62 protein-coding genes and 1 pseudogene (2 of these 63 running past the window's edge) are annotated in these 55,757 nt (G+C 69.4%); 45 read left to right on the top strand and 18 right to left on the bottom strand.

What is annotated here, in order from left to right; genetic code table 11:
• From LPH33_RS18655 to LPH33_RS18635, 5 genes are all read left to right on the top strand, one after another.
• A protein-coding gene (locus LPH33_RS18655) for an alpha/beta fold hydrolase (RefSeq protein WP_229565360.1) crosses the window boundary here: on the top strand, window positions 1–415 show its final stretch. The gene continues 488 nt to the left of window position 1, outside the view; only the last 415 of its 903 coding nucleotides appear in the window; its start codon lies off the left edge, out of view; it ends in the stop codon at window positions 413–415.
• Window positions 412–1,746, top strand: a complete 1,335-nt coding sequence (gene mshA, locus LPH33_RS18650; RefSeq protein WP_229565358.1) for a D-inositol-3-phosphate glycosyltransferase — start codon at window positions 412–414, stop codon at window positions 1,744–1,746. The genes LPH33_RS18655 and mshA overlap by 4 nt, the downstream gene beginning before the upstream one ends.
• A complete protein-coding gene (locus LPH33_RS18645; protein WP_016693718.1) occupies window positions 1,743–2,297 on the top strand; it encodes a YbjN domain-containing protein in 555 nt (184 codons plus the stop codon). The genes mshA and LPH33_RS18645 overlap by 4 nt, the downstream gene beginning before the upstream one ends.
• Before the next feature lie 444 nt (window positions 2,298–2,741).
• Complete coding sequence (locus LPH33_RS18640) at window positions 2,742–3,071, top strand: transglycosylase family protein (RefSeq protein WP_016693719.1); 330 nt, start codon at window positions 2,742–2,744, stop codon at window positions 3,069–3,071.
• Between the two features lie 247 nt (window positions 3,072–3,318).
• On the top strand, window positions 3,319–4,905 hold the full coding sequence (locus LPH33_RS18635) for a 4-coumarate--CoA ligase family protein (RefSeq protein ID WP_088897059.1): 1,587 nt from the start codon (window positions 3,319–3,321) through the stop codon (window positions 4,903–4,905).
• Between the two features lie 75 nt (window positions 4,906–4,980).
• On the opposite strand, the gene LPH33_RS18630 is transcribed toward LPH33_RS18635, so the two are convergent.
• The gene (locus LPH33_RS18630) at window positions 4,981–6,753 is read right to left on the bottom strand and encodes a hydroxysqualene dehydroxylase (RefSeq protein ID WP_229565356.1); all 1,773 of its coding nucleotides are present in this window, start codon (window positions 6,751–6,753) and stop codon (window positions 4,981–4,983) included.
• Between the two features lie 195 nt (window positions 6,754–6,948).
• On the opposite strand from LPH33_RS18630, the gene LPH33_RS18625 reads away from it, so the two are divergent.
• The 3 genes from LPH33_RS18625 to LPH33_RS18615 all read left to right on the top strand — a co-directional run bounded on the left by LPH33_RS18625 (window position 6,949) and on the right by LPH33_RS18615 (window position 9,824).
• Entirely contained in the window at window positions 6,949–7,695 is a 747-nt protein-coding gene (locus LPH33_RS18625) for a phosphoglyceromutase (RefSeq protein ID WP_059383356.1), read from the top strand.
• Between the two features lie 199 nt (window positions 7,696–7,894).
• Window positions 7,895–9,073, top strand: a complete 1,179-nt coding sequence (locus LPH33_RS18620; RefSeq protein ID WP_229565354.1) for a sensor histidine kinase — start codon at window positions 7,895–7,897, stop codon at window positions 9,071–9,073.
• 61 nt (window positions 9,074–9,134) lie between these two features.
• Window positions 9,135–9,824, top strand: coding sequence for a response regulator transcription factor (locus LPH33_RS18615; protein WP_016693724.1), 690 nt, complete (start codon window positions 9,135–9,137; stop codon window positions 9,822–9,824).
• Here LPH33_RS18615 and LPH33_RS18610 read toward each other — a convergent pair.
• Window positions 9,806–10,636 carry a hypothetical protein gene (locus LPH33_RS18610; protein WP_229568391.1) on the bottom strand — a complete coding sequence of 277 codons (831 nt, stop codon included), beginning with the start codon at window positions 10,634–10,636 and terminating at the stop codon, window positions 9,806–9,808. The genes LPH33_RS18615 and LPH33_RS18610 overlap by 19 nt on opposite strands.
• A gap of 45 nt (window positions 10,637–10,681) precedes the next feature.
• Here LPH33_RS18610 and LPH33_RS18605 point away from each other — a divergent pair, with 45 nt between their 5' ends.
• From LPH33_RS18605 to LPH33_RS18595, 3 genes are read left to right on the top strand one after another with little or no spacing between them, the layout of a single operon-like run.
• The gene (locus tag LPH33_RS18605) at window positions 10,682–11,635 is read left to right on the top strand and encodes a Ppx/GppA phosphatase family protein (RefSeq protein WP_145693267.1); all 954 of its coding nucleotides are present in this window, start codon (window positions 10,682–10,684) and stop codon (window positions 11,633–11,635) included.
• Window positions 11,632–12,900 carry a hypothetical protein gene (locus LPH33_RS18600; RefSeq protein WP_145693268.1) on the top strand — a complete coding sequence of 423 codons (1,269 nt, stop codon included), beginning with the start codon at window positions 11,632–11,634 and terminating at the stop codon, window positions 12,898–12,900. Before LPH33_RS18605 ends, LPH33_RS18600 begins: the two co-directional genes overlap by 4 nt.
• Window positions 12,901–12,904: 4 nt before the next feature.
• Window positions 12,905–13,858, top strand: a complete 954-nt coding sequence (locus LPH33_RS18595; protein WP_088897064.1) for a sugar phosphate isomerase/epimerase family protein — start codon at window positions 12,905–12,907, stop codon at window positions 13,856–13,858.
• On the opposite strand, the pseudogene LPH33_RS18590 reads toward LPH33_RS18595, so the two are convergent.
• Window positions 13,817–14,238, bottom strand: a pseudogene (locus tag LPH33_RS18590) (hypothetical protein). The gene LPH33_RS18595 and the pseudogene LPH33_RS18590 overlap by 42 nt on opposite strands.
• Before the next feature lie 94 nt (window positions 14,239–14,332).
• Between LPH33_RS18590 and LPH33_RS18585 the strand changes: the two are divergent.
• The 7 genes from LPH33_RS18585 (at window position 14,333) to LPH33_RS18555 (ending at window position 19,886) form a co-directional block, all read left to right on the top strand.
• Window positions 14,333–14,998, top strand: a complete 666-nt coding sequence (locus LPH33_RS18585) for a MerR family transcriptional regulator (protein WP_145693269.1) — start codon at window positions 14,333–14,335, stop codon at window positions 14,996–14,998.
• On the top strand, window positions 14,995–15,852 hold the full coding sequence (locus LPH33_RS18580; RefSeq protein ID WP_229565353.1) for a thioesterase family protein: 858 nt from the start codon (window positions 14,995–14,997) through the stop codon (window positions 15,850–15,852). The genes LPH33_RS18585 and LPH33_RS18580 overlap by 4 nt, the downstream gene beginning before the upstream one ends.
• Window positions 15,853–15,929: 77 nt before the next feature.
• Window positions 15,930–16,790 carry a pyrroline-5-carboxylate reductase gene (proC, locus tag LPH33_RS18575; RefSeq protein WP_026061476.1) on the top strand — a complete coding sequence of 287 codons (861 nt, stop codon included), beginning with the start codon at window positions 15,930–15,932 and terminating at the stop codon, window positions 16,788–16,790.
• Window positions 16,791–17,050: 260 nt separating this feature from the next.
• Window positions 17,051–17,287, top strand: a complete 237-nt coding sequence (locus LPH33_RS18570; protein WP_006552345.1) for a helix-turn-helix domain-containing protein — start codon at window positions 17,051–17,053, stop codon at window positions 17,285–17,287.
• Window positions 17,288–17,548: 261 nt separating this feature from the next.
• Window positions 17,549–17,650 (top strand): 30S ribosomal protein bS22, encoded by a 102-nt coding sequence (locus LPH33_RS18565; RefSeq protein ID WP_003402602.1) that lies wholly within the window; start codon window positions 17,549–17,551, stop codon window positions 17,648–17,650.
• 224 nt (window positions 17,651–17,874) lie between these two features.
• Window positions 17,875–18,906, top strand: a complete 1,032-nt coding sequence (locus tag LPH33_RS18560) for an NAD-dependent epimerase/dehydratase family protein (RefSeq protein WP_088897069.1) — start codon at window positions 17,875–17,877, stop codon at window positions 18,904–18,906.
• Complete coding sequence (locus tag LPH33_RS18555) at window positions 18,903–19,886, top strand: lysophospholipid acyltransferase family protein (protein WP_016693736.1); 984 nt, start codon at window positions 18,903–18,905, stop codon at window positions 19,884–19,886. The genes LPH33_RS18560 and LPH33_RS18555 overlap by 4 nt, the downstream gene beginning before the upstream one ends.
• Window positions 19,887–19,952: 66 nt before the next feature.
• On the opposite strand, the gene LPH33_RS18550 is transcribed toward LPH33_RS18555, so the two are convergent.
• Complete coding sequence (locus LPH33_RS18550; protein ID WP_229565351.1) at window positions 19,953–20,909, bottom strand: HAD family hydrolase; 957 nt, start codon at window positions 20,907–20,909, stop codon at window positions 19,953–19,955.
• A 241-nt stretch (window positions 20,910–21,150) separates the two neighbouring features.
• Here LPH33_RS18550 and LPH33_RS18545 point away from each other — a divergent pair, with 241 nt between their 5' ends.
• From LPH33_RS18545 to LPH33_RS18510, 8 genes are all read left to right on the top strand, one after another.
• Complete coding sequence (locus LPH33_RS18545) at window positions 21,151–21,441, top strand: glutaredoxin family protein (RefSeq protein WP_006552340.1); 291 nt, start codon at window positions 21,151–21,153, stop codon at window positions 21,439–21,441.
• A gap of 159 nt (window positions 21,442–21,600) precedes the next feature.
• On the top strand, window positions 21,601–22,470 hold the full coding sequence (locus LPH33_RS18540; protein ID WP_026061479.1) for a redox-sensing transcriptional repressor Rex: 870 nt from the start codon (window positions 21,601–21,603) through the stop codon (window positions 22,468–22,470).
• Window positions 22,467–23,888, top strand: a complete 1,422-nt coding sequence (locus LPH33_RS18535; protein ID WP_026061480.1) for a glutamyl-tRNA reductase — start codon at window positions 22,467–22,469, stop codon at window positions 23,886–23,888. Before LPH33_RS18540 ends, LPH33_RS18535 begins: the two co-directional genes overlap by 4 nt.
• A complete protein-coding gene (hemC, locus tag LPH33_RS18530) occupies window positions 23,885–24,895 on the top strand; it encodes a hydroxymethylbilane synthase (RefSeq protein WP_016693741.1) in 1,011 nt (336 codons plus the stop codon). The genes LPH33_RS18535 and hemC overlap by 4 nt, the downstream gene beginning before the upstream one ends.
• Before the next feature lie 63 nt (window positions 24,896–24,958).
• On the top strand, window positions 24,959–26,524 hold the full coding sequence (locus LPH33_RS18525) for a uroporphyrinogen-III synthase (RefSeq protein ID WP_016693742.1): 1,566 nt from the start codon (window positions 24,959–24,961) through the stop codon (window positions 26,522–26,524).
• A gap of 86 nt (window positions 26,525–26,610) precedes the next feature.
• Entirely contained in the window at window positions 26,611–27,588 is a 978-nt protein-coding gene (gene hemB / locus LPH33_RS18520; RefSeq protein WP_060650866.1) for a porphobilinogen synthase, read from the top strand.
• The gene (locus LPH33_RS18515) at window positions 27,585–28,118 is read left to right on the top strand and encodes a hypothetical protein (protein ID WP_229565349.1); all 534 of its coding nucleotides are present in this window, start codon (window positions 27,585–27,587) and stop codon (window positions 28,116–28,118) included. Before hemB ends, LPH33_RS18515 begins: the two co-directional genes overlap by 4 nt.
• A 236-nt stretch (window positions 28,119–28,354) precedes the next feature.
• Window positions 28,355–28,843 carry a hypothetical protein gene (locus LPH33_RS18510; protein ID WP_088897071.1) on the top strand — a complete coding sequence of 163 codons (489 nt, stop codon included), beginning with the start codon at window positions 28,355–28,357 and terminating at the stop codon, window positions 28,841–28,843.
• Here the strand turns inward: LPH33_RS18510 and LPH33_RS18505 are convergent.
• On the bottom strand, window positions 28,825–30,771 hold the full coding sequence (locus LPH33_RS18505) for an acyl-CoA dehydrogenase (RefSeq protein WP_145693272.1): 1,947 nt from the start codon (window positions 30,769–30,771) through the stop codon (window positions 28,825–28,827). The genes LPH33_RS18510 and LPH33_RS18505 overlap by 19 nt on opposite strands.
• A 126-nt stretch (window positions 30,772–30,897) precedes the next feature.
• On the opposite strand from LPH33_RS18505, the gene hemL reads away from it, so the two are divergent.
• From hemL to LPH33_RS18470, 7 genes are all read left to right on the top strand, one after another.
• Window positions 30,898–32,223 (top strand): glutamate-1-semialdehyde 2,1-aminomutase, encoded by a 1,326-nt coding sequence (hemL, locus tag LPH33_RS18500; RefSeq protein ID WP_229565347.1) that lies wholly within the window; start codon window positions 30,898–30,900, stop codon window positions 32,221–32,223.
• 61 nt (window positions 32,224–32,284) lie between these two features.
• Window positions 32,285–32,935: a histidine phosphatase family protein gene (locus tag LPH33_RS18495; protein ID WP_016696081.1), complete on the top strand. Its 651-nt coding sequence runs from the start codon at window positions 32,285–32,287 to the stop codon at window positions 32,933–32,935.
• Window positions 32,932–33,537, top strand: a complete 606-nt coding sequence (locus LPH33_RS18490) for a TlpA disulfide reductase family protein (RefSeq protein WP_106201465.1) — start codon at window positions 32,932–32,934, stop codon at window positions 33,535–33,537. The genes LPH33_RS18495 and LPH33_RS18490 overlap by 4 nt, the downstream gene beginning before the upstream one ends.
• 2 nt (window positions 33,538–33,539) lie before the next feature.
• Window positions 33,540–34,358: a cytochrome c biogenesis CcdA family protein gene (locus LPH33_RS18485; RefSeq protein WP_016696083.1), complete on the top strand. Its 819-nt coding sequence runs from the start codon at window positions 33,540–33,542 to the stop codon at window positions 34,356–34,358.
• Window positions 34,355–36,022, top strand: coding sequence for a cytochrome c biogenesis protein ResB (resB, locus tag LPH33_RS18480; RefSeq protein WP_106201466.1), 1,668 nt, complete (start codon window positions 34,355–34,357; stop codon window positions 36,020–36,022). The genes LPH33_RS18485 and resB overlap by 4 nt, the downstream gene beginning before the upstream one ends.
• Window positions 36,022–37,011 carry a c-type cytochrome biogenesis protein CcsB gene (gene ccsB, locus LPH33_RS18475; RefSeq protein WP_229565345.1) on the top strand — a complete coding sequence of 330 codons (990 nt, stop codon included), beginning with the start codon at window positions 36,022–36,024 and terminating at the stop codon, window positions 37,009–37,011. The genes resB and ccsB overlap by 1 nt, the downstream gene beginning before the upstream one ends.
• Window positions 37,012–37,062: 51 nt before the next feature.
• Window positions 37,063–38,028, top strand: a complete 966-nt coding sequence (locus tag LPH33_RS18470; RefSeq protein ID WP_106201467.1) for a MinD/ParA family ATP-binding protein — start codon at window positions 37,063–37,065, stop codon at window positions 38,026–38,028.
• Window positions 38,029–38,053: 25 nt separating this feature from the next.
• Here the strand turns inward: LPH33_RS18470 and LPH33_RS18465 are convergent, their stop codons facing one another.
• Window positions 38,054–38,254: a hypothetical protein gene (locus tag LPH33_RS18465; RefSeq protein WP_026061601.1), complete on the bottom strand. Its 201-nt coding sequence runs from the start codon at window positions 38,252–38,254 to the stop codon at window positions 38,054–38,056.
• A 190-nt stretch (window positions 38,255–38,444) separates the two neighbouring features.
• A complete protein-coding gene (locus LPH33_RS18460) occupies window positions 38,445–38,654 on the bottom strand; it encodes a BldC family transcriptional regulator (protein WP_006552323.1) in 210 nt (69 codons plus the stop codon).
• Between the two features lie 208 nt (window positions 38,655–38,862).
• On the opposite strand from LPH33_RS18460, the gene LPH33_RS18455 reads away from it, so the two are divergent.
• The 4 genes from LPH33_RS18455 to LPH33_RS18440 all read left to right on the top strand — a co-directional run bounded on the left by LPH33_RS18455 (window position 38,863) and on the right by LPH33_RS18440 (window position 41,200).
• Window positions 38,863–39,246 (top strand): DUF4229 domain-containing protein, encoded by a 384-nt coding sequence (locus LPH33_RS18455; protein WP_016694334.1) that lies wholly within the window; start codon window positions 38,863–38,865, stop codon window positions 39,244–39,246.
• Window positions 39,243–40,340, top strand: a complete 1,098-nt coding sequence (locus LPH33_RS18450; protein WP_088897075.1) for a PLP-dependent cysteine synthase family protein — start codon at window positions 39,243–39,245, stop codon at window positions 40,338–40,340. Before LPH33_RS18455 ends, LPH33_RS18450 begins: the two co-directional genes overlap by 4 nt.
• Before the next feature lie 75 nt (window positions 40,341–40,415).
• Window positions 40,416–40,631, top strand: coding sequence for a helix-turn-helix domain-containing protein (locus tag LPH33_RS18445; RefSeq protein WP_088897076.1), 216 nt, complete (start codon window positions 40,416–40,418; stop codon window positions 40,629–40,631).
• Window positions 40,632–40,636: 5 nt separating this feature from the next.
• Window positions 40,637–41,200: a Clp protease N-terminal domain-containing protein gene (locus LPH33_RS18440; RefSeq protein ID WP_202399736.1), complete on the top strand. Its 564-nt coding sequence runs from the start codon at window positions 40,637–40,639 to the stop codon at window positions 41,198–41,200.
• A 12-nt stretch (window positions 41,201–41,212) separates the two neighbouring features.
• Here LPH33_RS18440 and LPH33_RS18435 read toward each other — a convergent pair whose 3' ends face one another.
• Complete coding sequence (locus LPH33_RS18435) at window positions 41,213–42,199, bottom strand: hypothetical protein (protein ID WP_160875267.1); 987 nt, start codon at window positions 42,197–42,199, stop codon at window positions 41,213–41,215.
• Window positions 42,200–42,310: 111 nt separating this feature from the next.
• On the opposite strand from LPH33_RS18435, the gene LPH33_RS18430 reads away from it, so the two are divergent.
• On the top strand, window positions 42,311–42,700 hold the full coding sequence (locus LPH33_RS18430; RefSeq protein ID WP_016694329.1) for a phage holin family protein: 390 nt from the start codon (window positions 42,311–42,313) through the stop codon (window positions 42,698–42,700).
• A gap of 42 nt (window positions 42,701–42,742) precedes the next feature.
• Here LPH33_RS18430 and LPH33_RS18425 read toward each other — a convergent pair whose 3' ends face one another.
• The 7 genes from LPH33_RS18425 to LPH33_RS18395 all read right to left on the bottom strand — a co-directional run bounded on the left by LPH33_RS18425 (window position 42,743) and on the right by LPH33_RS18395 (window position 47,579).
• Window positions 42,743–43,612, bottom strand: a complete 870-nt coding sequence (locus LPH33_RS18425) for a 1,4-dihydroxy-2-naphthoate polyprenyltransferase (protein WP_085469622.1) — start codon at window positions 43,610–43,612, stop codon at window positions 42,743–42,745.
• Window positions 43,613–43,660: 48 nt separating this feature from the next.
• Window positions 43,661–44,830: an o-succinylbenzoate--CoA ligase gene (gene menE, locus LPH33_RS18420; RefSeq protein ID WP_202399735.1), complete on the bottom strand. Its 1,170-nt coding sequence runs from the start codon at window positions 44,828–44,830 to the stop codon at window positions 43,661–43,663.
• A complete protein-coding gene (locus LPH33_RS18415; RefSeq protein WP_006552314.1) occupies window positions 44,803–45,102 on the bottom strand; it encodes a DUF3349 domain-containing protein in 300 nt (99 codons plus the stop codon). Before LPH33_RS18415 ends, menE begins: the two co-directional genes overlap by 28 nt.
• 12 nt (window positions 45,103–45,114) lie before the next feature.
• Window positions 45,115–45,375, bottom strand: coding sequence for a hypothetical protein (locus tag LPH33_RS18410; protein WP_016694326.1), 261 nt, complete (start codon window positions 45,373–45,375; stop codon window positions 45,115–45,117).
• Window positions 45,372–46,553 (bottom strand): inorganic phosphate transporter, encoded by a 1,182-nt coding sequence (locus LPH33_RS18405; protein ID WP_229565343.1) that lies wholly within the window; start codon window positions 46,551–46,553, stop codon window positions 45,372–45,374. The genes LPH33_RS18410 and LPH33_RS18405 overlap by 4 nt, the downstream gene beginning before the upstream one ends.
• A gap of 193 nt (window positions 46,554–46,746) precedes the next feature.
• Window positions 46,747–47,130, bottom strand: a complete 384-nt coding sequence (locus LPH33_RS18400) for a VOC family protein (RefSeq protein WP_145693277.1) — start codon at window positions 47,128–47,130, stop codon at window positions 46,747–46,749.
• A gap of 2 nt (window positions 47,131–47,132) precedes the next feature.
• Window positions 47,133–47,579 carry a hypothetical protein gene (locus LPH33_RS18395; protein ID WP_186455303.1) on the bottom strand — a complete coding sequence of 149 codons (447 nt, stop codon included), beginning with the start codon at window positions 47,577–47,579 and terminating at the stop codon, window positions 47,133–47,135.
• 185 nt (window positions 47,580–47,764) lie between these two features.
• Between LPH33_RS18395 and LPH33_RS18390 the strand changes: the two genes are divergently transcribed.
• Complete coding sequence (locus tag LPH33_RS18390) at window positions 47,765–48,061, top strand: DUF4193 domain-containing protein (RefSeq protein WP_016694322.1); 297 nt, start codon at window positions 47,765–47,767, stop codon at window positions 48,059–48,061.
• 87 nt (window positions 48,062–48,148) lie between these two features.
• Here the strand turns inward: LPH33_RS18390 and LPH33_RS18385 are convergent, their stop codons facing one another.
• On the bottom strand, window positions 48,149–49,042 hold the full coding sequence (locus tag LPH33_RS18385) for a 1,4-dihydroxy-2-naphthoyl-CoA synthase (protein WP_016694321.1): 894 nt from the start codon (window positions 49,040–49,042) through the stop codon (window positions 48,149–48,151).
• Window positions 49,043–49,106: 64 nt separating this feature from the next.
• Here LPH33_RS18385 and LPH33_RS18380 point away from each other — a divergent pair, with 64 nt between their 5' ends.
• The 3 genes from LPH33_RS18380 (at window position 49,107) to LPH33_RS18370 (ending at window position 51,270) form a co-directional block, all read left to right on the top strand.
• A complete protein-coding gene (locus LPH33_RS18380) occupies window positions 49,107–49,739 on the top strand; it encodes a PaaI family thioesterase (protein WP_160875265.1) in 633 nt (210 codons plus the stop codon).
• Window positions 49,736–50,731 carry an o-succinylbenzoate synthase gene (locus LPH33_RS18375; RefSeq protein WP_019291219.1) on the top strand — a complete coding sequence of 332 codons (996 nt, stop codon included), beginning with the start codon at window positions 49,736–49,738 and terminating at the stop codon, window positions 50,729–50,731. The genes LPH33_RS18380 and LPH33_RS18375 overlap by 4 nt, the downstream gene beginning before the upstream one ends.
• Window positions 50,732–50,829: 98 nt before the next feature.
• The gene (locus LPH33_RS18370; RefSeq protein ID WP_033096107.1) at window positions 50,830–51,270 is read left to right on the top strand and encodes a DUF6918 family protein; all 441 of its coding nucleotides are present in this window, start codon (window positions 50,830–50,832) and stop codon (window positions 51,268–51,270) included.
• Window positions 51,271–51,361: 91 nt separating this feature from the next.
• On the opposite strand, the gene LPH33_RS18365 is transcribed toward LPH33_RS18370, so the two are convergent.
• Entirely contained in the window at window positions 51,362–52,222 is an 861-nt protein-coding gene (locus LPH33_RS18365; protein ID WP_033096351.1) for a siderophore-interacting protein, read from the bottom strand.
• An 83-nt stretch (window positions 52,223–52,305) separates the two neighbouring features.
• Window positions 52,306–52,911: a flavin reductase family protein gene (locus LPH33_RS18360; RefSeq protein WP_229565341.1), complete on the bottom strand. Its 606-nt coding sequence runs from the start codon at window positions 52,909–52,911 to the stop codon at window positions 52,306–52,308.
• A gap of 52 nt (window positions 52,912–52,963) precedes the next feature.
• Here LPH33_RS18360 and menD point away from each other — a divergent pair, with 52 nt between their 5' ends.
• The 3 genes from menD to LPH33_RS18345 all read left to right on the top strand — a co-directional run.
• Window positions 52,964–54,583 (top strand): 2-succinyl-5-enolpyruvyl-6-hydroxy-3-cyclohexene-1-carboxylic-acid synthase, encoded by a 1,620-nt coding sequence (gene menD, locus LPH33_RS18355; protein ID WP_229565339.1) that lies wholly within the window; start codon window positions 52,964–52,966, stop codon window positions 54,581–54,583.
• On the top strand, window positions 54,580–55,032 hold the full coding sequence (locus tag LPH33_RS18350) for a DUF3592 domain-containing protein (protein WP_145693279.1): 453 nt from the start codon (window positions 54,580–54,582) through the stop codon (window positions 55,030–55,032). The genes menD and LPH33_RS18350 overlap by 4 nt, the downstream gene beginning before the upstream one ends.
• 82 nt (window positions 55,033–55,114) lie before the next feature.
• Window positions 55,115–55,757, top strand: partial view of a demethylmenaquinone methyltransferase gene (locus LPH33_RS18345; protein WP_088897082.1) — the 5' portion only. It continues 59 nt past the right edge of the window; 643 of the gene's 702 nt are visible here — the first part of the coding sequence; the start codon lies at window positions 55,115–55,117; the stop codon falls past the right edge of the window.

The raw sequence follows: 55,757 nt of genomic DNA, 5'->3' as shown, positions 1-55,757 counted from the left end.
TGCGCTCGGCTCCTTCGGCAACGCCCTCACCGGTCCCGTCGTCGAGGGCAGCGCTCTCCTCGAAGGCAAGGGTGCGGTGTCGCAGGCCCTGTTCGGCGCGAGCCTGTCCACCCCGCCCCGGGTCCGTGCGGCGCTGTTCGACCGTGCGGTGGGCAACGACGAGCTGCTCGCCGGCCTGGACGTGCCGGTTCTCCTCCTGCACGGCGACGCCGACTCGGTCGTCGACGTCTCCGTGGCGCACCATGCGGCGTCGCTGCTGCGCCGCGCCACGACCTCGATCTGGCAGGGCGTCGACCACGGTCCGTTCGTCGAGGATCCCGACCGGTTCGTGTCGGAGGTCGGCGAGTTCGCTCGAGCTGCGACGGCGGAGGCGGCGACACGCGAAGATCGGCAGCAGGGCAGTATGGAGGGGTGACGTCCCAGCCCAGCCGCCCGCACCGCGTGGCCGTGATCTCGGTCCACACCTCGCCGCTGGCGCAGCCCGGAACCGGGGACGCAGGCGGTATGAACGTGTACGTCCTGCAGACCGCCGTCGAGCTCGCGCGTCGCGGCGTCGAAGTCGAGATCTTCACCCGTGCGACCTCGTCGGCCGATCCGGCCGTCCAGCAGGCCGCGCCGGGGGTGCTCGTCCGCAACATCGAGGCCGGCCCGTTCGAAGGACTCGACAAACACGACCTGCCGACGCAGCTGTGTGCGTTCGCCGCGGGCGTGTTGCGCGAGGAGGCACGGCACCCGCAGGGCTACTACGACCTGGTGCACTCGCACTACTGGTTGTCGGGGCAGGTCGGCTGGCTCGCCCGCGACCGCTGGGGCGTGCCGCTCGTGCACACCGCCCATACGCTCGCCGCGGTGAAGAACGCCTCGCTCGCCGAGGGCGACACCCCCGAACCCGCGGCCCGGCAGATCGGGGAGCAGCAGGTCGTCGCGGAGTCCGATCGCCTGGTCGCCAACACCGCCGACGAGGCGGGGCAGCTCGAACGTATCTACGGGGCCGATCCCGCAAAGATCGACGTCGTCGCTCCGGGCGCCGACCTGAACCGCTACCGGCCCGGCGACCGCGCGGCCGCCCGTGCCGAACTCGGACTCGACCCGCGCGAGACCGTCGTGGCGTTCGTGGGCCGCATCCAGCCGCTCAAAGCTCCCGACGTGCTGCTCGAAGCCGCAGCGCGGGCACTCGCCGACGACCCCGGCATGCCGCTGCGGGTCCTGGTGGTGGGAGGCCCGTCGGGAACGGGTCTCGAGCGCCCCGACGCGCTCATCGAACTCGCATCCGCACTGGGTATCGCGTCGCGGGTCACCTTCCTCCCGCCGCAGCCGCCCGACCGTCTCGTCCAGGTCTACCGTGCTGCGGATCTCGTTGCGGTGCCGAGTTATTCGGAGTCCTTCGGTCTCGTCGCGATCGAGGCGCAGGCCTGCGGCACGCCCGTGCTGGCCGCGAACGTCGGTGGTCTCGGGGTCGCCGTGCGCGACGGGGAGACCGGCATGCTCGTCGACGGGCACGGCATCGACGACTGGGCGACGGCGCTGCGTTCCCTCGTCGGCGATCCGGATCGTCTCGCCCGGTTCGCGGCGACCGCGCCCGTGCATGCGGAGTCCTTCTCGTGGGAACACACCGCGGAAGGACTGCTCGACAGCTATCGGCGGGCCGGGATGCGCCGCAACCGCACCTTCGGTACCGGTGAGCATTCGCTGCGACGGCAGCGTGGAGTGTGGAAGTTGCGACGGACGAGGGGAGTCACGGCATGAGCGACCGGCTCATCGAACTGATCGATTCGACGCTGCGCGATCGCGAGCTCGAGTTCTCCGTCAAGGAGGGCGGGCACTTCGTCGTCGAGCTCCCGGGCGAGAAGAAGCTCAAGACGACCACGTTGCTCAGCGTCGGACAGCACGGTGTGCGGGTCGAGGCGTTCGTGTGCCGCAAGCCGGACGAGAACTTCGAATCGGTGTACCGCTACCTGCTGCGCCGCAACCGGCGCCTCTACGGCGTGGCGTACACGCTCGACAAGGTCGGCGACATCTATCTGGTGGGACGTATCGCCGCGCACGCGGTGACCCCCGAGGAGATCGACGCGGTCCTCGGGCAGGTCCTCGAGGCAGCCGACTACGACTTCAACATCATCCTCGGTATCGGGTTCATCACGTCGATCAAGCGTGAATGGGAATGGCGGGTCTCGCGCGGCGAGCCGCTGCGCAATCTCGAGCCCTTCCGTCACCTCATCGAGGAGGAGACCGGTACGCCGTTCGAACCCGATGTGGACGACGACGAACCCGAGGATCGGCGCGAAGCGAACGGGTGACGGCGTCGCCGAACACCGTTACCGCGCCGTGAGCATGTCCGGTTGGAGAGGTCTGCACGGCCGTATCGTGTGACCATCACCACAATCGAAATCCGCTGGAAACGTCCGGGAAACGGTGCGTTCCCGCGAAGCGACCTGGGGTTTTGTCGATCGCCGGTCCGGTTTCTCGCACAGCCGTACCGGAAAATCGACCCGTGACCTCGCCGTGATGAACCCTTACCGTCGATGTAGGCCCGATACCGACGGGCGTTACACACCGGCCCCGCAGCCGCTCGTTCCACCCCCGCGGGATTGTCGGATCCACAACCTGCCGAGGGGTGGAGCGAGAGAGCGACCGGGCGTGCGTCAGCACCGCACCGTGTTGCCGGCACCGACCGTCCAGCCCACACGTGGCGGACCCATTGCGTCGCGGGCCTCGCAAGCAGCCGGAAAGGATTCATCCACATGGCAAAGTTCACGATCAAGCGCGCCCTGGGCACCCTCGCTGCCTCCACTGCACTCGTTGCGACCCCGTTCGCTCTGGGTGCCGGTACCGCCAACGCCGCATCCGGTAACTGGGATGCCGTCGCACAGTGCGAGAGCGGTGGTAACTGGGCGATCAACACCGGTAACGGCTACTACGGCGGCCTGCAGTTCTCGCAGAGCACCTGGCAGGCCTACGGTGGCTCGGGAACCGCGAACAACGCCTCGCGCGAGGAGCAGATCCGCGTCGCCGAGAACGTCCTCGCCGGACAGGGCGCCGGTGCATGGCCGGTCTGCGGTCAGTACCTCTGAGCGCAGCGCCTCTTGGCGTAGCGAGCGCAGCTCACGCACGATCGTGAGCGCAGCTCCAGCAGCTTCCGAACCCCGCGTGCGACCCGTCGCACGCGGGGTTCGTGCTCTCCGGCAGGCGAATCGCGCCGGGAACGGTATCCTCGCAATCCTCACACAGCACGTGTGACGGGCTTCACAACCGCTGCGGTAGTGTGAACTCGACCGAAAGTCGGCACGGCGTGCCGGCAGAATGCTCGGAGGATGAGTAATGAGTTTCCGCAGTCCCTTTCCCGACGTCGACATCCCGGCATCGAGTGTCTACGACTTCCTGTTCGGTTCGCTCGACGAGTCCGAGCTCGATCGACCCGCACTGATCGACGGCTCGTCCGGCGCCGTGACGGACTACCGCACGCTCGTGGCCCACATCGACGCCGTCGCCGGAGCGCTGGCCGCCCGGGGCATCGGTGTCGGGAAGGTCGTCGGGTTGCTCGCACCCAACGTGCCGGCCTTCGCCTCGGTCTTCCACGGCATACTGAGGTCCGGTGCCACGGCGACCACGATCAACGCCCTCTACACGGCCGGTGAGATCTCGAAGCAGCTCGACGACTCGGGGGCCGCCGCACTGTTCACGGTCTCCCCGTTCCTGCCGCAGGCCAGGGAGGCCGCCGCGGCCGCCGGGATCCCCGACGAGCTGCTCTTCGTGCTCGACGGCGCCGAGGGCCATCCGTCCCTGCGCGACCTGCTCACCGAGGGCTCCCCGGCTCCGACCGTCGAGTTCGATCCGGCCACCCACCTCGCGGTGCTGCCGTACTCCTCGGGCACGACCGGCCGACCCAAGGGCGTGATGCTCACGCACCGCAATCTCGTCGCGAACGTCTGCCAGATCACCCCGCGGATGGGCATCGCGGCCGACGACCGCGTGCTCGCACTGCTGCCGTTCTTCCACATCTACGGCATGACGGTGCTGCTGAACGCCGCGCTGTACAACCGCGCGTCGCTGGTGACGATGCCGAAGTTCGATCTCGTCGACTTCCTCACCTACATCTCGGAACACAAGTGCACGTACGTGTTCATCGCGCCGCCGGTCGCGGTCGCGCTCGCCAAGCACCCCCTCGTCGACCGGTACGACCTGTCGAGCGTGCACACGGTCTTCTCCGGGGCCGCACCGCTCGACAAGGAACTCGCCGGATCCGTCGCGAAGCGCCTGGGCTGCAACGTCCGACAGGGATACGGCATGTCGGAGATGTCTCCCGTGTCGCACGCGATCCCCTTCGAGGACAACGAGACCGAGCTCGATTCGGTGGGTCCGACGATCGCGAACATGGAATGCAAGATCGTCGATCCCGCGACCGGCGAAGAAGTCGAATATCCCACCGGTGACGGCGTTTCGGCGCCCGGCGAACTGTGGTGCAAGGGGCCCAACGTCATGGCCGGTTATCTCGGCAACCCCGAGGCCACGGCCGACACCCTCGACGAGGACGGCTTCCTCCACACCGGTGACATCGCCACCGTCGACGGGAAAGGTGCCGTCCGGATCGTCGACAGGCTCAAGGAACTCATCAAGTACAAGGGCTACCAGGTGCCGCCGGCCGAACTCGAAGCCCTGCTCCTCACGCACCCGCAGATCGCCGACGCCGCGGTGATCGGGGTCCGCGACGACGAGGGCGAGGAGGTCCCGAAGGCCTTCGTCGTCCGGCAGCCGGATTCGACGGTCACCGAGGACGAGGTCATCGACTTCGTGGCCGCGCGGGTCGCGCCGCACAAGAAGGTCCGGCAGGTCGAGTTCATCGACACGGTGCCGAAATCCTCTGCGGGCAAGATCCTTCGGAAGGATCTGCGTGCCCTGAACGCCTGACGGACGGGCCGACGAAATGTGGATCCCCGGGAGACCGTGTGTCTCCCGGGGATTCCGCTGTCCGGGCCTGTCCGATCAGGCCAGCATGTGCGGTTGTCCCGCCCGGTACCGGTCGGAGTCGATGCGCCGCAACGGTTCCAGTTCGGGCGGTTCGTGCAACTTGTACAGTGCGGGTGGTGCGGCGGGGGAGCCCGCCGTCTGCAGCAGTGCACCCACTGCCGCCCGCGCCGATTCGTTCGCGCCCTCCATCGTCGCGAGGTCGATGTCGTTGCGGACGTAGTCGCCCGCGAGGAACAGGTTCGGGATCGCGGTGTGCGCCTCGGGCCGGTTCGCGAGCGACCCGGCGGTGTTGATGAGCAGCGGGGTGTCGTTGGTGACGCCGCCGGCTCCCCACTTCACGCCGGGATCGAGGAACCACGAGACGATGTCGTTCTCGTCGATCGCGCCCGTCCCGTCCTCGAGGCAGGCCGACATCTGCGCCCATACCTCGCGGGCGATCTCTTCCGGCGTGCACTGCTTGGCGGTTCTGCCGTAGAGGATGCCGGGGGTGTCCCAGTCGGAGATGTCCACCGACAGGCAGTCGTGTGCCGAACCGTCGCCGTACCGTTGCGCGAAGTCGCCGCGCCAGAACTGGGCCTGGCTGATCGATGTGAGCGCCCACGGCGAACCGAGATAGGCGACGTGACCCGGCGTGATGGGGGTGGGCCGCCGAAGGAAGTACTGGATGCCGACCATCCAGTCGGTGACCAGAGCGTTCATCCGTTCGAGGCCGGGATCGGCCGCGAGGATCTCGGGTGACCACAGCGAGACCGCGCGTTCGGCCGGCATCGCCGCGACGAACCAGTCGGCCTCGGCGCGGGCACGGTTGCCCGACCCGTCGACGACCCGTGCACCGGTGATCCGTCCGCCGGAGATCTCCAGAGCCTCGGCCGCCCAACCCATCTCGAACTTCACGCCGAGATCGTGCAGGAGTTGCGCCCACGGGTCGATCCACGCCTCGTTCGTCGGTGCCGACAGCAGGCGGTCGAGATGTCCGTACTGGGGCACGGTGCCCATCGCGTTCCACACGAAGGCCTGGCCCATGATGCCGATGGTGCGGGTCGAGACGGTCTGCGGCCGTGCCGCGACGAGCTGACGGGTCAGTGCGGAGACGAGGATCTCGCGGTAGCCCTTCGACTTGCCGTCGGCTTCGAGGGTCTGCGCCCACGTCTCGTGTTCCCATTGGTCGTTGCGACGTTCGAGGCTGCTGGTGAGGAACATGACGAGTTTGCGCATGAAGACCGCGAGCTCGTGCGGGGGGATCGAGCCGCCGAGGGAGAAGGCTGCCGTCAGGCTCTCCTGCAGGCTCAGCGGGTCGTAGACGTCGAAGCGCAGCGGTGCGATGGAGGCCGGGGCGGTGAGGTCGGGCGCCCCGGGGATCGCCATCCGGAATTCGTGTCCCGCAACGAGATTGTCGAACACGCCGTTCGGGTTGCCGGGGAACGGGATCCGCCGCATCGTGTCGGGGATGTGCTGGTAGAAGCCGGGGAAGAAGCGGAAACCGTGTTCGCCGGGCAGATCGAGGCGGCCGCCTGCCGCGGTGCCGGGGGAGGGGATGCTGCGCGCCTTGCCGCCGAGCGCGGTCGGCTCGAAGACGGTGACCTCGAAGCCGCGCTCGATCAGTTCGTGCGCGGCGGCCAGTCCGGCCATCCCGCCACCGAGGATCGCGACCCGGCGTCCGCCGGAGTGCACCGCCGGCGCGCGGCGGCCCGGCTGTGCCGCTGTGGGTGGTAGGGCGGCTGCCGTGGGTGGAAGGGCTGCGGCGGCACCGAGCGCCCCGAGGGCGGTGAGGACGGTGCGGCGGGACATGCGTGTGTCGGGCTGCGGACCCCCGTGTGACTTCGGACCCCCGTGTGACATCGAACCCCCCGTGTGTTTCGGTGATGACGAACTGTGGTGCGCGGCGCCGACTCCCGCGTTCCTGGCAACGCGCGTTGTCAGATATAGCCCACGATCGGGGGCGCCCGTGGCGAAATCGCCATCCGTGCATGTCAGGATTGGGTCATGACTATCGGAACACTTGTTCTGCTCCGCCACGGCGAGAGCGAATGGAATGCGATGAACCTGTTCACCGGCTGGGTGGACGTGCATCTGACGGACAAGGGGATCGCCGAGGGCAAGCGGGCCGGTGCCCTCCTCGTCGAGCACAACGTGCTTCCCGACGTCTCCTACACCTCCCTGCTGCGCCGCGCGATCAGCACCGCCAACTTCGCGCTCGACGCCGCCGACCGGCACTGGATCCCCGTCATCCGCGACTGGCGTCTCAACGAGCGCCACTACGGTGCGCTCCAGGGCAAGAACAAGTCCGAGATCAAGGACGAGTTCGGCGAGGAGCAGTTCATGCTGTGGCGTCGTAGCTACGACACCCCGCCGCCGCCGATCGAGCCGGGTTCGAAGTACAGCCAGGACGCCGATCCGCGCTACGCCGACGTCGACGAGGTCCCCCTCACCGAGTGCCTGAAGGACGTCGTCGCCCGCCTCATCCCGTACTGGGAGTCGACGATCTCCAAGGATCTGCTCGCGGGCAGGACCGTGCTGGTCACCGCGCACGGCAACTCGCTGCGTGCGCTCGTCAAGCACCTCGACGGGATCTCCGACGACGACATCGCCGGTCTCAACATCCCGACGGGCATCCCGCTTCGTTACGACCTCGACGAGAACCTGCGCCCGCTGAATCCGGGCGGCACCTATCTCGACCCCGAGGCCGCGGCCGCCGGTGCGGCAGCGGTCGCCAACCAGGGCGCCAAGTAACAGTTCCTCGGAACCGAACCGACCCCGTCGCCGATCGGTGACGGGGTCGGTTCGTTCGTGCAGGTCCGTCGCGGAGTCGTCCGTTCCGGGCGAACAAAGGGTGAACAACACTCCAACAACCGAAAAATGCGGTGTGACGTGCGGGAAATGCCGTCGACCCGGTGTCCGGTGGGGTACCGGTGTCATTACGATTCGAAGTGTGAGTGTTACGCAGGCCGTGTTGCTGGCCGTGGTCGCAGCGGTCCTCGGCGGGATCGTCACCGTCGCCATCGGGAGGCTGGTGCAGCGCCGGGCCCACGGTAGCGACGAAGCCGACCTCACGATGTTCGACGTGCTCGACCGGGTCGTCCACGGGGCGTCGACCGGGATCGCGGTGGTCGACAAGTTCCACGACGTCGTCCTGTCGAACCCGCGCGCCGAGGAACTCGGTCTCGTCCGCAACCGGCAGATCGACGACCGGGCCTGGGTGGCCGCCTGCCGGGTGCTCGAGACGAGGAAGCCGATCGAACTCGACCTGGGCGCGAAGGCATTGCTCGGCCGCGAGCCCGTGGCGGTGCGCTGTACCGTCCGGCCGCTGCTCGACCAGGACCCGCGCTTCGTCGTGCTCTACGCCTTCGACGACTCCGAGCACGTCCGCATGGAGGCCACCCGGCGCGACTTCGTGGCCAACATCAGCCACGAACTCAAGACGCCCGTCGGCGCGATGGCGTTGCTCGCGGAGGCGCTGCTCGAATCCGTCGACGATCCCGACACCGTCCGCCACTTCGGCGAACGGGTCCAGCGCGAGGCGACGCGCCTAGGCAACATGGTGACCGAGCTGATCGCGCTCTCGAAGCTCCAGGGCGCCGAGAAACTGCCCGATCTCGAGGTCGTGGACGTCGACGCCGTCGTCGAGGAGGCCCTCGACCGCACGCGCCTGACCGCCGAGAACGCCTCGATCACCATCAGCACCGACCGGCCGAGCGGTCTCGAGATCCTCGGCGACCGAACGCTGCTCGTCAGCGCCCTCACCAACCTCATCGAGAACGCGATCGCCTACTCGCCGGCCGGCTCACCGGTGACGATCAGCAGGTCGCTGCGCGAGGGCAAGGTCGCGATGGCCGTCACCGACCGGGGGATCGGTATCGCGAAGGAGGACCAGGAACGGGTCTTCGAGCGTTTCTTCCGCGTCGACAAGGCCCGGTCGCGGGCCACCGGAGGCACCGGCCTCGGCCTGGCCATCGTCAAGCACGTCGCCGCGAACCATCACGGCGAGATCACCCTGTGGAGCAAGCCCGGTACCGGCTCCACCTTCACCCTTCTCGTCCCGGCCCACGTCGAGGACGCCGACGACGAGGACGACACCGTCGACCGCACCGAGAAGGCGGTCGGATCGTGACGCAGACCCCACCCGGGTTCCCGGGCGGACGGACACCGAGAAACAGACGGAGGACCAGCTCGTGACGCGTGTGCTGATCGTCGAGGACGAGGAATCGTTGGCGGATCCGCTCGCCTTCCTGCTGCGCAAGGAGGGGTTCGAGACGACGATCGCCGGCGACGGCCCGTCGGCCCTCGCCGAGTTCGACCGGGAGGGCGCCGATATCGTCCTGCTCGATCTGATGCTCCCCGGAATGAGTGGCACCGACGTGTGCAAGCAGTTGCGGACCCGTTCGGGTGTCCCGGTCATCATGGTCACCGCCCGCGACAGCGAGATCGACAAGGTCGTCGGACTCGAACTCGGCGCCGACGACTACGTCACCAAGCCGTACTCGGCGCGCGAACTCATCGCCCGCATCCGGGCGGTCCTGCGACGCGGCGCCGACACCGAGAGCGAGACGGCGGCGGACGACGGCCTGCTCGAGGCCGGGCCCGTGCGGATGGACGTCGACCGTCACGTCGTGCACGTCAACGGCGAGCCGGTTGCCATGCCGCTCAAGGAATTCGACCTGCTCGAATATCTCCTGCGGAACTCCGGGCGGGTGCTCACCCGCGGACAGCTCATCGACCGGGTGTGGGGCGCCGACTACGTCGGCGACACCAAGACCCTCGACGTCCACGTCAAGCGACTGCGCTCGAAGATCGAGGAGGACCCGGCCAAGCCGCGCCACCTCGTGACGGTGCGCGGCCTGGGTTACAAGCTCGAAGCCTGACCGGAACCGGCAGGCGAGCCCGCCTGTGCTGCCGACGTCGCGGGATGGATCGCGATCAGACCCAGTCCCTGGCGTCGCCGGCACAGGCGCGCGAGCTCGTCGTAGGCCGCCGCACCGAGGAGTTCGGTGAGTTCGGGGGCGTACGACTGCCAGACCGGACGCTCGCCGACGTGCGCGTCGGGGGAGCCGGAACAGTACCAGTCGAGGTCCTGGCCACCCTCGCCCCAGCCGCGCCGGTCGTACTCGGTGATGACCGTGCGCAGGATCTCGGTGCCGTCGGGGCGCTCCACCCAGTCCTGGGTGCGACGGATCGGGAGCTGCCAGCACACGTCGGGCTTCATCTCGAGCGGTTCGATGCCGCGTCGCAACGCCATGGTGTGGAGGGCGCAGCCCTGACCGCCCTCGAATCCGGGACGGTTGAGGAAGATGCACGCACCCTTGTAGCGGCGGGTGCGCAGGGCGGGCTCGTCGTCGATCTCGTCCTCTTCGAGGTAGCCCTTCTTGCCCAGGCCCTTGTCCATGAACTGCCAATCGGCCGGCGTGAGGTGTTTCACTGCCTTCGCCAGCTTCTTGCGATCGTCGTCGTCGGACAGGAACGCGCCGTGCGAGCAGCACCCGTCGTCGGGTCGCTCGGCGATGATGCCCTGGCACGCCGGAGTGCCGAACACGCAGGTCCACCGCGAGAGCAGCCATGTCATGTCTGCGGCGATGACGTGTTCGTCGTTGTCGGGGTCGGTGAACTCCACCCATTCCCGAGGAAAGTCCAGAGGGACTTCGGGGGCCGGGTCGAGTTTGTGTGGGGCATGGGACATACCTGCTGTCACAGGTCCCGACGGTAGACCCAGTACCGTATTGATGTGCGCTTAGGGGTACTCGACGTCGGAAGCAACACCGTTCACCTGTTGGTGGTGGACGCCCATCGTGGTGGGCACCCCACGCCGATGAGTTCGACGAAGGCCACGCTGCGGCTGTCCGAGAACATGGACGACAACGGCGACATCACCCCCAAGGGCGCCGAGCGGCTCGTCGAGACCACCGCCGAGTTCGCCAGCATCGCCCGCACTTCGGGATGCGGCGAGCTCATGGCGTTCGCGACCTCCGCGGTGCGCGACGCCGGCAACTCCGAGGCCGTCCTCGATCGGGTGCGCCGGGAGGCCGGGGTGTCGCTGGACGTGCTCTCCGGTGAGGACGAGGCGCGGCTGACCTTCCTGGCCGTGCGCCGCTGGTACGGCTGGAGCGCCGGGAACATCCTCGACCTCGACATCGGTGGTGGTTCGCTCGAGCTCACCTTCGGCGGCGACGAGGACCCCGAGATCGCCTACTCCCTCCAGCTCGGTGCGGGACGGCTCACGCGCGACTGGTTCCGTGAGGACCCGCCCGGCAAGCGCCGTATCTCGGCGCTGCGCGACTGGCTCGACGCGGAACTCGCCGAACCGGCGAAGGTCATACGCAACGCGGGCGACCCCGACCTGTGTGTGGGTACCTCCAAGACCTTCCGGACCCTGGCCCGCCTCACCGGCGCGGCCCCCTCCTCGGCCGGCCTGCGGGTACAACGGACCCTGACGGCGAGCGGACTGCGCCAGCTCATCGCCTTCATCTCCCGGATGACCACGGCCGACCGGGCAGAACTCGAAGGCGTCAGCTCGGACCGGTCCGAGCAACTCGTCGCCGGCGCCCTCGTCGCGGAGGCGAGCATGCGTGCCCTCGGAGTGGAGACGCTGCAGATCTGCCCGTGGGCGTTGCGCGAAGGCCTGATTCTTCGGAAGCTCGATACGGATATGGGTGGCGAACTGGTGGTGGCAACCGGATGAGCGAGAATCGCAGCAACGACACGGGGCAGATCTCCGTGGCCGAGCTGTTGGCGCGTAACGGCCAGAAGGTGGGAACGCGGGCCGGGGGACGACGCCGACGAGGCGCGAGCGGCGGCATCTCCGTCGCCGAACTGACGGGCGAGATCCCGATCACCCGCGCGGCCGACGACCGCGCGGACGGCAAGGGTGAGCGGCACACCTCTGCCGACGCCGAAAACGCTGCTGCGCAGACGGATTCGGCTTCCTCGACGGCTACTGCCGATGCGGGGACCCCGTCGAAGGTCGTGCCGGCGCCGCGCAAGGTCGAGACTCCGAACATCGAGACACCGAAGCTCGAGACGCCGAAGGCGGCGACCTTCGCGCTGTCCGACATCGAGAAGACCACCGTGACCCCGCGGGTCGCCGTCGGGACGAAGACGCCGCCGGTGAAGACCGGAACGAGCACGCCTGCCGTCACGAAGACACCGCCCGCCGCGAAGACACCGCCCGCCGCGAAGACGCCCGCATCGACGGACGCGGTGTCGAAGACGGATGCGGTCTCCAAGGCGGCCGCACCTACGGAGGCGGCGTCCAAGGCGGCTCCGCCCAAGATCGAGTCGCCGACCGAGGTCATCCGTCCCGAGGCGCTTCCCCGTCGCGCGCGGGCGCATCTCGGAGCGGCCGCGACCGGCTCGCCGTCCGGTGAGGGAGCAGCGGTCGCCGACAAGAAGTCGGACACGAAGTCCGAGAAGGCGGGCGCCCCGGCGGTGTCGGTGCGCAAGGCCGACGTCGCCGAACCGCGACTGCTCTCCGGCCCGGCCAGCGACCTGCAGGGCACCGGCTCCGACGCCGACGACTCGACCGACACCATCGGTGCCGCGGACGCCGCGTCCGACGCCGCCGAGGGGTCGGCATCGTCGCGGTCGCAGAAGTCGCGCGGCAAGAGCAAGAAGGCAGCGGCCGGCGCCACCGACGGCTCGGCACGGCAGAGTGCGGACGACGAGTCCGCCGACGCGGAACAGGGCAGCGGCCTCAAGCAGTGGGCGTTGCTGATCGGCGAGAGCGTTGCCGCGATCGTCGCGGGCGGATTGCTCTTCAAGGGATTCGAGCGGTTGTGGGATCTCCTGCCGTGGGTCGCCTTCGCCCTCGCGCTGCTGGTGATCGTGGGCCTGGTCGCGCTGGTGCGCGTCCTGCGGCGCACCGACGACATCACGAGTCAGCTCATCGCGCTCGCGGTGGGAGCATTCGTGGCCTTCGGGCCGCTGTTGTTCCTGCTGCCCGGGTGAGCCGATGCCGACCGCGCAGGGAATCCGGGTAGGGCTGTCCACCGCTTCGGTCTATCCGGAGAACACCGAAGCGGCGTTCCGCTTCGCGGCCGATCTCGGTTTCGACGGGGTCGAACTGATGGTGTGGGCCGAACCGGTGAGCCAGGACCCCACCTCGGTGGAGCGTCTGGTCCGCGAGTACGGCGTGCCGGTGCTCGCCGTGCATGTGCCGTGCCTGCTGATCTCGCAGCGCGTGTGGGGATCCGATCCCGCCGCCAAGCTCGACCGTTCGGTGCGTGTCGCCGAGATCCTCGGTGCGGAGACCGTCGTGGTCCATCCGCCCTTCCGGTGGCAGCGTCGCTATGCGGAGGGATTCTCCGACCAGGTCGCAGCACTCGAGGCAGACAGCCACGTGGTGGTCGCGGTCGAGAACATGTACCCGATGAGGGCCGACGTCGTCTTCGGCGGTCGTGATCGCGGCGCCGAACGTCTGCGCCGGCGCGGACCCGGCCGCGCGGTCTCGGCCTACAGCCCGTCGCTCGACCCCACCGACACCGGTTTCGCGCACTACACGCTCGACCTGTCGCACACCGCGACCGCCGGGGCCGACGCCCTCGCGCTCGCGGATCGGATGGGGGAGGGGCTCGCTCACCTCCATCTCGCCGACGGCCGGGGCTCCTCGCTCGACGAACATCTCGTCCCGGGAACGGGCACGCAACCCTGTGCGGACGTGTGCCGCCGGCTCGCCGCGAGCGACTTCGGCGGTCACGTGGTCCTGGAGATCAGCACCCAGAGCGCACGGACGCGTGCCGAGCGCGCCGGGATGCTGGCACGTTCGCTGGCCTTCGCGCGCACGCACCTGGATCGCTCGGCGACGCGTGCGATCACCGCCGGCCCCGAGAGTCCCCGGCACACGGACATTGCGCGCGTCCCCGCCTCAGAGGGCCGCGATTCCGGCGGCGAGCACGGCGACGCCTGAGATCAGCACGCCCGCGGTGAGGGAGACGGCGCCGAGCCGGACCGCCGCGAACATCGGGCCGGGCCGGGCCGGGCCGGATCGGGCCCGAGCACCGACAGGAAGAAGCCTGCCGGGATCAGGATCGCGGCGACGAGCACGGCGATGGCGCCGGCCGCCGACCAACCGGGTGATGCGCCCACGACGTGCGTGAGGACGGCGATGAGCAGCCCGAGCGTGACGAGTACTCCCGCGTGGGCGTGACCGGCACGGAAGAACGTCTTCTGCAGGTCGTTGGTGGGTACGCCGCCCGCGGCGACGCGCAGCAGGAAGGTGCCTCCGAAGGCGATGCCTGCGACGGTGAGCACGGTGCTCCCGAGAACGATGGTCACGAGCGGATGCATGAGGGCCTCCTCGGCCGGGACTCCACCACTGGATAGTTTCACTATCCAATACTGGATAGTTGTAGTATCCGGTGTCAAGGGATGGAGGTGATCTGTGCGTATCTCGGAACTCGCCGAGCGCTGCGGCGTACCGCTGCCGACGGTGAAGTACTACCTGCGTGAAGGGCTGCTCATGCCGGGCGTGGCGACGAGCGTCACCTCGGCGACCTACGACGACCGGCACGTCCGCCGTTTGGGTCTGGTCCGCGCTCTCGCCGCGCAGGGTCTGCCCCTCGAGAAGATCAAGACCGTCGTGGACCTCGTCGACAACCCGCGCGACGACCTGTTCGTCGAACTCGGCCACGCCATCGCCGCGCTGCCGCCCTACGTCGAGGACTCGATCGGCCCCGACTACCCCCGCGCCCGCCGCGTGCTCGAACACCTCGGCCAGATCTACGACCCGCGGTTCGCGGGCGTGGCCCAACTCGAACACGCGCTCGCGGCCCTCGAGGCCGCCGGCCTGCGGATGGACGACCGCCGGATCGACGCCTACGGCCGGCACGTCCGCGCCATCGCCGAAGTCGATCTCGAGTTGCTGCCGACGCACTCCCGGGAGGCCACCGTGGAAGCGGCCGTGCTCGGGACGGCCCTGTACGAACCGGTCCTCACGGCCATGCGCCGACTGGCCCACCAACATCTCGCCGCCCGCATGTTCGGGTCCGGTGAACTCCCCACGACCGGCGCCGATCAGGCCCCGAACGACGACCAGGAGCAGCAGTGACCCTCACCGACCGGCCCTTCCTCGACCTGACCTCGGTCACCCGGGTGCCGGGGGACCACCCCGACGGCACCTCTGCCTGGCAGGCGCACATCGATCCGGTGTGGACCATCGGACCCAAGGTGCACGGCGGATGCATGCTCGCGGTGTGCGCGTCCGCGGCGCGCAGGTCGGTGCTCGACGCCGGCGTCGACCCGCTCACCCAGCCCCTCGCCGTCAGCACCTCGTTCGTCGCCGCGCCCGATCCCGGCGACGTCGAGATCACCACCGTGCTGCGCAAACAGGGCAAGCAGATCGGTCTCGTGGACGTCGAACTGTCCCAGGCCGGACGCGTGGCGGTGCGGGCGAGCGTCACCCTCGGCACGCCGGACTCCGAGGAGCCCTTCCACACCGTGCCGCACCGCGCGACCACCATGCCCGCCGACCCGCCGGCCGAGTCGGTGCTCGTCACCCCCGAGCACCCCATGGGGCAGATCGTGAAGTTCGCCGCCACCTCCCGCCTCCGGATCGACTCCGCCACCGCGCGTTTCCTCGACGGGCAGCAGGGCGAACCGCTCGTGTCGATGTGGACGCGGCCGTCGCCGGGCGACGAGGCCGATGTCGACACCTCGGTGCTGTTCGCGCTCATGTGCGGCGACGTGTCGGCTCCCGTCGCGATGAACCTCGGCCGTTTCGGCTGGGCGCCGACGGTGCAACTCACCGCATATCTGCGGCGGGTGCCGGCTCCGGGATGGCTGCGCGTCATCGCCGAGAGCAGCGTCCTCGGCAACACTTGGTTCGAAGAGGACCACACCGTCGTCGACTCGACCGGCCAGGTGGTCGTGCAGTCGCGTCAGCTGGCCATGATGCCGCGCTGATCCGCCCGACAGCGGCCCGTCCCGACGGGCGGCGACCGTGGTGTAGGCCGCACGGACGGTCGTGGCAGGCTGTCCCCATGACGAGAATCGCAGTGATCGGTGGCGGCAGGATCGGCGAGGCGCTGGTCTCGGGTCTGCTGAAGAACGGCTTCGCGACCAAGGACCTCGTGGTCGCCGAGAAGTTCGAGGAACGGCGCGAGGAACTGTCGCGGACCTACTCGATCCGGGTCACCGACAGCACCGCCGACGCCGCGGAAGGCGCCGATGTGGTGGTCGTGGCCGTCAAGCCCAACGACGTGGACGTCGTCGTCACCGCTCTCGCAGCGGTCGACGCCGGGAACGACGACGAGCAGATCCTGGTGTCGCTGGCCGCAGGCATCCCGACGGTTCGCTACGAGACCAAGCTCCCGGCGGGCTTCCCCGTCGTGCGCGTGATGCCGAACACCCCGATGCTCGTCGGGGAGGGCGCGAGCGTGCTGTCCGCCGGCCGGTACGTCAAGCAGCAGCATCTCGACACGGTCCGCGAGATCCTCGCGAGCGTGGGAACGGTCTCGGTGGTCCCGGAATCGCAGATCGACGCGGTCACCGCGGTCTCCGGATCCGGCCCCGCCTACTTCTTTCTCGTCGCGGAGGCGATGATCGACGCCGGTGTCTCGCTCGGCCTGACGCGGGCCGTGGCCACCGATCTGGTGGTGCAGACGATGACCGGCTCGGCCGCGATGCTCGCGCGTTCGGGGGACAACGCCGCCGATCTGCGCGCCGCGGTCACCTCGCCGGGTGGCACCACGGCGGCTGCCATCCGTGAACTCGAGCGTGGAGGGCTGCGTACGGCCTTCTACGAGGCGCTCGACGCCGCGAAGCGTCGCTCCGCGCAGCTCGGGGCGGCATCGGACCAGCCGTCGCCCGCGGCCCGGGAGGGGCTGTCCGGAACCGCCTGACAGGGCGTCCACCCGAGGCTCTCGCAGGGCGTCACTGCGGAGCGCTCACAGGCGTCCCTGCGGAACGCTCACAGGCGTCACTGCGGAACGCTGACAGACGTCACTGCGGGGCGTAGCGTGGCGACGAACAGCCGCCCGCCGGAAATTCCCCAGCTGCATCGTCGCACAGGAACCATTCGTCACGCTAAGCTCGAATCAGCACGTGCGTGTCTGTTCCGCCGGAGGGGAAGCCGGCGGCGCGGGCGTGCCGGAGGTGTGTAATGGTTTCAGGAAACACGCCGTCGAAGGGTCAACCTCAAGACGGACAGTCGGTTCTCGCCGGTACCCAGTTCCTGACGGTTGCCGAGGTGGCAGCTCTCATGCGGGTGTCGAAGATGACCGTGTACAGGCTGGTGCACAGTGGCGAACTACCCGCAGTGCGCGTGGGACGCTCGTTCCGCGTGCATGCGAAGGCCGTCCACGACTACCTCGAGACGTCGTACTTCGACGTCGGATAGAGGTCGGACAGGGACGGTCGGCGCGTCGTCGGGGGACGACGGTACGACGAACGGATCCGGTGCGCGAGGGAAGTCGCGTTCCGGGGCGGACCTCGGTTTCACGCCGGGTGGGCCGCCCCGGTAGGATTGCTTGTCGTCGTACCGGCCAGCCGGTGTCGTGAGGCGCTGTTACTCGTCGCCACGAGGCCCAGCGTCGACATACATCAGGCGTACGTCACCGGCGTGCGCAGGAACGCTACAAGGAACGTGAGGGATGCCCACATGGGATCTGTGATCAAGAAGCGCCGTAAGCGCATGTCGAAGAAGAAGCACCGCAAGCTGCTCCGCCGCACCCGAGTGCAGCGTCGTAAACTCGGCAAGTAAGCCCTGCGCCTGTCCGATGCCCGTCACCTCCATGGTGACGGGCATCGTTCGTCTGTGCATCCCGGTACCCGGAAGTTCACCCGCGAGTCGTGCGATGGCAGCGAAGTGGCCGTATTGTGGGACGGCATACCGCGTCGGGGCGAATGTGACCGATGACGCGTGTGGTGCAGCAGGGGGTTTCACGAGTGGTTTCGCAGGGGCACGAAGTGGCACGTCCACGAGTCGTGCTGGTCACCGGAGCAAGTCGGTTCCTGGGTGGTTTCCTCGTCACCAGGCTCGCTCAGAATCCGGACATCGAGCGGGTGATCGGCGTCGACACCCAGTCGCCGTCGAAGGACATGCTCCGGCGCATGGGGCGGGCCGAGTTCGTGCTCGCCGACATCCGCAACCCTCTCATCGGCAAGATCATCCGCAACATGGACGTCGACACCGTCGTCCACGCGTCCGCCGTCACGAAGGCCCCCAAGTCGGGGAGCCGCACGGCGATGAAGGACATGAACGTCCTCGGCGCGATGCAGCTGTTCGCGGTGTGCCAGAAGGCACCCTCGGTGCGCAGGATCGTGCTGCGCTCGTCGTCCGTCGTCTACGGCTCGAGTGCCAAGGATCCCGCGAAGTTCACCGAGGAGATGAGCGCCCGCCGCCGGCCCACGGGCGCCTTCGCCCGCGACATGATGGAGGTCGAGGGCTACCTGCGTGGCGTCGCCCGCCGGCGCAGTGACATCGCGACCACCATCCTCCGGCTCGCACCCACCGTCGGGAACCGGCTGCCCGGCTCGGTGTCGAGCTATCTCACCTCCCCGCTCGTCCCCAACGTGCTCGGCCGCGACGCGCGATTGCAGCTGCTGCACGAGGAGGACGCGCTCGGCGCGCTCGAACACGCGGTCGTCGCCGGACCACCCGGGACGTACAACATCGCCGGTGAGGGCATCGTCATGATGACCCAGGCCGTGCGCCGGGCCGGGGGCGTCACCGTGCCGATGCCCTACGCGCTGTTCCGCACGGCCGGGCACGCACTCATGGGTTCCGTGATGAACTCCTTCACCAAGGAAGAACTCGACTATTTCCATTTCGGATGCGGACTCGACACCACGCGCATGCGCAACGAGTTCGGATTCGAACCACGCTGGACCACGAGAGAAGCGCTCGACGATTTCGCCCGGGGCCTCGCCCTCACCCGCATCGTGAAGACCGAATGGGTGGACAAGGCCGAGTCGATGGCGCTCTCCGTGCTCGGAGAGACGAGGGAGACGCGATGACGGAGGTCGCGAAGGTCATCCCGTTGCACGCCGGCAACCGCCGTCCCGGCGAACGGGTCACACGCACACCCCATCCGTCGATGGGGCCACCGCCCACCCCCGAACAGGTGAGCCGCACCGACCGGTTCCTCGACGACCTGCGCGGCACCCTCGCACAACAGGTCACCGCCACCGCCGAGTTCGTCCGTCGCCGGATGACCGGCGACTACGAGGTCGACGACTTCGGCTTCGACCCGCACTTCACCGAGAACGTCGTCCTGCCGGTCCTGCGACCCCTGTTCGACAAGTGGTTCCGCGTCGAGGTCCGAGGCGTCGAGAACATCCCCGCCGAAGGCAGCGCACTCGTCGTCGCCAACCACGCCGGCACGCTCCCCGTCGACGCACTGATGACCTCCGTCGCCGTGCACGATCACGCGGATCGTCACCTGCGGATGCTCGCCGCCGACCTCGCCTTCGGTATGCCCGTCGTCGGAACGGTGACGCGCAAGGCCGGCCACACCCTCGCGTGCCATCCCGACGCCGAACGGCTCCTCCGGCAGGACCAGGTGGTCGCGGTCTTCCCCGAGGGCTACAAGGGACTCGGCAAGCCGTTCAAGGAGCGCTACAAACTGCAACGGTTCGGCCGCGGCGGTTTCGTGTCGGCCGCCCTGCGCACCCAGGCGCCCATCGTGCCGTGCTCGATCGTCGGCTCCGAGGAGATCTACCCGAACATCGCCGACCTCACCTCGCTCGCGCGTCTGCTCGGCCTGCCCTACTTCCCGATCACCCCGCTGTTCCCGGCGCTCGGCCCGCTCGGAATCGTGCCGCTGCCGTCGAAGTGGTACATCGAGTTCGGCACACCGATCGTCACCGACGTGTACGACGACGCCGCGGCGGAGGATCCGATGGTCCTGTTCGAGGTCACCGACCACGTGCGCGAGACGATCCAGCAGACCCTCTACAAGCTGCTCACGCGCCGGCGGAACGTCTTCCTCGGCTGAGAAAGACGGAAATCAGGCCGCTCGGTCGCGGCTGTACTGTCAGGCCGCTCGGTCGCGGCTGTACTGTCAGGCCGCTCGGTCGCGGCGGCGGCCCACGAGGACCGCGACCGCACCACCCGCGGCACCGAGGCCGAGCGCCGTCGGAACCCCGACCTTCGCGGCCCTGCGCGCCGTCCGGAAGTCGCGGATCTCCCACCCACGTGTGCGAGCGACCTGCCGCAGGTCCGGATCGGGATTGATCGCGACGGCCGTGCCGACCACCGAGAGCATCGGCACGTCGTTGTGGCTGTCCGAATAGGCCGTGCAGCGCTTGAGATTCAGACCCTCACGGATCGCGAGGGCCCGCACCGCGTGCGCCTTGCCGAGACCGTGCAGGATGTCGCCGACGAGGCGGCCCGTGAAGACGCCGTCCTCCGACTCGGCGACGGTGCCGAGCGCACCGGTCAGGCCGAGGCGTTCGGCGATGACGTCGGCCAGTTCGACCGGCGTCGCGGTCACGAGCCACACCTGCTGGCCCGCGTCGAGGTGCATCTGCGCGAGCGCGCGGGTGCCCGGCCAGATCTTGTCGGCGATGATGTCGTCGTAGATCTCCTCGCCGAGCCGGCGCAGTTCCTCGGTGGAGCGGCCCTGCACGAACGACAGAGCCTTGTCGCGACCGGACGCGACGTCGTTCATGTTCTCCTTGCCCGTCAGGCGGAACTTGACCTGCTGCCAGGCGAACTCGAACAGGTCGGACTTGTCGAAGTAGTCCCGGGCGACGAGGCCACGGGCGAAGTGGATGATCGACGCGCCCTGCACCATCGTGTTGTCGACGTCGAAGAACGCCGCCGCGGTCAGATCGCGCGGGACGGGAGTGGTGTCGGGGGAGGGCTCGGGCTCGACACGGGATTCCTGCAACGCGAGGGCGGCATCGGCGCTCGCCTCACCTGCGAGATTGGCGCGGACCTCTTCCTCGCTGGGCCCGAACTTGCGAGAGAAGAGCCGACGTCCGGGACGGATGATGCGCGCCCACGTCTCACCCATGCCCCATCCGTAGGGAAACGAACGTCCTGGCACTCGCACCTCCGGTGTCGTAACGGGCGGGGCTGTCGAAACGGGCGGGCCCCGTGTGACCCCTGTGCTCCGGGCGCCGCGCACACGGCGCCCGCATACACGGGTGACCCGCGCCAAGCCTAGCCCGCGATACGGCCCGTCACCGGGAGGCCGTCGCCCCCGTGACCGGGTGTGACGTTCATCTCGACAGGTCGTGCCGCACAGTGGAGGCATGAGTGAGCAATCGTCATCGGCAACGAGCGGCTCCGCGAGCCGTCATCACCTGACCCTTCTGGTGCGCGCCGGGTGCGGTGCGTGCGGTCCGGCGCGCGAGCAGCTCGAGGCGCTCGCGGAGGAGCTCGGCGTCGAGGTCACCTGCATCGACGTGGATGTCGCTGCCGCAACCGATCCCGATCTGCGGGCCGAATTCGGGGACCGTCTGCCCGTCGTTCTCCTCGACGGACGCGAGCACAGCTACTGGGAGGTGGACGAGCCGCGACTGCGCGCAGATCTCGCCCGCTGAGTCGGCAGGTCCTTGTCGTACAGCAGGTGGGAAGCACATTCGGGGTGCTTCGAGCAACTTTGTGCATGGCTTCACAAGCGGTTACCGTGGTGTGAACGAATTCCCGGATCACCGTGAGGCCAGGCGTGTATCCACCGGCCGGACGAGGAGCCACGTACCGTGACGCAGTTGCACCCACCGCAGGGCGAGGACGCTCGCGGCACCGCCGAGTCCGGCGAGGGTGCCACTCCCACCCCTCCGGTCCGCGATATCCCACAGGCTACTGTGACGCGTCTCGCCACTTACCTCCGGGTCCTCGGTGCGTTCGCCGAAGCGGGCACCCTCATCGTCTCCAGTGAGGAACTCGCGGCCGCGGCCGGGGTCGGTTCGGCCAAACTGCGCAAGGATCTGTCCTTCCTCGGACCCAACGGAGTGCGCGGCGTCGGCTACGACGTCCTGCGCCTCCAGTCCCGCATCGAAGCAGCTCTCGGACTCGACCGGGGCCATCGTGTCGTGCTCGTCGGAGTGGGCAGCCTCGGCCGCGCCCTCGCCCGGTATCCGGGCTTCGACCGCCGCGGATTCACGATGGCCGGACTCTTCGATTCCGATCCCGACGTGGTGGGCACACGTGTGGGCGATCTCGTCGTGCGTCACGTCGACGATCTCGAGAACGGAGCCCGTGAACTCGGCGCGACCATCGGTGTCGTCGCCACCCCCGACGAGGCAGCGCAGCAGGTGTGCGATCGGCTCGTGCTCGCAGGAGTGCGCAGCATCCTGAGCTTCGCTCCCGTCGAACTCGATGTCCCCGACCACGTCGAGATCCGACGCGTCGATCTGTCCGTCGAGATGCAGGTTCTCTCGTTCAACAGCACGCGCAACGGGGAGACCCCCCGCGCCGCGACCGCTGACGTTCGTCCTGCAGCCGGCGACGTACGCCCCGCCGGCATCCCGCGGGTGTCCACCCGGAGCTCTGCACGGCGTACCACAACAGGAAAGGCGGGTCCGATGGGCTCGGCCGCGACCAGAAACGGATCGGTGATCGCACCGTGAGTGTTCTCCTCGTCGGGATATCGCATAGGAGCGCACCGGTCCCGGTGCTCGAGAAGGTGGCGGTCACGGACACCGACCGTCCCAAGCTCACCGACAAGATGCTGGCGTCGGACAAGATCTCCGAAGCGATGATCGTCTCCACCTGCAACCGGGTGGAGATCTACGCGGTGGTCGACGCCTTCCACGGCGCGCTCGCCGCGGTCAGCGAACTGCTCGCCGAGCACTCGGGTCTGCCCGTCACCGAACTGCACAAGCACGCCTACGTCCGGTACAGCGAGGCCGCTGCCGAACACCTCTTCTCCGTCGCCAGCGGGCTCGACTCGATGGTCGTGGGGGAGCAGCAGATCCTCGGCCAGATCCGCACCGCCTACGCCGCCGCCGACGCCCAGCAGGCCGCGGGCCGCACCCTGCACGAACTCGCGCAGCAGGCGCTGCGCGTCGGCAAGCGGGTGCACTCGGAGACCGGCATCGACGCCGCCGGTGCGTCCGTCGTGTCGGTCGCGCTCGAGAAGGCCGCGAACTTCCTCGGAGGCGACCTGAAGGGTCGCACCGCCGCGGTGATCGGCGCCGGCGCCATGGGCGGCCTCGCGGTCGCGCATCTCGTCCGCGCCGAGGTCGGCTCGATCGTCGTCGCCAACCGCACCCGCGACCGTGCCGAGCGACTCGCCGAGACCGCACGGGCCGCCGGTGTCGACGCCGAGGTCGTCGGATTCGACGATCTCGCGACCGCGCTGAGCCGCGCCGACGTCGCCGTCACCTGCACCGGAGCGGTGGGCGCCGTCGTCACCCTCGCCGACGCGCACCGCGCACTCGCGCAGCCCGGCCGCGGCGAACGCCCCCTCGCGATCTGCGATCTCGGTCTGCCCCGCGACGTCGACACCGCCGTGGCCGGTCTGCCGGGCGTGCAGGTCTTCGACATGGAGTCGCTGCAACGCGACCCGTCGGCCGGTGCCGCCGCGACCGACGCGGAGGCCGCCCGCAAGATCGTCGCCGCCGAGCTGTCGCAGTACCTCACCGCGCAGCGACTCGCCGAGGTCACCCCCACCGTGACGGCACTGCGTCAGCGCGCCGCCGAGGTGGTCGAGGGCGAACTGATGCGCCTCGAATCGCGACTGCCCGATCTCGACGACGGCCAGCGCGGCGAGGTCGCCCGCACCGTGCGCCGGGTCGTCGACAAGCTCCTCCACGCCCCGACGGTGCGCGTCAAGCAGCTCGCGTCGACGCCGGGAGGCGACCAGTACGCCGAGGCCCTGCGCGAGCTGTTCGAGCTGCGCCCGGGCTCGGTCGAGGCGGTCGCGACACCCACCAAGGATCTGAGCTCGCTGACCGATCCCACCCTCTCGGGGGATCTGTCCGCCGCACTGGACCCCGCTGTCACCACCGAACTCCAGGCCTCACGAAAGGACGGCACCGCATGAGCACCGAAGCCGCATCGGTTTCCCGCGACGATGTTGCTCGGCAGGATCGTCCTCTGCGGATCGGTACCCGCGGCAGCGTGCTCGCCACGACCCAGGCCGGTACCGTGCGCGACGCACTCATCGCCGCGGGTCGCCCGGCAGAGCTCGTCGTCATCACCACGAAGGGCGACGTGACGCCCGGCCCGGTGCAGCGCATCGGCGTCGGCGTGTTCACCGCCGAGCTGCGCGAGGCGCTGCTCGCCGGTGAGGTCGACGTCGCCGTGCACTCCTACAAGGACCTGCCGACCTTCCAGGATCCGCGTCTGGTCGTCGCGGCCGTCCCCGAGCGGGAGGATCCGCGTGACGCGCTCGTCGCCCGCGACGGACTCGTCCTCGGCGAGCTGCCGCCCGGCTCGAAGGTCGGTACCTCGGCGCCGCGCCGGCGGGCACAACTCGCCGCGCTCGGCCTGGGACTGCAGATCGAACCGCTGCGCGGCAACATCGACACCCGCATCGGCAAGGTCGACTCCGGCGAACTCGACGCGATCGTCATCGCGCGTGCCGGACTGTCGCGCATCGGACGCCTGGACCGCGTCACCGAGTCCCTCGAACCGGTGCAGATGCTGCCCGCACCGTCGCAGGGTGCACTCGCCGTCGAGTGCCGGTCGGACGATCCCGAGATGATCGAGCTGCTCGCCGGACTCGACCACGCGCCGAGCCGCGCCGCCGTCGTCGCGGAGCGCTCGCTGCTCGCCGAACTCGAAGCCGGATGCACCGCACCGGTGGGGGCGATCGCCGACGTCGTCGAGTCGCTCGACGACGACGGCCGGGTGATCGAGGAACTGTCGGTGCGTGGATGCGCCGCCGCCATGGACGGATCGGATGTGCTGCGAGCGAGCGCGGTGGGGGCGCCGGAGAAGGCCGAGGAACTCGGTCGTCGTGTCGCCCGCGAACTGCTCGAGCTCGGTGCGCGCGAGCTCATGGTCGAGCACGGGGTCGTCCCCGAGACGAGACCTGCCGATGATTGACCCAGCCGTCACCGTCACCCGATTTGCCCTTACCGCTGATTTGACCGCACTGGAGAATGACCGATGAGCCGAGTCCGTAAGCACAACCCCGGGCGCATCCTGTTCGTGGGATCGGGTCCGGGCGATCCTGCGCTGCTCACCGTGCGCGCGCGTGACGTGCTGGCGGGCGCCACGATCGCCTTCACCGACCCCGATGTCGACAAGGGTGTCGTGGCCCTCGTCGGTGTCGATCACGGCACCGACCCGGAGACCGGTGAGCCCGTCGCCGAGGTCCGCCCCGCGCTCGGCGAGCCCGCCGAGGTCGCCAAGACGCTCGTCGCCGAGGCGAAGGCCGGACGCGACGTGGTGCGCCTCGTCGCCGGCGACCCCCTCACCACCGACTCGGTGATCGCCGAGGTCAACGCCGTCGCCCGCACCCAGGTGGTCTTCGAGGTCCTGCCGGGCCTGCCCGCCGGGTCGTCGGTGCCGAGCTACGCCGGCATGGCGCTCGGCTCGTGCCACACCGAGGTCGACGTGCGCGGAGAGGTCGACTGGGCCGCGCTCGCCGCAGCCCCCGGCCCCCTCGTTCTCCACGCGACCTCCGGTCACCTCGCCGAGACCGCCAGCGCGCTCGTCGAGCACGGTCTCGCGCCGCAGACCCCCGCCGCGATCACCGTGCGCGGCACCACCCGCCAGCAGCGCACCGTCGAGGCCACCCTCGCGACCCTGAACGATGCGGGTTCCGAGCTCGTCGGGCCGCTCGTCGTCACCGTCGGCAAGGTCGTCTCGCACCGCAACAAGATGTCGTGGTGGGAGTCGCGCGCGCTGTACGGCTGGACCGTGCTCGTGCCCCGCACCAAGGATCAGGCCGGCGAGATGAGCGAGCGGCTCGTCACGCACGGCGCCATCCCGATGGAGGTGCCGACCATCGCGGTCGAGCCGCCGCGCAGTCCCGCGCAGATGGAACGCGCGGTCAAGGGACTGGTCGACGGCCGCTACCAGTGGGTGGTCTTCACCTCTACCAACGCGGTGCGTGCGGTGTGGGAGAAGTTCGAGGCGTTCGGTCTCGACGCGCGGGCGTTCTCCGGCGTCAAGATCGCGTGCGTCGGTGAGGCCACCGCCGCGAAGGTGCGCTCGTTCGGCATCATCCCCGAGCTCGTGCCCAGCGGCGAACAGTCCAGCCTCGGCCTGCTCGCGGAGTTCGCCCCGTACGACGACGTCTTCGACCCGGTCAACCGGGTGCTGCTGCCGCGCGCCGACATCGCCACCGAGACCCTCGCCGAGGGCTTGCGCGAGCGCGGCTGGGAGATCGACGACGTCACCGCCTACCGCACCGTGCGTGCCGCTCCGCCGCCGGCCGCGACCCGCGAGATGATCAAGACCGGTGGTTTCGACGCGGTGTGCTTCACCTCGTCGTCGACCGTCCGCAATCTCGTGGGTATCGCCGGCAAGCCGCACGCCCGCACGATCGTCGCGTGCATCGGCCCGAAGACGGCCGAGACGGCGATCGAGTTCGGCCTGCGGGTGGACGTGCAGCCCGAGACCGCGCAGATCGGGCCCCTGGTCGACGCGCTCGCCGAGCATGCGGCCCGGCTCCGCGCCGAGGGCGCGCTGCCCCCGCCGCGGAAGAAGTCCCGCGCCCGCCGCTGATCTCTCGTGATCCGATGATCCGTGCGCGGTTCCGGTAGTCGCCACTACCGGGGCCGCGCACGGCCCGTATGGAAGGTGTTCTCCCCATGTTTCCCGACATCCGTCCCCGCCGGCTGCGCAGCACACCTGCCATCCGACGACTCGTGGCAGAGACCTCCCTCGAACCCCGCCACCTCGTGCTGCCGATGTTCGTGGCCGACGGTCTCGACGAGCCGCGCGAGATCGCGTCGATGCCCGGTGTGTACCAGCACACCGCCGATTCGCTCCGCAAGGCCGCGGCCGAGGCCGTGTCCGCCGGTGTCGGCGGCCTGATGCTCTTCGGTGTGCCGCGCCCCGAGGACAAGGACGCCCGCGGTTCCGCGGCGAGCGATCCCGACGGTGTGCTCAACCGCGCGCTGCGGTCGCTGCGCAGCGAACTCGGCGACTCCACGGTGATCATGGCCGACACCTGCCTCGACGAGTTCACCGATCACGGCCACTGCGGTGTGCTCACCGACACCGGTGTCGTCGACAACGACGCCACCCTGGAGCGCTATGCCGAGATGGCCGTCGCGCAGGCCGAGGCCGGAGCGCATCTGCTCGGCCCGAGCGGCATGATGGACGGTCAGATCGGCTTCATCCGGTCGGCGCTCGACGAGGCCGGGCACACCGAGGTCGGTCAGCTCGCCTACTCCGCGAAGTACGCCTCGGCGTTCTACGGTCCCTTCCGCGACGCCGTCGGCTCGTCCCTCGAGGGGGATCGCCGCACCTACCAGCAGGATCCGGCGAACCGTCGCGAGTCGCTGCACGAGGTGGACCTCGACCTCGCCGAGGGCGCCGACATGGTGATGGTCAAGCCGGCGATGTCGTACCTCGACGTGCTGCGCGAGGTCGCCGACCGATCGCCCGTCCCGGTGGCCGCCTACCAGATCTCGGGGGAGTACTCGATGATCACCGCGGCCGCGCAGAAGGGCTGGATCGATCGCGACGCGGCGATCCTCGAATCGCTGGTCGGCATCCGGCGGGCCGGCGCGGACGTCGTCCTCACCTACTGGGCCGCCGAGGTCGCGGGTCGCCTGTCATGAGCTTCCCCGCACCTCCTGTCGGGCCCGGTCCCGCGGCGAATCGTCCCGTTCCCGGAGACGTCACGACGGCCTACCAATTGTGGTGCGGGGTACTCGCTCTCGCCGTCGTGAGTTTGGCGGCAAGTCTCGCCGATCTGCTCGGTCGACGCGACGAACTGCTCGATCTGATGACGATGATGGCCACCGATCAGGCCGTCGAGGGGGTCACGACGGAGCAGCTCGAATCGGCGGTTCCGGTGCTGGTCGCGCTGACCGCCGGCATCGGCCTGGTGATCGTCGGACTGCTGTATCTGGTGGTCAGGCAGCTGTTGAAGGCCAAGAACTGGGCCCGGATGCTGCTCACCCTGCTCGGGGTGTTCATGTCGCTGTCGACCCTGCCCACCGTCTTCGGTGTGGGCGTCGGGGAGGGCGGCGCGGGCTGGATACTCGGTGTGGTGGGCATTCTGCAAGCCGTCGCGACCGTCGGAGCGATCGTGCTGATGCACCGGCGGGATGCCAACCGGTTCTTCCTGCGACTGCCGGAAGAATAGACGTACCACTCGGTTTCGTCGGGCGCGACGGAAGAGTACGGTGGGCTCACCATGTGGGCCGCACGGCCCTTTCCGTCGAGCGAAAAGGACGTCATGCAGGTGGAACCGCGGCCCTATGGGCGCCGTCGCGAACTGGTGTTGATCGCTCTCATCGCCCTCCTCGGCCTGGTGACCACCGTGCTGCTGGTGATCCCCGGCGCGTTCGCCGCTTGACCGACCCGACGACCCCCGACCCGATGGGCACCGACGCGACCGGGCCGCTGTTCCACGAACCCGGGGCGCGATGGCGCACGGTCGCCATCGGTCCGCTGTTCTGCGTCGTGGCCCTGGTCGTCGAACTGCTCACCGGTCCCGTCGTGCACTGGGCGGCACTGCCGATCATCGCGATCGTGCTCGCCGGTTTCTCCTACGTGATGGTCGTGGCGGCCCGTCGGCACGTCAGTGTCGAGCTCACCTCCACGACCCTTCGGCAGGGCACCGAGGAACTACCGGTCGCCGAGATCGAGGCGGTGCTGCCGCCGCCACCGGAGGACCGGCGCGATCCGGAACGCTGGGAGACCGCCCGGAGCCTCGGCGAACTGGCCGACGTGCCGCGCGGCCGCAAGCCCGTCGGACTACGGCTCACCGGAGGGACGTTCGTGCGGGCGTGGGCGAAGGACGCCGACGAGCTGCGAGCACGGCTCGGTGAGCTCGTCGGCGACCCGGGTCAGACCGCGACTTCCTGAGGCGGGACGACCGCTCCCTCACGGTCGAGCATGGCCGAGCCGAGCAGGTAGTCGGGCACACCCAGCCCGTCCACGAGCGTCAGCGCGTGCGGACGCAGGCTGCGGCACCGCTCGTTGATCCCGCGCGTGACGGCCTTGGCACGTTCGACCGACAGCAGGCGGTGCTCCATGAACCACGCCTTGTCCTCGTCGATGATCGTCAGCGCGTAGAGATCGCACAGCTCAGACAGCAGGTCGCCGGCGGTCTCGTCCTTGCAGTCCTCGATCGCGGCGACGAACGCCTCGAGCACGACGCGGTCGATGTGGGCGCGGGCGGCGTGCAGCACGTGGTCCTGCACGAAGTTGAAGGCGTCGAACGGGTTGTCCTCGCGCTTCATCGCGGCCTGCAGGCGCCGGGCCGCGGTGGACAGCAGGTACTGCTCGCGGTCCTCGAACATCGTTACCTGGGTGCCGCGGTTGAAGAGGCTGCCGTCCTCCTCGTTGTCCTGGCGGGTGTCGACGATCGTCTGGATGATCTGCTGCGCCGCGGTGCGCTTCTTGACGATGTCGGAGATGGTGGTCGCGGCGAAGCGCATCCACTCCACCGGGCTCATGCCCTGCACCTCGTCGGCGTAGGCGGTGAGCAGTTCCTTCGCGACCAGCTGGGTCAGGACGTGGTTGTCGCCCTCGAAGGTGGTGAACACGTCGACGTCCGCGCGCAGCGCCGTCAGCCGGTTCTCGGCCATGTAACCGGCACCACCGCACGCCTCGCGGCACTCCTGGATCGCCCGCGACGCGTGCCAGGTGTTGGCGACCTTGAGGCCCGCCGCGCGACCCTCGAGTTCGCGCTGTTCCTGCGCGTCGAGTTCCTGCAGCGACGTCGACTGCAGCCGGTGCATCGTCGTGAGCAGCTCGTTCTGGGCGAAGCCGAGCGCGTACGAGCGGGCGATCAGCGGGAGCAGGCGACGCTGGTGGACGAGATAGTCCATGATCGGCACCTCACCGTCGCGTCCGGGGGCGTCGAACTGGCGGCGCTTCTCGGCGTAGCGGGTGGCGATGCTCAGCGCGACCCGCGCCGCCGCACCCGCCGAGCCGCCGACGGTGATGCGACCGCGGACGAGCGTGCCGAGCATCGTGAAGAACCGCCGGCTCGGGTTGTCGATGTCCGAGACGTAGGTGCCGTCCGGTTCGACGTCGGCGTACTTGTTGAGCAGGTTCTCCCGGGGGATGCGGACCTGGTCGAAGACGATGCGGCCGTTGTCGACACCCGGCAGGCCGCCCTTGTAACCGCAGTCGGAGGTCGTCACGCCCGGCAGGTCGTTGCCGTCCTCGTCGCGGATCGGGACGACGAAACAGTGCACGCCATGTGTCTCACCCTGCGTGACGAGCTGCGCGAAGACCGACGCGAACCGGGCGTGCTGCGCCGCGCCACCGATGTAGTCCTTGCGGGACGACGGGGTGGGGGAGTGGATCACGAACTCCTGGCTGTCCGGATCGTAGGTCGCCGTGGTCTCGAGCGACTGCACGTCGCTGCCGTGCCCCGTCTCGGTCATCGCGAAGCAACCGAGCACATCGAGATCGATGAGCCGCTTGACGTATTTCTCGTGGTGCCGCTCGGTGCCGAGGTTCTCGACGGCACCGCCGAACAGTCCCCACTGCACGCCGGCCTTGACCATCAGCGACAGGTCGGACATCGCGAGCATCTCGATGGATGCGACCGCACCGCCCGCGTCGCCCGTGCCGCCGGACTCGACGGAGAAGCCCGCCGCGGCGTAGCCGTGCTCGGCGAGGATGCGCATCTGCTCGAGCGTGATGGCGCGGGCCTTGTCGGTCTCGGGGGTGTAGTGCGGCGCGAACTTCTCGTGCGCGAGATCCTTGCGTGCGCGTTCGCGTGCTTCGTGCCACGCACCGTCGAGTGCGATGCGCAGGTGTTCGGCTGTCGTCGGCATGCCTCAGACGATAGGTGCGACAAGTCACTCACGGTGTCCCTTTTTCCTGGTAAGGGAGAAAAAACACATGAGGTTTGAGGACCTCTGTTTTTGGCAAATCCCGCGAAACTACGGACACTGGAAGTCGTGACTGCGACCCCCGATGCTTCGTCCACCCACGACACTCGATCCGCCGCACTCTTCCACCGGGCATCGAAGGTGACACCGGGGGGCGTCAACTCTCCGGTCCGCGCGTTCGGATCGGTCGGCGGCAATCCTCCCTTCTTCGCATCGGGATCGGGTCCGCTGCTCACCGACGTCGACGGAAAAACATACGTCGACCTGGTGTGTTCCTGGGGTCCGATGATTCTCGGGCACGCGCATCCCGCGGTCGTCGAGGCCGTCCGATCGACCGCGCTGGCGGGTCTGTCGTTCGGTGCCCCCACCGAGGGCGAGGTCGAACTCGCCGAAGAGATCGTCGCCCGCATCGCGCCCGTCGAGCAGGTCCGGCTCGTCAACTCCGGCACCGAGGCGACGATGAGCGCCGTCCGTCTCGCGCGCGGATTCACCGGCCGGTCGAAGATCGTGAAGTTCGCGGGCTGTTATCACGGTCACGTCGACGCACTGCTCGCCGACGCCGGTTCCGGCCTCGCCACCTTCGGTCTGCCCACCTCTCCCGGCGTCACGGGCGCCCAGGCGGGCGACACCGTCGTCGTCCCCTACAACGACCTCGCCGCCGTGCGTGCCGCCTTCGAGGCGAACCCCGGTGAGATCGCCGCGGTCATCACCGAGGCCGCCGCCGGCAACATGGGCACCGTCCCGCCGGTCCCCGGCTTCAACGAGGGTCTGCGCGAGCTCACGCGTGAGCACGGCGCGCTGCTGATCATGGACGAGGTGATGACCGGCTTCCGCGCGAGCCCGACCGGCTGGCACGGCATCGACGGGGTCTCCGGCGACCTCATGACCTTCGGCAAGGTCATGAGCGGTGGTCTGCCCGCCGCGGCCTTCGGTGGTCGCGCCGATGTCATGGCCCATCTCGCCCCGAACGGACCGGTCTACCAGGCCGGCACCCTGTCCGGTAATCCCGTCGCCGTCGCCGCGGGCCTCGCGAGCCTGCGTGCCGCCGACGCCGACGTCTACGCCGCCCTGGACCGCAACGCCGAGACCCTCGGTCGTCTGCTCGGCGAGGCACTCGCCGCAGAAGGGGTGCCGCATCGCGTCCAGAACGCCGGCACGCTGCTGAGCGTGTTCTTCACCGACGAGCCGGTGACGAACTACGAGCAGGCCAAGGCCGCGCAGACCTGGCGCTTCCCGGCCTTCTTCCACGCGCTGCTCGAGCGCGGCGTCTACGCACCCCCCAGCGCTTTCGAGACATGGTTCGTCTCGTCCGCGCTCGACGACGACGCGTTCTCGCGGATCGCCGACGCGCTGCCGCATGCCGCTCGCGCGGCCGCCGCGGCGACCGCGCCGTAGCGCCGCTCTCCTGCCTGCTCACACGAACCCGCCCCTCCCACACCCCTCGAGGAACATCGACGTGACCGACGCCGCCCCGTCCGAGACCCGCACGATCGTGCACGTGCTCCGCCACGGAGAGGTCCACAACCCCTCCGGAATCCTCTACGGCCGCCTGCCCGGCTTCCGGCTGTCGGTGACCGGCGAGGCCCAGGCACGAGCGGTCGCGGCGTCGCTCGCCGACCACGACATCGCGCACGTGGTCGCGTCCCCGCTCGAACGGGCCCAGCAGACCGCTACCCCGATCGCGGAGAAGCACGGCCTGCAGATCCGCACCGACGAGAACCTCATCGAGGCGGCCAACGACTTCGAGGGCCTGAAGGTCTCGGTCGGCGACGGCGCGCTCAGCAAGCCGCGCCACTGGTGGAAGCTGCGCGATCCGTTCACTCCCTCCTGGGGCGAGCCCTACCTGCAGATCGCCCACCGCATGCTCGCCGCCGTCAACGCGGCCCGCGTGGCTGCGGCGGGACGCGAAGCGGTGTGCGTGAGCCACCAGCTCCCGGTGTGGACGCTGCGCCGCTTCCTCGAGGGCGAGCGCCTGTGGCACGACCCGCGTCGCCGCCAGTGCAGCCTCGCCTCGCTGACCTCCCTGGTCTACGAGGGCGACACCCTCGTCGACCTGGTCTACTCCGAGCCGGCCGGCGCCTCCGACCCGAACGTCCACGGCGCATGAGAAAGGTGTTCCGGGCGACGGTCGCCGCGATATGCGGTGCCGTCCTGCTCACCTCCTGCGCCACCGGGGACGACGCCGTCGCCACCGGGGGAACGTTCGACTTCGTCTCGCCCGGCGGGCAGACCCGCATCTTCTACGATCCCCCGGCCGAACGCGGCACCCTCGGTGAGCTCACCGGCGAGGACCTCATGAACGAGGGGGAGACCATCTCCCTCGACGACTACGAGGGCCAGGTCGTCGTGCTCAACGTGTGGGGCCAGTGGTGCGCGCCCTGCCGCAGCGAGGCCGACGATCTCGAGGAGGTCTACGAGGCCACCAAGGATCTCGGGGTGCAGTTCCTCGGCATCAACGTCCGCGACAACCAGCGCGACAAGGCCCAGGACTTCGTCACCGACCAGCAGATCGGCTACCCGTCGATCTACGACCCGCCGATGCGTTCGCTGCTCGCCCTCGGACGGAACTACCCGACCTCGGTCGTGCCGACGACGGTCGTCCTCGACCGCGAGCACCGCGTGGCCGCGGTCTACCTGACCGAACTGCTCGCCGAGGACCTGCAACCGGTCGTCGAGCGGGTCGCGGCGGAACCGGATTCGGAGCAGTAACAGTGATCCTTGCGTCGGGTGTCGGGGAGACCTTCCAGAACGCGGCCCTGTCGGGTCCGCTGCTGCTGGCGATGGGCGCGTGCCTGCTCGCCGGTCTCGTCTCCTTCGCGTCGCCGTGCGTCGTGCCGCTCGTTCCCGGCTATCTGTCCTATCTCGCCGGGGTGGTGGGAGCCGAGGCTCCCGCCGTCACCGCCGAGCAGGCCGGTGCCCGCACCACGACCGTCCGCAGCGACGGTCGCCTCCGGGTGGCGGGTGCCGCCGGGCTGTTCGTCCTCGGATTCACCGTGGTGTTCGTCCTCGCGACCGCCTCGGTGTTCGGGGCGATCTCCGCGCTGGCCGTCAACCGCGAACTGCTCATGCGGGTGGGCGGTGTCGTCACCATCGTGATGGGCCTGGTCTTCATCGGCCTCATCCCGGCCCTGCAGCGCGACACGCGCCCGGCGCCCCGGCGCATCTCGAACCTCGCGGGCGCCCCGCTGCTCGGCGCGGTCTTCGCGCTCGGGTGGACCCCGTGCCTCGGCCCCACCCTCGCCGGCGTCATCTCGCTGGCGGCGGGCACCGAGGGCACCACCGCGGCACGGGGGGTGACGCTGATCGTCGCCTACTGCCTCGGCCTCGGGTTGCCGTTCGTCGTGCTCGCGCTCGGCTCGGCGCGGGCGCTGCGCGGGGTGGGCTGGCTGCGCACCCACGCGCGGACCGTGCAAATCGTCGGCGGCCTGATGCTCATGGCCGTCGGCATCGCTCTCGTCACCGGCGCGTGGGACCTGTTCGTGTCCTGGGTCCGTGACTCGTTCATCTCGGAAGTGACTCTGCCCGTATGACCGCGACACACACCCCGACCCCCGCACCGCAACCGTCGCCTCCGCCGCGACAGGGCGCGCTCGGACGTGCCACGGCCTTCGTGCGGAACACCTGGCGCGGCCTGACGTCGATGCGGACCGCGCTGGTCCTGCTGTTCCTGCTCGCGCTCGCCGCGATCCCGGGCGCACTCCTGCCGCAGCGCAGCCTCAACACCCAGAAGGTCGACGAGTACATCGCGGCCCGCCCGACGCTCGGACCGATCATGGACCGGTTCGAGCTGTTCGACGTCTTCGGCAGCTTCTGGTTCACCGCCGTCTACGTGCTGCTGTTCGTCTCGCTGGTCGGCTGCATCCTGCCGCGGTGCGTCGAGCACTTCCACGCCCTGCGCACCCCGCCGGTCGCCGCGCCGCGCAACCTGCAGCGCCTACCGCACCACACGCAGACGACCGTGGCCGACAGCCCCGCCGACGCCCTCGATCGGATCCAGGGAGAACTGCGCGGCTGGAAGGTCGTGCGCCGCGAGGGCGGTGCCCGCGGACGTGACGGCGAGATGACCCTGTCCGCCGAGAAGGGCTATCTGCGCGAGGCCGGCAACCTGGTCTTCCACATCTCCCTCGTCGGGCTGCTCGTCGCCGTCGCCGCCGGCAAGCTCTTCGGCTACGAGGGGCAGCGCATCCTCGTCGCGAACGGCGAGGAGTTCTGCACCACCTCGCCCGCCTCCTTCGACTCGTTCCGCGCCGGCAGCACGCTCGACGGCACCGGCCTGAACCCCATGTGCGTGCGGGTGAACACCTTCGCCGCCGACTATCTCGACAACGGCCAGGCCGAGATGTTCACCTCCGACATCGAGTACCAGTACGGCGACGACCTCGTCACGAACACCTGGCGCGACGCGCAGTTGAAGGTCAACCATCCGCTGCGGGTCGGCAGCGACCGCGTGTACCTGCAGGGTCACGGTTACGCCCCGACCTTCACCGTCACCTGGCCGAACGGCGAGACCCGCACCGAGACGATGCAGTGGGCGCCCGACGACGCGACGACCTTCCTCAGCAGCGGCGCCATGCGCTTCGACCCTCCCGGCGGCATGTACCCCGACGCCGACGAGCGCCGGAAGAACCAGATCGCGCTCGAGGGACTGTTCGCGCCGACGGCGTCCTTCCACGGCACGCTGCTCACGTCGATCTTCCCGGCGATGATGGACCCCGCCGTCGCGATCGACGTCTACAAGGGCGACTCCGGTCTCGACACCGGCAGCCCGCAGTCGCTGTTCTCGCTCAACAAGGAACTGATCAACCAGGGCCGCCTCGTGAAGCAGGACCGCGTGAACCTGCGTCCGGGGGAGAGCGTGACACTCGCCGACGGCACCGAGGTTCGGTTCGACAAGGCCACCGACTTCGTCAACCTGCAGGTCTCGCACGACCCGGCGCAGCAGTGGGTGCTCGTCGCGGCGATCGCGATGATGGCCGGTCTGCTCGTGTCGCTGCTGGTCAAACGACGCAGAGTGTGGGCGCGCGCGTACCCGAGCGGTACAGTGAACGACGGTGAACGACGAACCGTAGTAGAACTCGGTGGTCTCGCACGGACCGATCAGGCCGGATGGGGAGACGAGTTCGACCGACTGGTCGAGCGACTCCTCGGTGACGATGCACCCTCCGCCCCGGCGGCACAGGAGAAGAAGAACTGATGACACAGAACGACACCCTGGCGCGGTACAGCGACTGGGCCTTCGAATCGGCGTTCGCGGTGCTCGTGCTGGCGCTGGTGCTGCTCGTCGCCGAATATGCGACCCACCGCGCCGACGTCGTGGCCGAACGGGAACGCGAACTCGTCGCGGCCGGCCGGCGACCGGCCTCCGACAGCGTCGAACGCACCGCCGGCCCGGGTCGCGTCGAGGAGGCGCCGAAGCGCGCCCTGTCGCAGCGTCTCGGCAACATGGGCCGAGCGCTGGTCGTCGTGGTCGCCGGACTGCAGGTCGCCTCGATCGTGCTCCGAGGCCTGGCCACCGAGCGCTTCCCGCTCGGCAACATGTACGAGTTCGTCGCGATGGCGTGCACCGCCGCCGTGATCTTCGGCCTGATCGTCCTGCGCAAGCCGGCCTACCGGACCATGTGGGTGTACCTGCTGGTTCCCGTCCTGATCCTCATGTTCCTCGCGGCGACCGTGCTCTACGCCGACGCCGCCCCGGTGGTTCCCGCGCTGCGCTCGTTCTGGCTGCCGATCCACGTGACGATCATCAGCGTCGGCAGCGGCATCTTCCTCGTCTCGGGTGTCGCGAGCCTGCTGTTCCTCCTGCGCATCCGTTTCCCGAAGGGTGAGGAGCGCAGCGGTGTGTTCGCGTCGCTCGCCGAGCGTCTGCCCGACGCCCAGACCCTCGACCGTCTCGCCTACAGCACCACGATCATCGGTTTCCCGCTGTTCGGTGCCGGCATCATCCTCGGTGCCATCTGGGCCGAGGCGGCCTGGGGACGCTTCTGGGGCTGGGACCCGAAGGAGACGGTCTCGTTCATCACGTGGGTCGTCTACGCCGCCTACCTGCACGCCCGTGCGACCTCCGGTTGGCGCAACACCCGCGCGGCCTGGATCAACGTCGCCGGTTTCGTCGCGATGCTGTTCAACCTGTTCATCATCAACATGGTCGTCTCGGGCCTGCACTCGTACGCTGGGCTCAACTGAGGCTGCTATCGTCGCGCCGTCGTCCGTGACAGTCGACGGGGGGAGAACGCGGTGGATGGGGCCGACAACGGTTCGTCGGGGCTCGGCGGACACGCATTGGACGCGACGGCGCTGGACTCGTCGCTACTGGTACGCCCGGTCGCCGCGCCGCCGCGGAAGGGCTGGCGGCGGGTGGTCTACCGGGCGACCGGTGGTCGCGTCCATGTGGGGGAGAGCCCCCGGCAGCAGCGCAAGGAGGAATCGGCCGAGCGGGTGCGTGTACCGCTGCACGGCTGCCATCGGATCGCCCTGCTGAGTCTCAAGGGCGGGGTGGGCAAGACGACCACCACGGTCACGCTCGGTTCGACCTTTGCGGAGCTGCGTGGCGATCGGATCGTCGCGGTCGACGCCAATCCGGACCGCGGGACGTTGAGTCAGAAGGTGGCCGAACAGACGCCGGCCACGGTGCGCACGCTGCTGCGTGATCAGGAACTGCTCGAGACGTACGCGGACGTGCGCGCCTACACCTCGCAGAACACGCATCGTCTCGAGGTGCTCGCCTCGGACACCGATCCGGCGGTCTCGGAGGCCTTCAGCGCCGACGACTACGAGCGGACGCTGGGTCTGCTCGAGCGGTTCTACAGCATCGTGCTCACGGATTGCGGGACCGGGCTCATGCACTCTGCTATGAGCGCGATCCTCGAGAACGCCGACACTCTGGTCGTCATCAGTTCCGGTTCGGTGGACGGCGCCCGCAGCGCGTCGGCCACCCTCGACTGGCTCGACGCGCACGGCTATCGCGAACTCGTCGAGCGGTCGGTGGCCGTCGTCAACGCGGTGCGGCCGAGGTCGGGCAAGGTCGATCTCGACCTCGTGGTGCGGCACTTCGAACAGCGGTGCCGCGCGGTCCACGTCCTACCCTTCGACCCCCACCTCGAAGAGGGGGCGGAGATCGATCTGGACCGGTTGCAGTCGGGTACGCGGCGCGCCCTTCTCGGACTCGCCGCGGATATCGCCGACGGGTTCGCCGCGCGGTGACAGGCTCACCGCACACGGTGAAGGGTCAGTCGCCCCGTTCCTGATCGGACTCGCCGGTGCCGTCGCCACTGCGGCGGCGGTGCACCTCGCGATCGACCTTCCACAGGAAGTCGGGATCGTCGTCCGGACCCATCACGCGGGTCGGCGGACGGGACGTGGGACCGTACGCCTTCCACAGCAGGACTGCGAGTGTCACCGCACCGATGAGTGCCAACAGATAGAGCACGTTGCACCTCCTGACCGTGGCGGTGCCGGACGAGGACGTGCCCTCGCCGTGCACCTCCGGGCCGCGGCGACCGCAGACCGGTTCGTCCACATTCTAGGTGGGCGGAACCCGGTCCGGCACGTGGGTTCCGCGGGTGGTCGGCCGGGGTCCGGCAGGTGCACGCCGGAGGTGCGGATTCTGCTGTCTCGGATCAGCGCGTCGCTTCGGTCGTCAGGGAGCGGAGCAGCGCCAGGACCTCGGACTCACGGAAGCGGCGATGGCCACCGGGGGTCCGCAGCGAGCCCAATCGGCCGGCGTGGGCCCACCGGGTGACGGTCTTGGGATCCACATGGAACAGTGCTGCCACCTGGCCCGGGGTCAGCAGGGATTCCTTCGCGCCGTTGAAAGTGGGTGCGCTCATTGCGAATGTCCTCCCGGTTGTCGTGATCGTGTTGTTCGACGCGATCGAGTTGTTCGATCGGGATGTCCAAGCCCATGGTGGCACCGATACCCCTGGTTGCTCGAACGGTCTACGGTTGGTAAAGCGGAAGTAATAGACAAAACGGACGGATGTCCGACTTCCGGAAATCGTCGCGGAACTCGTCGTCCTGACGGCCGGTTAACCTGGAGTGGTGAACGACGAACGCCGGAACGAACCCTCGGATACCCCCTCCCAGCGCACTCCACACCCTCACGGCGAGGGCGCCACGGCCGCAGGCCGTCGAGCGGGGACCGGGTCCCTGATCCGGGACGTCGCGTTGTACTCCGTGGCACGGCTCGCCCTCGTCGTCGTGCTCACACTGCTCATTCTCTACGTTCCGCGGGCATTCGGGGTGGAAATCCCCCTCCTCGTCGCGGCCCTGTTCGCCGTGCTCATCGCCCTGCCCGTCTCGCTCGTGCTCTTCGCCTCGCTGCGGCGTCGCGTCAACGAGAGCATCGCCGCGGTCGACGAGCGCCGGCGTACCGAACGCGCCGACCTCGAGAAGCGCATGCGCGGCGAGAACGGGCGGTGACGGCGACCGGCGCGGTCGTCGACCGCAGCGCACCCCGGGACTGGGTCGACAACGCCGTCCGGCTCATCGAGGCCGACGCTCAGCGCAGCGCCGACACCCACCTGCTCCGCTACCCGCTCCCGGCGGACTGGCGCATCGACCTGTACCTCAAGGACGAGTCGACGCACATCACCGGCAGTCTCAAGCACCGCCTCGCGCGCTCGCTGTTCCTCTACGCCCTGTGCAACGGCTGGATCCGTGAAGGGACCCCGATCATCGAGGCGTCGTCCGGGTCCACCGCGGTCAGCGAGGCGTACTTCGCGCGACTCCTCGGCCTCGACTTCGTGGCCGTCGTACCGCGCCGCACCTCACCGGCGAAGGTCGCGCTCATCGAGGCCCAGGGCGGCCGGTGCCACTACATCGACCGCCCGCCGGAGATCTACACCGAGGCGCAGCGGCTCGCCGACGAGCTCGGCGGCTGCTTCATGGACCAGTTCACGAACGCCGAGCGGGTCACCGACTGGCGAGGCAACAACAACATCGCCGAGAGCATCTACTCGCAGATGCGTCTCGAGCGTCATCCCGTGCCGGAGTGGATCGTCGTCGGCGCCGGGACCGGCGGCACGAGCGCGACTCTCGGCCGCTACATCCGCTATCGCCGTCACCGGACGCGGCTGGCGGTCGTCGACCCCGAGAACTCGGCGTTCTTCGGTGGGTTCGAGACGGGTTCGGCCGACTACACCACCGGCATGCCCTCGCGCATCGAGGGGATCGGGCGTCCGCGCGTCGAGCCGTCCTTCGTGCCCGAGGTCGTCGACCGGATGGTGCGGGTGCCCGACGCGGCGTCCATCGCCGCCATGCGGCACGCGAGTGCCGCGCTCGGACGCCGGGTGGGCGGCTCGACCGGCACGAACCTCTGGGGAGCCTTCGGTCTGATCGCCGAGATGCTCGCGGAGGGCCGTGAGGGCAGCGTCGTGACGCTGCTGTGCGACGGCGGCGAGCGCTACGCCGACACCTATTTCTCCGACGAATGGGTCGTTGCCGAGGGAATGGATCTCGCCGCACCGCTCGCGATGCTGGAGAAGTTCGCGACCACCGGTCGGTGGCCTCGGTAGATCGTCCACCTGCGCGGATCCCGCTTCTTGTCAATCTTCGTTGACGCGCTGGAGTTGTCAACCTATATTGACACCATGAGTGAAGCCACCACCCTCGCCGCTGCCGCCGCGAGCTCCGATCCCGCAGTGGGCCTGCGCGCCGTGCGTGCCCTGCGCCGGCTGCTGGAACGGCTCGAGGAGGTCCAGGTCGCGAATGCCCGGGATCGAGGTTGGTCCTGGCAGGCCATCGCCGACGAACTCGGCGTCAGCCGGCAGGCGGTCCATCAGAAGCACAACCGGAAGCGCAGGTGATCGACATGTTCGAACGATTCGCCGACAGTGCCAGATCCGTCGTCGTCGCAGCACAACAGGAAGCGATCCGGGTGCACGATCCCCGGATCGAGGCGCCACACCTGCTCATCGGTGTCGCCGTCGCCGCGGAGGAACCGCTGCGGGTCCTGCTCGCGGAAGAAGGTCTCACGGTCGACGGGCTCCGCTCCGACCGGGCCGCCCGGACCACCGACGCCCCACTCGGTGAGGAGGACGCCGCGGCACTCGAAGCGATCGGCATCGATCTCGACGAGGTCCGGAGCCGTCTCGAAGCCGCCTTCGGCAAGGGGGTGCTCGACGGGAAGAGCGCCGATCGGCGGGGCGGCGCGAACCGGCTCGGCCACATCCCGTTCGACCGGGCGGCGAAGAAGTCGCTCGAACTCGCGCTGCGGGAGGCGATCGCACGCCGCGAACGCGTCATCCGTCCCGAGCACATCCTGCTCGGACTGCTGCGCAGCGACGATCCGGCGACCGTCGCCCTCGTGGAAGCGCACGTGCCGCGCGCGCAGCTCCGTGAGCGACTGAACGGCCACCTCGACGCCGCCGCCTGATCCTTCGGGCGGTTACCGGGTCGGCTGGGCGGGAACGACGGCGAGCGGACGCCCGGCGACGAGCGGGACGACCGTCGCCGCGACGAGCAGCAGCGTGCCGACCGCGATCGTCGCGAACGGCCACCACTGACGATCCGACGTCGCCGTGACCTCCGCGGCCTGCGTGTCCGGAGCGGCCGGCGCGGTGCGCGGCAGCGCTTCGGTGGCGGACCGGACGTTGTCGGCGATGCCACCGACGACATCGGCCACCGGCCCGACACCGTCGACGAGCTGTCCGGTGCCGTCCGTCAGGGCCCGGCCACCGTCGTCGAGGAGGACGAGGCCGTCGCGGAGCTGCCGCGAGCCGTCGGCGGCCTGCGCCATGCCCGCGACGAACTGCGCGTTCGGATCGGTGAGTTCGTAGGCGAGCTGCCGTGCGCCGTCGCGCAACTGCCCGAGCTGGTCGAGGGTGTCCGGCCCGAGGCCTTGCGTGTCGAGGGTCTCGACGAGTCCGCGCAGTTGGCCGGCCGCGCCCTGCGAGACCGGATCCGCGGACGCACCGAGCGTGTCGGCGACGGCCGTGAGGCGCGCCGTGACGTCGCCCTGCATCTCCCCGAAACCGGAGAGCCGGTCGACCACCTCGTCGACGCCACCGCTCACCTGGCGGGCGCCGTCGCCGAGCATGTCGACACCGCCGTCGAGCTGCCCGAGGCCGTCGGCGAGCTGCTCGCCACCGTCGCGAGCCTGCCGGAGGCCGTCGGAGAGTTGACGGGCACCGTCGTCGAGCTGGGTGCTGCCCTCCGTCAGCTGCCCGACCCCGCCGTCGAGCACCGACAGCGGCAGTCCGGCCCGTTGCAGGTTGCTCCGCGCCTCGTCGACGCCGTCCGCCGAGGGACTCGGCTCTTCCGCGACGGTCGCGACCGCCGTCTCGGGACGGTCGAGCCAGGCGAAGACCGAACCCGTGCCCACGAGGAGCAGTCCGGTCACGGCGAGAAGCAGGGGGAGAAGACGTGAACGCACGCCGGCCGACGCTACCGTCCGTCGCTGAGAGGCCCCTGAGGGGGAGGGGCGACCCCGCATGCGTCCGATTTGCCCGTTACGAGACCGGGTTCCGTGTGCCACAGTGGCACCATGATTTCTCTGATACTGCGGTTGATCATCAACGCGGTCGGTCTGTGGCTCGCGGTCGAGCTGGTCGACGGGATCGACTTCACCGATCCCGCGGGCACCTCCGACACGACCCGCGCGGTCATCACGCTCGTCGTGCTGGCCGCCATCTTCACCGTCGTCAACGCACTCGTGAAGCCGCTGGTGAAGCTGCTGTCGCTGCCGCTGGTGATCCTCACCCTCGGGCTGTTCCTGCTCGTCGTCAACGCGCTGATGCTCATGCTCACCGCGTGGCTGAGCGGCTTCACCGAGTACGGCCTCACGATCGACGGCTTCTGGGCGGCACTGTGGGGCGGCGTGATCATCGCGATCGTCAACTTCGTCCTCGGACTGGTCGTCCCGGACCGCGACTGATCCCGCCCGTCCGCGGCAGATTCCGCCGTGCCCGCGTCCTGGTCAGCCGAAGGCCAGCGCGGGCGCGGTGGCCACCGCCCACACGAGCATCGCCACACCCGAATCGCTCAATGCCGGGATCAGCGCGAGACCGAGGGCACCGGCCCGCACCGGCTTGTGCGCGCGGACCGCGAACGGCGCGGCGAGGAAGCCGGCGAGCGCCCACGGCGTCGCCGCGACCAGCACCAGCGACATCACGAACGGCACCACGACCAGCACCAGGTGGAGCGTGCGGGTCCTCGGATCGCCCAGCTTGACCGCCAGGGTCCGCTTGCCGGTCTCCGCGTCGGTCGCGATGTCGCGGAGATTGTTCGTCACCAGCACGGCCGTCGAGATCGAGCCGACGGCGATCGCGCACGCCAGACCCACCCAGTCGACGCGACCGGCCTGCACGAACTGCGTGCCGAGCACCGCGACGAGCCCGAAGAAGACGAAGACGCCGATCTCCCCGAAGCCGCTGTAGCCGTACGGGTTCTTCCCGCCGGTGTAGTACCAGGCCCCGGCGATGCAGACCGCGCCGACGAGCACGAGCCACCAGGCGGTCGTGACGGCGAGAGCGAGTCCCGCGACGGCCGCGATGCCGAAGCACACGAACGCCGCGCGCTTGACGGCACCGGGGCTCGCCGCGCCCGAGCCCACCAGCCGCATCGGCCCGACCCGCTCGTCGTCGGTGCCGCGGATGCCGTCGGAGTAGTCGTTGGCGAAGTTCACGCCGATGATCAATCCGAGCGCGACGACCAGTGCCAGCAGCGCCTTCCACCACACGGCCTCACCGAGCCACGCCGCAGCGCCCGTGCCTGCCAGGACGGGTGCTATCGCATTGGGGAGGGTGCGCGGACGAGCGCCTTCGAGCCATTGACCAGCCGTTGCCATGGATCGATCTTCGCACCCGGGCCCGCCTGCCGCGTCGTGCGCACCCCGTCAGGAGAAGCGCGAGACGAGGGCTCGGCGATCCACCTTGCCCGGCCCACGCAGCGGCAGTGTGTCGACGACCTGCAGCTCACGCGGCGCAGCAGTGGGATCTAGCGTGGCCTCGACGTGGTCCCGGAGCTCGGCGAGCGTCGGCGTCGTGCCGGGGGTGGGAACGACGACGGCCGCGACGCGCTGCCCGAGCCGGGGGTCGGGCAGACCCACCACCGCGACCTCCCGGACGGCCGGGTGCTCGACGAGCACGGCCTCGACCACCTGGGGGACCACGGTGAGCCCGCCGGTGGAGATGGCCTCGTCGAGCCGTCCCAGGATGCGCAGGACCCCGTCGTCGAGCGTGCCTGCGTCGTCGGTGCGGAACCAGCCGGGTTCGGCGAAGGCGGGATGATCGGGCAGGTTCCGGTAGCCCGAGGCGAGCGTGGCGCCGCCGAGCCACACCCGCGAGTCGCCGTCGACGCGCACGTGCACCCCGTCGAGCGGCACGCCGTCGTAGACGCAGCCGCCACAGGTCTCGCTCATGCCGTAGGTGCGGACGACCGTGATACCGGCCGCGCGGGCACGTTCGAGGACCGGCACGGGAGTCGCGGCCCCACCGAGCAGGATCGCGTCGAGGCGGGCGAGCGCCGCGGTGGCGTCGGGATGATCGAGGGCCTTGATCAGCTGGGTGGGAACCATCGAGCTGTACCGGCGAGGACCCGGCATGGCGTCCACCGCCGCCGGCAGATCCGCGGGATCGAAACCGGCGGACACGTTGACGACGACGGGTTCGGTTCCGGAGAGCAGGCCGCGCAGCAGCACCTGCATGCCGGCGATGTGATGGGCGGGCAGGACCAGGAGCCACGAGCCCGTCCCACCCAGCCGGGCGTGGGTGGCGTCGCCGCTCGCGCGCAGCGCCTGCGCGGAGAGCAGGGCGCCCTTCGGGGTCCCGGTCGTGCCGGAGGTCGCGACCACCAGTCCCACCCCGTCGGCGACGGGTTCACCGGGGCTCAGCGCATCGGTGAGGCGGAGTGTCTCCCGCTCGTCCCCGGCAGGGACGGGGAGCAGCGCCGGTCCGTCACCGTCGAGCATGCGCTGCAGGGCGGGCAGCACGGATCGGACGGCGGACCCGGCCGGGACGGGCAGGAGCTCGAGTGTGGTCACAGATCGTATTGTGTCGTGTCCCATCCGCCCGCTTCGAGTTGGCGGCGGACCCGGTCCACGTCGTCGGGCGACGGCATGTTGTTGGTGATCTTGCTGATCAGGACCGCGATGTCGATGCGGTTGATCGAGAGGTCACCGTCCTCGACCAAGGTGTCGGCGACCTGGGCGACCTCCTCGTCGGACAGGCGCCGCGCGAGCAGTGCGAACAGGGGTACGTAGTCCTGTTCCGGCACCCCTTCGGGGTAACCGGCGCGGAGCCACTCGACGATGGAAGCGAGAAACGGCGGGAGGGCCACCCGTCACTCCGATCAGAAGATGTCGATGCCGAATGTTCCGGCGAGGAAATCGGACGCCAGCAGGAGGATGCCCGCCAGGATCGCGCAGGCCACCACGGCGAAGCACAGCACCGCGGCGGTCCGGGCCGCCGGATTCGGTGTGCCGTCGCTGCCGCGACCGGTGTCGAGCGCGCGGACCCCCAGCGCGAACAGGGAGGGCAGGCCGGCGCCGAGCAGCAGGCCCACGAGAACGACCTGCCACAGGGAGTCGAGGGTGTGCGTCAGCAGGTTCACGAGCGTCCTTCCCCGGTGACCGTTTCGGAGGCACCCGGCGCCGGGGCGAGCTTGTCGTCCCAGTCGGCGGTGACGTTGGAGGCGTCGACGGGCTGTCGGCGCGAGCGCAGCCACATGAACACGGCCAGGGCGCACAGGATCGCGAACACGACGAGCACGCCGGGCATGCCGCCGATGAGGTGGGCGAGCCCCCAGCAGGTCGCTCCGACGACCGCGGCGCACGGCAGGGTGATGACCCACGCGACGACCATCCGTCGCGCCACCGACCAGCGCACCTCCGCGCCCTTGGTGCCCAGACCCGTGCCGAGGATCGAGCCCGTGGCGACGTGCGTGGTCGACAGCGGCAGACCGAAATGGCTCGAGGTGAGGATGATGGCGGCCGACGACGACTCGGCGGCCAGGCCCTGCGGCGGGGCGATCTCGACGAGACCCTTGCCCAGCGTGCGGATGATGCGCCAGCCGCCGAGATAGGTGCCGAGTGCGATCGCGACGGCACAGGCGACCTTCACCCAGAACGGCATGTCCGTGTCGGCGGTGATGGTGCCGTGGGCGACGAGGGCCAGGAAGATCACGCCCATCGTCTTCTGCGCGTCGTTGGTGCCGTGCGCGAGGGACATCAGGGACGCCGTGCCGATCTGTCCCAGCCGGAAGCCGCGGTCGCGGTGTTCGTTGGAGACGGAGCGGGTCAGGCGGTGCATCGACCAGATGCCCACCGTGGACACCAGCGCCGCGATGACGGGCGCGAGCACGGCGGGGATCAGGACCTTGCCGAGCACTCCGTCCCACACCACGCCCTGGACACCGATCGACGCCAGTGCAGCGCCGACGAGACCGCCGAACAGGGCGTGCGACGAGCTGGACGGAAGGCCGAACAGCCAGGTCGAGATGTTCCAGAGGATCGCTCCGACCAGACCGGCGAAGACGATGAGCAACAGATCGGTACCGCCGACGGTGTCGAGGTCGACGACACCCTTCGCGACGGTCGCGGCGACTTCCACGGACAGGAAGGCGCCGACGAGGTTGAGGGTCGCGGACAAAGTGACCGCGGTTTTGGGTTTGAGGGCGCCGGTGGCGATGGATGTCGCCATGGCATTGCCGGTGTCGTGGAAGCCGTTGGTGAAATCGAATGCGAGGGCAGTGACGACCACCACCAGGAGCACGACGAACTCTGCGGTCACGTCTGTCGATTGTGGGGTAGCGGGCACGTGAATGTACAGCGACGGGGGTGTGAATTCTGCGTCTCGCCGTCACGCCCGACCGGTTCTTTCGGACTCCGACCATGAGCGGAGTGCAGAGCAGACCGCGCGGCTTGTGTGCAAGATCACCGGCGCCGCGCGACTGCCTGCGGTCGTGCCCGGGTACCTCCGTTCGTCAGCGGAGGTCGCGGCGCAACGGATGGTCCTCGGGGATCTGCACCAGGACGATCGGAATCCCGTCGGGATCGGCGATCCACAGCTCGTGCAGTCCCCACGGCTCCTGCTTCGCACCCCGGACGATGCGTACACCCTTCAGTGCCAGCTCGGCCTCGGCGTCGTAGACGTCGCGCACCTGGAGCCACAGGGCGCCGTGGAACACCTCGTCGCTGTCGTCGGACCGGCCGTGGGCGGCGATCTCGATGAGCGACTGCCCCGCGAAGAAGACGGTTCCGCCGGGATACTCGCGGGCGACCGCCAGTCCCAGCGTCGAGCCGTAGAACTCGAGGGCGGCCTCCTGATCACGCGGGCGGAGGATGGTGCGGCTGCTGAGGATCTCCACCGTCACTGCTCCTCGGCCGGGCGGGCCTCGTGATGGCGGCGGCCGTGTGTGCGCCGCGATTCCTTCATCTCTGCTTCGAACAGATGGCGCCGGCCCTGCACGAGTTCGTCGCGCACCTGCTTCTCGAAGGTGCGGAAGTCCGACCAGTAGCCGTCGTCGAACTCCTCGACGAGCTGGAAGGTCCAGCGACCCTCGGCGATGTTGCGTCCGATGATCTCGGTGTCGAGACGCTCGGCGATCTCGTCGTGCCCGGCCTCGCGGAACAACTCCTCGGCGTCGCCGGTGAGCAGATCGGCGCGGCCCATCAGCTGGTGGAAGGCATAGAGATGGCCCCGCGCCTGCTCGACGGTCTCGAGGGCCTCGGACAGTTTGCCGGTCGCTTTCACAGTGGCGTCGGAGACGCCTTCCGGGCGGGTGTGGGCGGTTCGCGGACTCTGGCGATCGGTCATGTCCCACAGTGTGCCCGAGAGCACACAGTTCGAACGTAACTGGACATATGTGTTTGACGAAGCTTCGGGTGGGACATTACTGACGGCAACGGTGCCCATGACAGCGCCGGCCTGCCACAGCGGGTCCGACGCAGCCGTAATCCGCGGCTGCGCGGCACCGCCGACAACGAGTGAGGAGACCTGCCATGGCGACCGACTACGACGCTCCCCGCACCACCGACATCCTGGGCGGCGGTGGCACTGCCCTGGACGAGCTGGACATCAAGCCCACCGCGGCCGCCGACACCGACGAGGGTGAGATCCTCGAGACCCTCGACCTGCCCGGCGCCGACCTCTCGGCACTGTCGGCGGAGGAGCTCTCGGTCCAGGTCCTGCCGAAGCAGTCGGACGAGTTCACCTGCATGGGCTGCTTCCTCGTCCAGCACCACAGCCGCCGCGCGACGGGCGACGGCGAGCAGGCCTTCTGCCGCGACTGCGTCTGACCTTCCGTCCGACGACCCCTCCTTGCGTGGCGAACCGGGCCTTGCACCTGCTGTAGCAGGGGCGAAGCCCGGTTCGTCGCGTCAGGATCAGTAGTAGTGGGGGTACGGCGACCAGTCGGGATCGCGCTTCTCCAGGAAGGCGTCGCGACCCTCGATCGCTTCGTCGGTCATGTAGGCCAGGCGCGTGGCCTCGCCCGCGAACAACTGCTGGCCGACGAGTCCGTCGTCCTGCAGATTGAAGGCGTACTTGAGCATGCGCTGCGCCTGCGGCGACTTGCCGTTGATCTTCTGCGCCCACTCCAGCGCGACGTTCTCGAGCTCGTCGTGGTCGACGACCTTGTTGACCGCACCCATGTGGTGCATCTCCTCGGCCGTGTAGGTGTCGCCGAGGAAGAAGATCTCCCGCGCGAACTTCTGGCCGACCATCTTGGCGAGGTAGGCGCTGCCGTAGCCACCGTCGAAGCTGCCCACGTCGGCGTCGGTCTGCTTGAAGCGAGCGTGCTCGCGGGAGGCGAGCGTCAGGTCGCACGTGACGTGCAGGCTGTGCCCGCCGCCGGCGGCCCAGCCGTTGACCAGAGCGATGACGACCTTCGGCATGAACCGGATCAGCCGCTGGACCTCGAGGATGTGCAGGCGGCCGGCGCGGGCCTTGTCGACGGTGTCGGCCGTCTCGCCGCTCGCGTACTGGTAGCCGCTGCGGCCCCGGATCCGCTGGTCGCCGCCGGAGCAGAACGCCCATCCGCCGTCCTTCGGGCTCGGGCCGTTGCCCGTGAGCAGCACGACGCCGACGTCGGAGGTGGTCCGCGCGTGGTCGAGCACGCGGTAGAGCTCGTCGACGGTGTGCGGGCGGAAGGCGTTGCGCACCTCGGGACGATCGAACGCGACGCGGACCGTGCCCTGCGTGACGTGTCGGTGATAGGTGATGTCGGTGAGGTTCTCGAACCCGGGTACCGGGCGCCACAATTCTGGATCGAAGGTCACCTCGTCACCATAAAGGGCCGGGCATCGCGACGATGTGTGCTGCCGCCCGATAACGTGCACAACCATGAGCGAGCAGACCGATCCCCGCGACGACTACGAACACCACGGTGGATTTCCGGTCTACGAACCGGTGAAGGCGGGGCCGAACTACGGTCGCTTCGTCGAGACCTTCCGGCGTCTGCAGGATCTGATGGTCGCCACGAACCCGCCGGACGAGGTCGTCGACCGCGCGATCGAGCAGACCGAGGCCCTGGTCGATCTGCTCGCCGAGCACGCCGTGCCCGAGGGCCGCTCGCCCGCCGGCTTCAACGTGGACCTGCCCGGACGCGGCAGTGCGCTGCTGCTGCCGTGGACGATCGAGAAGTACGGACCGGACGGTGTCCGTGAACGCGGCGTCTTCCGCCGCTACCACCTCGGAGGCAACGGGGCCGCGCACGGCGGCACGTTGCCGCTGCTGTTCGACGACCTGTTCGGCATGGTCATCCACGCCAACGGCCGGCCGATCGCCCGCACTGCCTATCTCCACGTCAACTACCGCAGGATCACCCCGATCGAGACCGAACTCGTCGTCGACGGCTGGGTCGACCGCGTGGACGGTCGCAAGGCCTTCTGCAAGGCCGAACTGCGCGATGTCGACGGCAACCTCCTCGCCGACTGCGAGGCGCTGATGGTCCAGTTGCTGCCGGGCCAGCCGTGACCTCCCTACCCCTCCCGTCCGCGGACGAGCTGCTCGACGGGGCGGTCGTCGTCTCGATGCCCATGCGCGTCCGGTTCCGCGGCATCACCGAACGCGAGGTGCTGCTGCTGCGCGGACCCGCCGGGTGGGGCGAGTTCGGGCCGTTCCCCGAATACGGTGACGACGAGGCGGCGCACTGGTTGCAGTCGGCGATCGAATCCGCCTGGCAGGGCCATCCGGCTCCGCGCCGCTCCCGGATCGCTGTCAACGCGACCGTGCCCGCCATCGGCCCGGAGCGCGTCCCCGAGGTGCTCGCCCGGTTCCCCGGCGCGCGCACCGCGAAGGTGAAGGTCGCCGAGCCGGGCCAGGATCTCGCGCAGGATGTCGCTCGTGTCCGGGCCGTGCGCGAGCACGTGCCCAACGTCCGGATCGACGCGAACGGCGGCTGGAGCGTGGACGAGGCCGTCCGTGCGCTCACGGCACTCACCGCCGACGGTCCGCTCGAATACGCCGAGCAGCCGTGCGCGACCGTCCCCGAACTCGTCGAGGTGCGCCGGCGACTGCCCGGGGTGCGCATCGCGGCGGACGAGAGCATCCGCCGCGCCGAGGATCCCCTGCGGGTCGTGCGGGCCGGGGGAGCGGATGTCGCCATCGTGAAGGTCGCGCCGCTCGGCGGGGTCCGACGCCTCGTCGCGCTCGCCGACGAACTCGCCGGACACGGCGTCGAGGTGGTCGTCTCGAGCGCTCTCGACTCGGCGGTGGGAATCGCCACCGGTCTCGCGGCGGCCGCTGCCCTGCCCGACCTCCCGTACGCCTGCGGGCTGGGCACGGGTGGCTTCTTCGAAGCCGACGTCGCGCCGGCTCTGCACATGTCCGACGGAGCGCTCGACGTCGTCGCGGTCGAGCCCGAACCCGAGCGGCTCGATGCGCTGCGGGCCGATCCCGATCGAGTCGAGTGGTGGTGCGAACGGGTGCGTCGGTGCCGTACGGTGCTCGCCGGACGCGGACTGTGACGACCTCGCCGGACGCGGACTGTGACGGCACGGAATCGTCGTATATCGTTCCCCGCGTCCCAACGGTCACAAGTGTCACATCTACGGAGGCAGTGAAAGTGGTTGCAGCTCTGGGCGATGCCCTCCTCGGCGCCGACAAGTTCCCGGCGGTCAAGGCAGACGTCGAAGCCCTGATCGATGCTGAGGTGTCGGACAAGAAGGGTGCGTCCGGTCTCGCCCTCAAGGGTGGCTACGCAGCAGTGAAGAAGGTCGGCCCGGGCATCGTGCCGGGTGCCGTCGAAGGTCTGCTGCCCGAATTCGTCGAGAAGCTCCAGCCGTTCTGGGTGGAGTACGCAGGCAACGGTTCGTTCTCGGACTTCCTGGTCGCCCGCGGCGAGGTCGTCGCCGACGCTCTTCTCGGGGTGACCGACGAGCGCATCGCCGGCACGTCGAAGTCCGGTGTCAAGAAGGTCTACGACTCGCTGCGCCCCTCGGCCAAGAAGCACGTCGTCGAGGCCCTGCCGCGCCTGGGTGATCTCATCCAGAAGCACGCCGGCTGAGCCGACACCAGCGACATCCGGACGTCGCGGTCCCGAACCGGTTCGCCGGTCGGTACCGCGACGTTCGTCGTTCCGGGGAAGATTCGGACCGTCAGTAGACGGGCTCGCCGTACTTCCAATATCCGATGAAGGTCACCGCCGACCGGTCCCAGCCGCACTCGCGCACGAGATGACGGCGCACACCGGTCGCGAGCGACGACTCGCCCGCGACGAACGCGTGGGTGGAATCCGACGACGGGGTCGCCTCCCGAACCGCATCGACGACGAGACTGCCCGGTACCGCCTCGGCATCGGTCCTGATCACCGGATGAACCCGCACGTTCTCTCCCGTCGGCAGGTCCTGGGCGGTGAGGTCGTCGGGGTGCGGAACCTCGACGAAGACCTCGACGGACGCGAGCGGATCGAGGGCGAGGATCGAGTCGAGGATGCCGGCCACGGCGGGCACGGCGCTCTCGTCACCGACGAGCAGCCACGACCGCGCCTCGTCGAGAGGGAGGTTGCTGATGCCCTCGTCGAGGATGCCGATCTCGTCGCCGGGCTGTGCCCGCTCCGCCCATGCCGAGGCCGGGCCCAGATCGCCGTGCGACGCGAAATCGATCTCGATCTCGGAAGTCGGGCCGAACAGCCCGGTTCCCGCAGGTCGCACGCGGCGGAACGTGTAGTTCCGCAGCACGGGCCGCCGCTCCTCGGGGAGCTCTTGATATTCGGGCCACCAACGGTCGTCCGTCGCCCCGGGGAGGGTCAGTTCCTGCTGCTCCGGGGTGGGGAAGAACATGCGGAACCAATGGTCGAAGCCCATCGGTGCGATCGAGTCGACGTCGTCGCCGCTCACGGTGATGCGCACGAAGGTCGGGCTGATGCGTTCGGCGGCGAGTACCTGCGCGCGCACCATCCGCCGCGACCCGGGCTTGAGATAGGGGTTGCGCCGTGCGGTTCCGGTGCTCTTCGCCATGCGGCCCTCCGAGGTTGCTCGGATGCCATCACTGACGACGTGCAGCATCCCGACGATCGTTCAGCGGAGCCTAACCTGTGTTCTCACCCGGGAGTGCCGGGCCGCTCCAGTCTCCGCACCGCGGGCGTCAGGCCCCATTCCGTCCGCCCCAACCGGCTCACCGCGCCGAGCGCCGCGAAATCCGGGGCACCGTCCTCCGCCAGCACCTCGGGGTCGACCGTCACCGCGAGGACGTCGCCCATCACGACGAACGAGTCGCCGATCTCGATCACTCGATGCAGCCGGCACTCGATCGAGGCGGGTGCCTCCGCGACCCGCGGGGGCCGCACCCGCTCGCTCGGCTCGGCGTGCAGACCCACCTCCGTGAACTCGTCGATGTCGTGCGGGAACGCCGCCGACGAGGCGTTGACCTTCTCCATCAACGGCACGGTCGCGATGTTGATCACGAACTCGCCCGTCTGCTCGATGTTCCGCAGGCTGTCCTTGCGGCCCACGGACGTGAACTGCACGACCGGCGGGGCCGTACTCGCTACCGTGAAGAAGCTGTACGGAGCGAGATTGAACACACCGTCCTCGGCCTCGGTCGACACCCATGCGATCGGTCTCGGCACGATTGTCGCGGTGAGAAGGCGGTAGAAGCGGCCGGGACTCGACTCGGTGGGATCGAAGACTGTGCGCACGGCCTCCATTCTGACCACACCTGGACCCGGCCACACTTCCGGCGCAATTACCCTGGACTCCGTGAATCCGTCCACTGCCCAGGCCACTGCTGTCGTCGACGAACTCGCCCGGGGCGGTGTTCGGGACGTCGTGCTGTGCCCGGGCTCGCGCAACGCGCCGCTCGCCTTCGCGCTCCAGGCCGCCGACAACGCAGGACGTCTGCGCCTGCACATGCGTATCGACGAGCGCACCGCCGGATTCCTCGCGATCGGCCTGGCCCTCGCCTCGGGTCGTCCCGTCCCGGTCGTCATGACCTCCGGGACCGCCGTGGCCAACCTCGCACCGGCCGTGCTCGAGGCGAACTACGCCCGCGTCCCATTGGTCGTGCTCAGCGCCAATCGCCCCTACGAACTGCTCGGATCCGGCGCGAACCAGACCGTCGAACAGCTCGGAATGTTCGGCACCCAGGTACGCGCGACCATCAGCCTCGGACTCGCCGAAGGCACCGAACAGAACAGCCAGTGGCGTTCGGCGGTCTCCCGAGTGCTCGCCGCCGCCCGCGGAACCCGCTCCGGCAACGCCGGCCCGGTCCACTTCGATATCCCGCTGCGCGAACCGCTCGTGCCCGAGCTCGACGCGAAGGGACCGGTGCCCGAGGGGCGTCCCGACGGCAAGGCCTGGACCACCACGGTGAACGCCACCCTCGACGTCCCGCTCGAGATCGATCTGACCCCCGACACGATCGTCGTCTCCGGTCACGGTTCCGCTCACCGCCCCGAGCTGTCCGGGCTGCCGACCGTCGCCGAACCCACCGCACCGCTGCACGGCATCCCGGTGCATCCGATGGCGCTGCCGCACCTGAAGCCGCGCCAGGCGATCATCACCGGCCGGCCCACGCTGCATCGGCCGGTGTCGAACCTGCTCGCCGACCCCGCCGTCACCGTCTACGCGCTGACCACCGGGCCGCGCTGGCCCGACGTCTCGGGCAACGTCATCGCCACCGGCACCCGCGCCGTGGTGTCGGGAGCACCCGACGAGGCGTGGCTCGAACGATGCCGCCAGCTCTCGGCGCACACCGACAAGGCCGTGCGCGCCCAGCTCGACGGGCATCCGAAGGCCACCGGACTGCACGTCGCCGCGGTGGTGACGGATTCACTGAAGCCCGGCGACCAGCTGCTGCTCGGGGCGTCGAACCCGGTGCGCGACGCGGCGCTCGTGAGCTACCCGAAGCCGGACGTGAAGGTGCTGTCCAACCGCGGTGTCGCCGGGATCGACGGCACGGTCTCCACCGCCGTCGGTGCCGCACTCGCCTACGAGCAGGGACGGACCGTCGCGCTGCTCGGCGACCTGACCTTCCTGCACGACGCGTCGGGCCTGCTCATCGGACCGTCGGAGCCGCGTCCGCAGAACCTCACCATCGTCGTCGCGAACGACGACGGCGGCGGAATCTTCGAATTGCTCGAACAGGGCGACCCGCAGTACGCAGGTGTCTTCGAGCGTGTATTCGGCACGCCGCACGGCATGGACCTCGCGGCACTGTGCGCGGCCTACCGCGTCCCGCACGAGCGGGTGGATCTGCAGCGCCTCGCGCTGGCGCTCGCGGACGACACGGTGCCGCCCGCAGGCATCCGTGTGGTCGAGGTCACCACGGATCGGGCCGGCTTGCGCGAACTGCACGCGGCGGTGCGGGCGCAGCTGTGAGCGGACCCGAGCGCGCGCGGCGCGCGGTTCTCATCGTCGCGGCGGCGATCTCCGCCCTCGCGGTGATCCTGTTCCTCGGCGCTCTCCGCAACGACCTCACCATCCGCTCCGACACGGGTACGGCCGTCGCCGAGGTGCTCTCGGCCGGATCCCTCCGGTCCGCGGTGAGTTTCGTCACCCCCGACGGCGTGACACACAATCCCGAGCTGGGTGTTCTGTATCCGACAGGGCTGACCACCGGGCAGCGGATCGCCGTCGAATACGCCCGGAGTGATCCCGATCTCGTTCGCGTGACCGGTCGGGACGCTCGCGTCGCACTGATCCCCACCGGATCAGTGATTGTCGTCACATGGCTGATCGCCATGCCCGTGTCGATCTGGCTCAGGCGGAAGAGGAACGCGGCTGCCGCAGCCCCCTCCGACGAGAAGGGTCGGGAACTTCGGGTGTGACGAACGCAACGTCCGTCTCGACGTCGCTCCCGGGACGGCACGACGGCCGGGACGGCGCAGGGGAGCGGGTAACGTTTCGGCCGTGGCAACAACTCACGGATCACGCGCGTCGCTCGACAAGGACCCGCGTGAGGTCGCGTCCATGTTCGACGGGGTCGCTGCACGCTACGACCTGACCAACACCGTCCTGTCGTTCGGGCAGGACCGCGGGTGGCGTCGCGCGACCCGTGCCGCCCTCGACCTGAAGCCCGGCGAGCGCGTGCTCGACCTGGCCGCTGGCACCGGGGTCTCCACCGTCGAACTCGGACGGTCCGGCGCATGGGTCGTCGCCACCGACTTCTCCACAGGCATGCTGCACGCCGGTGAGTTCCGCAACGTCCCGATGGTCGCGGGCGACGCGATGCGACTGCCGTTCGCCGACGCCGTCTTCGACGCCGCGACCATCTCCTTCGGCCTGCGCAACGTCGCCGACCCGGACGAGGGACTGCGCGAGATCGCCCGCGTGGTCAAGCCGGGTGGACGCCTCGTGGTGTGCGAGTTCTCCACGCCCGTGCGCGAACCGCTGCGCACCGTCTACATGGAGTACCTGATGCGGACGCTGCCGCGGGTCGCGCGGGCGGTCAGCAGCAATCCCGACGCCTACGTCTACCTCGCCGAATCGATCCGGGCCTGGCCCGATCAGGAACAGCTCGCCCGGCGCATCGAGGCCGCGGGCTGGAGCGACG

This window comes from Rhodococcus sp. RDE2 (genome assembly GCF_020885655.1).
Lineage (GTDB): Bacteria > Actinomycetota > Actinomycetes > Mycobacteriales > Mycobacteriaceae > Rhodococcus > Rhodococcus pyridinivorans.
This window is presented reverse-complemented; position numbering and strand designations above follow the sequence as displayed.

Coding starts and splice junctions, on each gene's coding strand:
- LPH33_RS18630 (WP_229565356.1), bottom strand. CDS start 6,753: ATGTCCCGCCGCACCGTCCTCACCGCCCTCGGGGCGCTCGGTGCCGCC.
- LPH33_RS18545 (WP_006552340.1), top strand. CDS start 21,151: ATGAGTGAGCAATCGTCATCGGCAACGAGCGGCTCCGCGAGCCGTCAT.
- LPH33_RS18555 (WP_016693736.1), top strand. CDS start 18,903: ATGACGGAGGTCGCGAAGGTCATCCCGTTGCACGCCGGCAACCGCCGT.
- LPH33_RS18505 (WP_145693272.1), bottom strand. CDS start 30,771: ATGCCGACGACAGCCGAACACCTGCGCATCGCACTCGACGGTGCGTGG.
- proC (WP_026061476.1), top strand. CDS start 15,930: ATGACGAGAATCGCAGTGATCGGTGGCGGCAGGATCGGCGAGGCGCTG.
- LPH33_RS18490 (WP_106201465.1), top strand. CDS start 32,932: ATGAGAAAGGTGTTCCGGGCGACGGTCGCCGCGATATGCGGTGCCGTC.
- LPH33_RS18425 (WP_085469622.1), bottom strand. CDS start 43,612: ATGGCAACGGCTGGTCAATGGCTCGAAGGCGCTCGTCCGCGCACCCTC.
- menE (WP_202399735.1), bottom strand. CDS start 44,830: ATGGGACACGACACAATACGATCTGTGACCACACTCGAGCTCCTGCCC.
- LPH33_RS18595 (WP_088897064.1), top strand. CDS start 12,905: ATGCCGACCGCGCAGGGAATCCGGGTAGGGCTGTCCACCGCTTCGGTC.
- LPH33_RS18440 (WP_202399736.1), top strand. CDS start 40,637: ATGTTCGAACGATTCGCCGACAGTGCCAGATCCGTCGTCGTCGCAGCA.
- LPH33_RS18380 (WP_160875265.1), top strand. CDS start 49,107: ATGAGCGAGCAGACCGATCCCCGCGACGACTACGAACACCACGGTGGA.
- LPH33_RS18510 (WP_088897071.1), top strand. CDS start 28,355: ATGGGCACCGACGCGACCGGGCCGCTGTTCCACGAACCCGGGGCGCGA.
- LPH33_RS18525 (WP_016693742.1), top strand. CDS start 24,959: ATGAGCCGAGTCCGTAAGCACAACCCCGGGCGCATCCTGTTCGTGGGA.
- LPH33_RS18430 (WP_016694329.1), top strand. CDS start 42,311: ATGATTTCTCTGATACTGCGGTTGATCATCAACGCGGTCGGTCTGTGG.
- LPH33_RS18360 (WP_229565341.1), bottom strand. CDS start 52,911: ATGGAGGCCGTGCGCACAGTCTTCGATCCCACCGAGTCGAGTCCCGGC.
- LPH33_RS18625 (WP_059383356.1), top strand. CDS start 6,949: ATGACTATCGGAACACTTGTTCTGCTCCGCCACGGCGAGAGCGAATGG.
- LPH33_RS18640 (WP_016693719.1), top strand. CDS start 2,742: ATGGCAAAGTTCACGATCAAGCGCGCCCTGGGCACCCTCGCTGCCTCC.
- LPH33_RS18445 (WP_088897076.1), top strand. CDS start 40,416: ATGAGTGAAGCCACCACCCTCGCCGCTGCCGCCGCGAGCTCCGATCCC.
- LPH33_RS18390 (WP_016694322.1), top strand. CDS start 47,765: ATGGCGACCGACTACGACGCTCCCCGCACCACCGACATCCTGGGCGGC.
- LPH33_RS18635 (WP_088897059.1), top strand. CDS start 3,319: ATGAGTTTCCGCAGTCCCTTTCCCGACGTCGACATCCCGGCATCGAGT.
- LPH33_RS18550 (WP_229565351.1), bottom strand. CDS start 20,909: ATGGGTGAGACGTGGGCGCGCATCATCCGTCCCGGACGTCGGCTCTTC.
- LPH33_RS18515 (WP_229565349.1), top strand. CDS start 27,585: ATGAGCTTCCCCGCACCTCCTGTCGGGCCCGGTCCCGCGGCGAATCGT.
- ccsB (WP_229565345.1), top strand. CDS start 36,022: ATGACACAGAACGACACCCTGGCGCGGTACAGCGACTGGGCCTTCGAA.
- LPH33_RS18460 (WP_006552323.1), bottom strand. CDS start 38,654: ATGAGCGCACCCACTTTCAACGGCGCGAAGGAATCCCTGCTGACCCCG.
- LPH33_RS18565 (WP_003402602.1), top strand. CDS start 17,549: ATGGGATCTGTGATCAAGAAGCGCCGTAAGCGCATGTCGAAGAAGAAG.
- hemC (WP_016693741.1), top strand. CDS start 23,885: ATGAGCACCGAAGCCGCATCGGTTTCCCGCGACGATGTTGCTCGGCAG.
- hemB (WP_060650866.1), top strand. CDS start 26,611: ATGTTTCCCGACATCCGTCCCCGCCGGCTGCGCAGCACACCTGCCATC.
- LPH33_RS18570 (WP_006552345.1), top strand. CDS start 17,051: ATGGTTTCAGGAAACACGCCGTCGAAGGGTCAACCTCAAGACGGACAG.
- LPH33_RS18395 (WP_186455303.1), bottom strand. CDS start 47,579: ATGACCGATCGCCAGAGTCCGCGAACCGCCCACACCCGCCCGGAAGGC.
- LPH33_RS18645 (WP_016693718.1), top strand. CDS start 1,743: ATGAGCGACCGGCTCATCGAACTGATCGATTCGACGCTGCGCGATCGC.
- resB (WP_106201466.1), top strand. CDS start 34,355: ATGACCGCGACACACACCCCGACCCCCGCACCGCAACCGTCGCCTCCG.
- LPH33_RS18600 (WP_145693268.1), top strand. CDS start 11,632: ATGAGCGAGAATCGCAGCAACGACACGGGGCAGATCTCCGTGGCCGAG.
- LPH33_RS18365 (WP_033096351.1), bottom strand. CDS start 52,222: ATGGCGAAGAGCACCGGAACCGCACGGCGCAACCCCTATCTCAAGCCC.
- LPH33_RS18610 (WP_229568391.1), bottom strand. CDS start 10,636: ATGTCCCATGCCCCACACAAACTCGACCCGGCCCCCGAAGTCCCTCTG.